Origin of the sequence: Arthrobacter cupressi, assembly GCF_900099975.1 — a bacterium.
In the GTDB taxonomy this organism is placed as follows: Bacteria; Actinomycetota; Actinomycetes; order Actinomycetales; family Micrococcaceae; genus Arthrobacter; species Arthrobacter cupressi.
In genome coordinates this window covers 279,514-335,278 of the sequence record NZ_FNEI01000002.1, presented here as the reverse complement: position 1 = coordinate 335,278, position 55,765 = coordinate 279,514, and the positions used below count along the sequence as shown (strand labels likewise).

Annotated in this window: 55 protein-coding genes (2 of these 55 running past the window's edge); 25 read left to right on the top strand and 30 right to left on the bottom strand. The window is 67.1% G+C overall.

The features are described from left to right. On the bottom strand, positions 1-734 hold the 5' portion of the coding sequence (locus BLP88_RS03950; protein ID WP_373366886.1) for a MinD/ParA family ATP-binding protein. The gene continues 622 nt to the left of window position 1, outside the view; only the first 734 of its 1,356 coding nucleotides appear in the window; the start codon lies at positions 732-734; the stop codon falls past the left edge of the window. Between the two features lie 139 nt (positions 735-873). Between BLP88_RS03950 and BLP88_RS03945 the strand changes: the two genes are divergently transcribed. Further along, positions 874-2,349 (top strand): APC family permease, encoded by a 1,476-nt coding sequence (locus tag BLP88_RS03945; RefSeq protein ID WP_074587066.1) that lies wholly within the window; start codon positions 874-876, stop codon positions 2,347-2,349. A gap of 7 nt (positions 2,350-2,356) precedes the next feature. Here BLP88_RS03945 and BLP88_RS03940 read toward each other — a convergent pair whose 3' ends face one another. Beyond that, the gene (locus BLP88_RS03940) at positions 2,357-3,172 is read right to left on the bottom strand and encodes an MBL fold metallo-hydrolase (RefSeq protein WP_074587065.1); all 816 of its coding nucleotides are present in this window, start codon (positions 3,170-3,172) and stop codon (positions 2,357-2,359) included. A gap of 243 nt (positions 3,173-3,415) precedes the next feature. Between BLP88_RS03940 and BLP88_RS03935 the strand changes: the two genes are divergently transcribed. Next, on the top strand, positions 3,416-4,927 hold the full coding sequence (locus tag BLP88_RS03935; protein ID WP_074587064.1) for an FAD-dependent oxidoreductase: 1,512 nt from the start codon (positions 3,416-3,418) through the stop codon (positions 4,925-4,927). A gap of 18 nt (positions 4,928-4,945) precedes the next feature. Here BLP88_RS03935 and BLP88_RS03930 read toward each other — a convergent pair whose 3' ends face one another. The 3 genes from BLP88_RS03930 to BLP88_RS03920 are packed head-to-tail and all read right to left on the bottom strand — an operon-like array spanning position 4,946 to position 8,819. Further along, positions 4,946-6,505 carry a dihydrolipoamide acetyltransferase family protein gene (locus BLP88_RS03930; protein WP_245679753.1) on the bottom strand — a complete coding sequence of 520 codons (1,560 nt, stop codon included), beginning with the start codon at positions 6,503-6,505 and terminating at the stop codon, positions 4,946-4,948. Between the two features lie 2 nt (positions 6,506-6,507). Beyond that, positions 6,508-7,620, bottom strand: coding sequence for an alpha-ketoacid dehydrogenase subunit beta (locus BLP88_RS03925; protein WP_074587062.1), 1,113 nt, complete (start codon positions 7,618-7,620; stop codon positions 6,508-6,510). Beyond that, positions 7,617-8,819 carry a thiamine pyrophosphate-dependent enzyme gene (locus BLP88_RS03920; RefSeq protein ID WP_074587060.1) on the bottom strand — a complete coding sequence of 401 codons (1,203 nt, stop codon included), beginning with the start codon at positions 8,817-8,819 and terminating at the stop codon, positions 7,617-7,619. Before BLP88_RS03920 ends, BLP88_RS03925 begins: the two co-directional genes overlap by 4 nt. A gap of 222 nt (positions 8,820-9,041) precedes the next feature. Between BLP88_RS03920 and BLP88_RS03915 the strand changes: the two genes are divergently transcribed. Further along, positions 9,042-9,518: an Lrp/AsnC family transcriptional regulator gene (locus tag BLP88_RS03915; protein ID WP_074587059.1), complete on the top strand. Its 477-nt coding sequence runs from the start codon at positions 9,042-9,044 to the stop codon at positions 9,516-9,518. Positions 9,519-9,607: 89 nt separating this feature from the next. Beyond that, complete coding sequence (locus BLP88_RS03910; protein ID WP_074587057.1) at positions 9,608-10,531, top strand: phosphotransferase family protein; 924 nt, start codon at positions 9,608-9,610, stop codon at positions 10,529-10,531. Between the two features lie 16 nt (positions 10,532-10,547). Here the strand turns inward: BLP88_RS03910 and rfbA are convergent, their stop codons facing one another. After that, a complete protein-coding gene (rfbA, locus tag BLP88_RS03905) occupies positions 10,548-11,411 on the bottom strand; it encodes a glucose-1-phosphate thymidylyltransferase RfbA (protein WP_074587056.1) in 864 nt (287 codons plus the stop codon). 53 nt (positions 11,412-11,464) lie between these two features. Between rfbA and rfbB the strand changes: the two genes are divergently transcribed. Both rfbB and BLP88_RS03895 read left to right on the top strand, forming a co-directional pair. Beyond that, positions 11,465-12,496 (top strand): dTDP-glucose 4,6-dehydratase, encoded by a 1,032-nt coding sequence (gene rfbB / locus BLP88_RS03900; RefSeq protein ID WP_074587054.1) that lies wholly within the window; start codon positions 11,465-11,467, stop codon positions 12,494-12,496. Continuing rightward, a complete protein-coding gene (locus tag BLP88_RS03895; protein ID WP_074587053.1) occupies positions 12,493-13,896 on the top strand; it encodes a sugar nucleotide-binding protein in 1,404 nt (467 codons plus the stop codon). Before rfbB ends, BLP88_RS03895 begins: the two co-directional genes overlap by 4 nt. Here BLP88_RS03895 and BLP88_RS03890 read toward each other — a convergent pair. Then, positions 13,879-14,721: an alpha/beta fold hydrolase gene (locus BLP88_RS03890; RefSeq protein ID WP_074587052.1), complete on the bottom strand. Its 843-nt coding sequence runs from the start codon at positions 14,719-14,721 to the stop codon at positions 13,879-13,881. The genes BLP88_RS03895 and BLP88_RS03890 overlap by 18 nt on opposite strands. A gap of 186 nt (positions 14,722-14,907) precedes the next feature. On the opposite strand from BLP88_RS03890, the gene BLP88_RS03885 reads away from it, so the two are divergent. Then, positions 14,908-16,371: an HNH endonuclease signature motif containing protein gene (locus BLP88_RS03885; protein ID WP_074587051.1), complete on the top strand. Its 1,464-nt coding sequence runs from the start codon at positions 14,908-14,910 to the stop codon at positions 16,369-16,371. A gap of 514 nt (positions 16,372-16,885) precedes the next feature. After that, positions 16,886-17,443: a hypothetical protein gene (locus BLP88_RS03880; protein ID WP_074587049.1), complete on the top strand. Its 558-nt coding sequence runs from the start codon at positions 16,886-16,888 to the stop codon at positions 17,441-17,443. An 83-nt stretch (positions 17,444-17,526) separates the two neighbouring features. On the opposite strand, the gene BLP88_RS03875 is transcribed toward BLP88_RS03880, so the two are convergent. From BLP88_RS03875 to paaA, 6 genes are read right to left on the bottom strand one after another with little or no spacing between them, the layout of a single operon-like run. Next, positions 17,527-18,306 carry an enoyl-CoA hydratase/isomerase family protein gene (locus BLP88_RS03875; protein WP_074587047.1) on the bottom strand — a complete coding sequence of 260 codons (780 nt, stop codon included), beginning with the start codon at positions 18,304-18,306 and terminating at the stop codon, positions 17,527-17,529. 35 nt (positions 18,307-18,341) lie between these two features. Then, positions 18,342-19,547 carry a 1,2-phenylacetyl-CoA epoxidase subunit PaaE gene (gene paaE / locus BLP88_RS03870; protein ID WP_074587046.1) on the bottom strand — a complete coding sequence of 402 codons (1,206 nt, stop codon included), beginning with the start codon at positions 19,545-19,547 and terminating at the stop codon, positions 18,342-18,344. A 9-nt stretch (positions 19,548-19,556) separates the two neighbouring features. Next, positions 19,557-20,069 (bottom strand): 1,2-phenylacetyl-CoA epoxidase subunit PaaD, encoded by a 513-nt coding sequence (paaD, locus tag BLP88_RS03865; protein WP_139163300.1) that lies wholly within the window; start codon positions 20,067-20,069, stop codon positions 19,557-19,559. 20 nt (positions 20,070-20,089) lie between these two features. Further along, on the bottom strand, positions 20,090-21,037 hold the full coding sequence (gene paaC / locus BLP88_RS03860; protein ID WP_074587042.1) for a 1,2-phenylacetyl-CoA epoxidase subunit PaaC: 948 nt from the start codon (positions 21,035-21,037) through the stop codon (positions 20,090-20,092). Further along, positions 21,034-21,405 carry a 1,2-phenylacetyl-CoA epoxidase subunit PaaB gene (gene paaB / locus BLP88_RS03855; protein ID WP_373366903.1) on the bottom strand — a complete coding sequence of 124 codons (372 nt, stop codon included), beginning with the start codon at positions 21,403-21,405 and terminating at the stop codon, positions 21,034-21,036. Before paaB ends, paaC begins: the two co-directional genes overlap by 4 nt. Continuing rightward, positions 21,342-22,337: a 1,2-phenylacetyl-CoA epoxidase subunit PaaA gene (gene paaA, locus BLP88_RS03850; protein WP_074587038.1), complete on the bottom strand. Its 996-nt coding sequence runs from the start codon at positions 22,335-22,337 to the stop codon at positions 21,342-21,344. The genes paaB and paaA overlap by 64 nt, the downstream gene beginning before the upstream one ends. A 182-nt stretch (positions 22,338-22,519) precedes the next feature. On the opposite strand from paaA, the gene BLP88_RS03845 reads away from it, so the two are divergent. The 3 genes from BLP88_RS03845 to BLP88_RS03835 all read left to right on the top strand — a co-directional run bounded on the left by BLP88_RS03845 (position 22,520) and on the right by BLP88_RS03835 (position 27,666). After that, a complete protein-coding gene (locus BLP88_RS03845; RefSeq protein WP_373366904.1) occupies positions 22,520-24,145 on the top strand; it encodes an alkaline phosphatase D family protein in 1,626 nt (541 codons plus the stop codon). A 174-nt stretch (positions 24,146-24,319) separates the two neighbouring features. Next, entirely contained in the window at positions 24,320-25,387 is a 1,068-nt protein-coding gene (locus BLP88_RS03840; RefSeq protein WP_074587034.1) for an LCP family protein, read from the top strand. 59 nt (positions 25,388-25,446) lie between these two features. Next, complete coding sequence (locus BLP88_RS03835) at positions 25,447-27,666, top strand: S9 family peptidase (protein WP_074587033.1); 2,220 nt, start codon at positions 25,447-25,449, stop codon at positions 27,664-27,666. A gap of 56 nt (positions 27,667-27,722) precedes the next feature. On the opposite strand, the gene BLP88_RS03830 is transcribed toward BLP88_RS03835, so the two are convergent. Continuing rightward, complete coding sequence (locus BLP88_RS03830; RefSeq protein ID WP_074587031.1) at positions 27,723-28,289, bottom strand: GNAT family N-acetyltransferase; 567 nt, start codon at positions 28,287-28,289, stop codon at positions 27,723-27,725. 111 nt (positions 28,290-28,400) lie between these two features. Between BLP88_RS03830 and BLP88_RS03825 the strand changes: the two genes are divergently transcribed. The 4 genes from BLP88_RS03825 to BLP88_RS03810 all read left to right on the top strand — a co-directional run bounded on the left by BLP88_RS03825 (position 28,401) and on the right by BLP88_RS03810 (position 32,372). Further along, positions 28,401-28,910, top strand: a complete 510-nt coding sequence (locus BLP88_RS03825; RefSeq protein ID WP_074587030.1) for a hotdog fold thioesterase — start codon at positions 28,401-28,403, stop codon at positions 28,908-28,910. A gap of 6 nt (positions 28,911-28,916) precedes the next feature. Then, positions 28,917-30,266: a phenylacetate--CoA ligase PaaK gene (paaK, locus tag BLP88_RS03820; RefSeq protein ID WP_074587028.1), complete on the top strand. Its 1,350-nt coding sequence runs from the start codon at positions 28,917-28,919 to the stop codon at positions 30,264-30,266. A gap of 81 nt (positions 30,267-30,347) precedes the next feature. Further along, entirely contained in the window at positions 30,348-30,956 is a 609-nt protein-coding gene (locus tag BLP88_RS03815; RefSeq protein ID WP_074587026.1) for a TetR/AcrR family transcriptional regulator, read from the top strand. A gap of 123 nt (positions 30,957-31,079) precedes the next feature. Continuing rightward, a complete protein-coding gene (locus BLP88_RS03810; protein WP_074587024.1) occupies positions 31,080-32,372 on the top strand; it encodes a haloacid dehalogenase-like hydrolase in 1,293 nt (430 codons plus the stop codon). A gap of 93 nt (positions 32,373-32,465) precedes the next feature. On the opposite strand, the gene BLP88_RS03805 is transcribed toward BLP88_RS03810, so the two are convergent. Continuing rightward, a complete protein-coding gene (locus BLP88_RS03805) occupies positions 32,466-32,894 on the bottom strand; it encodes a VOC family protein (RefSeq protein WP_084110761.1) in 429 nt (142 codons plus the stop codon). 52 nt (positions 32,895-32,946) lie between these two features. On the opposite strand from BLP88_RS03805, the gene BLP88_RS03800 reads away from it, so the two are divergent. Further along, positions 32,947-33,204 (top strand): hypothetical protein, encoded by a 258-nt coding sequence (locus BLP88_RS03800; protein WP_139163289.1) that lies wholly within the window; start codon positions 32,947-32,949, stop codon positions 33,202-33,204. Positions 33,205-33,223: 19 nt separating this feature from the next. Here the strand turns inward: BLP88_RS03800 and paaZ are convergent, their stop codons facing one another. The 3 genes from paaZ to BLP88_RS03785 all read right to left on the bottom strand — a co-directional run bounded on the left by paaZ (position 33,224) and on the right by BLP88_RS03785 (position 36,774). Beyond that, positions 33,224-35,323, bottom strand: a complete 2,100-nt coding sequence (gene paaZ, locus BLP88_RS03795; protein ID WP_074587020.1) for a phenylacetic acid degradation bifunctional protein PaaZ — start codon at positions 35,321-35,323, stop codon at positions 33,224-33,226. A gap of 121 nt (positions 35,324-35,444) precedes the next feature. After that, on the bottom strand, positions 35,445-36,176 hold the full coding sequence (locus BLP88_RS03790; protein WP_084110759.1) for a tyrosine-protein phosphatase: 732 nt from the start codon (positions 36,174-36,176) through the stop codon (positions 35,445-35,447). Position 36,177: 1 nt separating this feature from the next. Continuing rightward, positions 36,178-36,774 carry a GNAT family N-acetyltransferase gene (locus tag BLP88_RS03785; protein ID WP_074587018.1) on the bottom strand — a complete coding sequence of 199 codons (597 nt, stop codon included), beginning with the start codon at positions 36,772-36,774 and terminating at the stop codon, positions 36,178-36,180. Between the two features lie 145 nt (positions 36,775-36,919). On the opposite strand from BLP88_RS03785, the gene BLP88_RS03780 reads away from it, so the two are divergent. Beyond that, positions 36,920-37,732, top strand: a complete 813-nt coding sequence (locus BLP88_RS03780) for an SGNH/GDSL hydrolase family protein (protein WP_074587017.1) — start codon at positions 36,920-36,922, stop codon at positions 37,730-37,732. A 43-nt stretch (positions 37,733-37,775) separates the two neighbouring features. Here BLP88_RS03780 and BLP88_RS03775 read toward each other — a convergent pair whose 3' ends face one another. From BLP88_RS03775 to BLP88_RS03750, 6 genes are all read right to left on the bottom strand, one after another. Further along, positions 37,776-38,639: a 3-hydroxyacyl-CoA dehydrogenase family protein gene (locus BLP88_RS03775; RefSeq protein WP_074587015.1), complete on the bottom strand. Its 864-nt coding sequence runs from the start codon at positions 38,637-38,639 to the stop codon at positions 37,776-37,778. Further along, positions 38,636-39,484 carry an enoyl-CoA hydratase/isomerase family protein gene (locus tag BLP88_RS03770; RefSeq protein WP_074587013.1) on the bottom strand — a complete coding sequence of 283 codons (849 nt, stop codon included), beginning with the start codon at positions 39,482-39,484 and terminating at the stop codon, positions 38,636-38,638. The genes BLP88_RS03775 and BLP88_RS03770 overlap by 4 nt, the downstream gene beginning before the upstream one ends. Then, the gene (locus BLP88_RS03765; protein WP_074587011.1) at positions 39,484-40,707 is read right to left on the bottom strand and encodes a thiolase family protein; all 1,224 of its coding nucleotides are present in this window, start codon (positions 40,705-40,707) and stop codon (positions 39,484-39,486) included. Before BLP88_RS03765 ends, BLP88_RS03770 begins: the two co-directional genes overlap by 1 nt. A gap of 92 nt (positions 40,708-40,799) precedes the next feature. After that, on the bottom strand, positions 40,800-41,456 hold the full coding sequence (locus BLP88_RS03760; protein ID WP_074587009.1) for a pentapeptide repeat-containing protein: 657 nt from the start codon (positions 41,454-41,456) through the stop codon (positions 40,800-40,802). Then, a complete protein-coding gene (locus BLP88_RS03755) occupies positions 41,456-41,914 on the bottom strand; it encodes an SRPBCC family protein (RefSeq protein ID WP_074587007.1) in 459 nt (152 codons plus the stop codon). The genes BLP88_RS03760 and BLP88_RS03755 overlap by 1 nt, the downstream gene beginning before the upstream one ends. Before the next feature lie 115 nt (positions 41,915-42,029). Further along, positions 42,030-43,490, bottom strand: a complete 1,461-nt coding sequence (locus BLP88_RS03750; RefSeq protein ID WP_074587005.1) for an amino acid permease — start codon at positions 43,488-43,490, stop codon at positions 42,030-42,032. Between the two features lie 528 nt (positions 43,491-44,018). On the opposite strand from BLP88_RS03750, the gene BLP88_RS03745 reads away from it, so the two are divergent. Both BLP88_RS03745 and BLP88_RS03740 read left to right on the top strand, forming a co-directional pair. After that, positions 44,019-44,276: a hypothetical protein gene (locus tag BLP88_RS03745; protein ID WP_074587003.1), complete on the top strand. Its 258-nt coding sequence runs from the start codon at positions 44,019-44,021 to the stop codon at positions 44,274-44,276. Then, positions 44,273-46,084 (top strand): hypothetical protein, encoded by a 1,812-nt coding sequence (locus BLP88_RS03740; protein WP_084110757.1) that lies wholly within the window; start codon positions 44,273-44,275, stop codon positions 46,082-46,084. Before BLP88_RS03745 ends, BLP88_RS03740 begins: the two co-directional genes overlap by 4 nt. Before the next feature lie 45 nt (positions 46,085-46,129). On the opposite strand, the gene BLP88_RS03735 is transcribed toward BLP88_RS03740, so the two are convergent. Genes BLP88_RS03735 through BLP88_RS03725 form a run of 3 tightly spaced genes read right to left on the bottom strand, consistent with a single transcriptional unit; the run spans position 46,130 to position 48,639 of the window. Further along, a complete protein-coding gene (locus tag BLP88_RS03735) occupies positions 46,130-47,005 on the bottom strand; it encodes a metal ABC transporter permease (protein ID WP_074586999.1) in 876 nt (291 codons plus the stop codon). 3 nt (positions 47,006-47,008) lie between these two features. After that, complete coding sequence (locus BLP88_RS03730) at positions 47,009-47,743, bottom strand: metal ABC transporter ATP-binding protein (RefSeq protein WP_074586998.1); 735 nt, start codon at positions 47,741-47,743, stop codon at positions 47,009-47,011. Next, positions 47,740-48,639: a metal ABC transporter substrate-binding protein gene (locus BLP88_RS03725; RefSeq protein WP_175453481.1), complete on the bottom strand. Its 900-nt coding sequence runs from the start codon at positions 48,637-48,639 to the stop codon at positions 47,740-47,742. Before BLP88_RS03725 ends, BLP88_RS03730 begins: the two co-directional genes overlap by 4 nt. Before the next feature lie 205 nt (positions 48,640-48,844). Between BLP88_RS03725 and BLP88_RS03720 the strand changes: the two genes are divergently transcribed. From BLP88_RS03720 to BLP88_RS03700, 5 genes are all read left to right on the top strand, one after another. Beyond that, a complete protein-coding gene (locus BLP88_RS03720) occupies positions 48,845-49,573 on the top strand; it encodes a CPBP family intramembrane glutamic endopeptidase (protein WP_074586995.1) in 729 nt (242 codons plus the stop codon). Positions 49,574-49,705: 132 nt separating this feature from the next. Continuing rightward, complete coding sequence (locus BLP88_RS03715; protein WP_074586994.1) at positions 49,706-50,143, top strand: VOC family protein; 438 nt, start codon at positions 49,706-49,708, stop codon at positions 50,141-50,143. Between the two features lie 22 nt (positions 50,144-50,165). Further along, complete coding sequence (locus BLP88_RS03710; protein ID WP_074586993.1) at positions 50,166-51,119, top strand: 1,4-dihydroxy-2-naphthoyl-CoA synthase; 954 nt, start codon at positions 50,166-50,168, stop codon at positions 51,117-51,119. Between the two features lie 10 nt (positions 51,120-51,129). After that, positions 51,130-52,248 (top strand): AMP-binding protein, encoded by a 1,119-nt coding sequence (locus BLP88_RS03705; protein ID WP_074586991.1) that lies wholly within the window; start codon positions 51,130-51,132, stop codon positions 52,246-52,248. 71 nt (positions 52,249-52,319) lie between these two features. After that, positions 52,320-53,198 carry a 1,4-dihydroxy-2-naphthoate polyprenyltransferase gene (locus tag BLP88_RS03700; protein ID WP_074587213.1) on the top strand — a complete coding sequence of 293 codons (879 nt, stop codon included), beginning with the start codon at positions 52,320-52,322 and terminating at the stop codon, positions 53,196-53,198. Between the two features lie 86 nt (positions 53,199-53,284). On the opposite strand, the gene BLP88_RS03695 is transcribed toward BLP88_RS03700, so the two are convergent. Continuing rightward, positions 53,285-53,593, bottom strand: a complete 309-nt coding sequence (locus tag BLP88_RS03695) for a DUF4229 domain-containing protein (RefSeq protein WP_074586990.1) — start codon at positions 53,591-53,593, stop codon at positions 53,285-53,287. A gap of 82 nt (positions 53,594-53,675) precedes the next feature. Between BLP88_RS03695 and BLP88_RS03690 the strand changes: the two genes are divergently transcribed. Further along, entirely contained in the window at positions 53,676-54,056 is a 381-nt protein-coding gene (locus BLP88_RS03690) for a PLD nuclease N-terminal domain-containing protein (RefSeq protein ID WP_074586989.1), read from the top strand. 175 nt (positions 54,057-54,231) lie between these two features. Here BLP88_RS03690 and ccsB read toward each other — a convergent pair whose 3' ends face one another. Continuing rightward, complete coding sequence (ccsB, locus tag BLP88_RS03685; protein WP_074586987.1) at positions 54,232-55,251, bottom strand: c-type cytochrome biogenesis protein CcsB; 1,020 nt, start codon at positions 55,249-55,251, stop codon at positions 54,232-54,234. Next, positions 55,251-55,765 carry the end of a cytochrome c biogenesis protein ResB gene (gene resB / locus BLP88_RS03680; protein WP_074586986.1) on the bottom strand. 1,162 nt of this gene lie beyond the right edge of the window, so the window shows 515 of its 1,677 coding nt (coding positions 1,163-1,677); its start codon lies off the right edge, out of view — the gene reads right to left on this strand; the stop codon is at positions 55,251-55,253. Before resB ends, ccsB begins: the two co-directional genes overlap by 1 nt.

Sequence of the window (55,765 nt, the reverse complement as noted above, 5' to 3'; positions counted from 1 at the left end):
CCGGAATCCGGGTTGGCGTCGATCGCACACGGCGGGTCGCCCCGGTATTCGGCCAGGGTGAGGCCCACGCCCACCGTGGTGGAGGTCTTGCCGATACCGCCCTTGAGGCTCAGGATCGCGGTGTTGAAGCTGCCCTGCAGCTGCCGGGAGATCCGTCGCGCCAGCTCGTCTTCCTGCCGCTGCTTCGCGCTGGGCCCCAGGTTCCAGGCCCCGCCGGTGAGCCGGTAGACGGCCCCGCGGAAACCGCCGATGGGCCGGGGCTTCTGTTCCTTCACGAACGAGCCCGGGGAACTGATGAAGTCCGGCAGCGGTGACGTGCGCAGGGCGGCGCGTTCCGCCGTCGGGAGCTCCCCGTCCAAAGGCGCCTCCGGTCCCGGGGCGTCCAGGGCTCCCTGACCGTCGACGACGGCGGCATCCGCACCGGGGTCAGGGTCCGGCTGCGCGGTGGTTCCGGCGGCGGTGCCGGCATCCGCGGCGGCGGCCGCCGCGGCCCAGGAACTGCTCTGGAGGAGACCGCCCGAAGCGGTTGCGGGTTCGGGCTTGTTTGCGGGGACGATAGGCATGGTTCCTGTCCGGGCATCGTCCTCGGCGCGCCGGCGATCGCGGCGGCTGCGGAACTCTTGCTGCCCTTCGGTAGCGGTAGCTGGGTCGTTGTCGTCGTGCACGGAATCCGCCATGGTGTCGTCCCCCAGGACCCGCAACGGCGTGGGCTGCGGAGCTCGATTGGAATGCATCAAACGCTAAGTCTAAACGCCCGGGACCACGCTGCAGCAGAAGGCGGGGCCCGGCGGCGGGGTCCACCCTGCGCTGTGTGACAAAGCGAACACACGCAGGAACAAGTCGCGGCATGTTCCGGACGGCCATACTCCCTGCATGAGACCTTCATCACAGTCCCTTGGGCAGACCACCTCCACGGCCCCGCGGCAGGAGCTGAGGCGCGATGCGCTCGGCGTCGGCGGCATCGTCTTCCTCGTCCTTGCCGCGGTGGCACCGCTGACCGGCATCATCGTGATCGCGGCCATCGGCATCGCCGTGGGCAACGGCGGCGGCATGCCCGGATCATTCCTCATCGCCACCGCCATCCTGCTGCTCTTCGCGGTGGGGTATGCCCAGATGGCCCGCACCCTGGTCAGCGCCGGCGGCTTCTACGCCTTCGTTGTGCGCGGAATGGGCAGGCCGTTCGGGCTCGCGGCCGGTTTCGTGGCGATGCTCGGCTATAACTGCTTCGTCGCCGGCGCCATTGGAACCTCCGGCTTCTTCACCGCCACGGTGGTCAAGGACCTCACCGGCCTGGACCTTCCCTGGTTCGGGTGGAGCCTGGTTTCGGTCGCCGCCGTCTTCCTGCTCAGCCGCCGCGGCATCGACGTCAGCGCCAAGGTCCTGGGGGTCTGCCTGGTGCTGGAGGTGTCGATCCTTCTGGTCCTGGATTTCTCGGTCCTGTTCCGCCACGGCTTCGCGCCCGCCGCTTTCTCGCCGGAGTTCGTGTTCTCCGGTTCGCTCGGCCTGGGGCTCTTGTTCGCCGCGAACTGCTTTGTGGGTTTCGAGGCCACGGGACTGTTCGGCGAAGAGGCCAGGGATCCGCGCCGCACCATCCCGAAGGCGACCTACCTGTCCATCCTCTTCATTGGGGCCTTCGCGGCGTTCACCAGCTGGGCGATCGTCAGCGCCCTCGGTGTGGAACAGGCGCAGGGAACGGCCGTGGAACACCTGGCCACCGGGGACTTGGTCTTCGCCATTTCCACCGAATACCTGGGTGACTTCCTGACCAAAGCCATGATGGTGCTGCTGCTCGTCTCGCTCTTCGCGGCGCTGCTGGCCCTGCACAATTCGGCGAGCCGCTACATCTTCGCCTTCGGACGCGTCGGCGTCCTCCCGACCGCACTGGGCCGGACCCGTCCCGGAAGCGGCGCTCCGCAGAACGCCAGCATCGCCCAGCTCGCCTTCGGCACAGGCATCGCCTTCATCTTCTGGGCCGCCAACCTCGACCCCATCACGGCCCTCACCGCGTCCATGACGGGCTTCGGCACACTCGGCATCCTGAGCCTGCAGCTCATGGCCGCGGTCGCCGTCGTCGTGCATTTCCGGCGCCAGCGGGACCCCAGGCTCTGGCGGACGCTCGCCGCTCCCGGCCTCGGCGCACTGGGGTTGGCGCTGATCGTGGGGCTGGCGATCGCGAACTTCCCGGCACTGGCCGGTTCGGACAGCCCGGTGATCGGGGTCCTGCCGTGGCTGCTGCTCCTCGCAGTCCTCGCGGGCTTGGGTACCGCGGCCTGGCTCAAATCCCGCCGGCCCGCAGTCTACGAGGGGTTGAACCGGGACATGGACCGCTTCAGCGATTCACCCCGCTGAGTATGACTTAGTGGTGGGGCTGCGTCTCCTGGAGGCGCTTGATGAACCAGCGCGACTGCTCCGGACCGTAGGGCAGCACCGGGATCGCCTTGGTGGCGTCGGTAGGCATGTCACGGATGGACTGCCGGGCCTGGCGGACCGCGGTGGTCATGGTGTCGGCCAGGGTCTTGACGAACTGGTCGCTGCAGGGCTTTCCATGGCCCGGGATCAGGAATTCGTAGCGGTGGCGCAGGGCCGAGATGTGCCGCAGCACGTCCGCCCACTCTTCCGGGTAGGAATCCTCGAAGGAGGGGTGGGCGCCCTGTTCCACCAGGTCGCCGGTGAAAAGGGTGCTCGGGGTGCCCACCAGGAGGTCACCGTCGGTGTGGCCCCGGCCCAGGTAGAAGAGGGTGACAGTCAGCCCGCCCAGGTCCACCAGCACCGGCTGGTCCTTGACGATGGCGTTCGGGATGACGATCTCCGCCTCGTCGCCGCTTCCGGCGGCCATTTCCGGTTCGATGTCCGCGACCAGGCGGCGCTGGTGGTCGCCGTCGTCGTCGATGGTGGCGGCACAGTTGACGTGCGCCCAGAACTCGGTGGCGCCGTCGTCGGCGAACACGGCGTTGCCGAAGTAGTGGTCATAGTGGGCGTGGGTGTTCACCACTACCAGCGGCAGCTCCGTCTTTTCGCGGACGGCGGCCAGGATCTCCCGGCCCTGCCGGGGACCGCAGCCGGTATCGATCACCATGGCGCGCTCCTGGCCCACCACCAGGCCCGTGTTCAGCAACCGCCCAGGGGTTTCCAGCACATAGTTATCCGGGCCTACTTCGAGCCAAGCTGACATTTCGTCTCCGTATCCAGACGCGTTCCGGCGTGTTCAGGCCTCGATTCTACCCACGGCCCGCCGGCGGACCGGGCAGGTTCCGTGCCGCGTCAGACCCGCCGGTGCGGGTTTTCGGGATGCCCGACGGCGGCGGGGAACCACTTGTTTCCCGCCCCGCCGTCTGCTTCCCTGAAGGTGTGCCGGCCGCCGACGGGCCACCCCCGGCGTGGCTGCCCCGGACCGGCCGAAGGAAGGGGCACCACCATGGGCTCTTTGTGGCTTGAAACCGCCGTCAGGACCACCACCGATCCGTTCGAACCCGGGAGCACATACGACGTCGTCGTGGCGGGCGCCGGGATCACGGGCCTGGCCACGGCGGCGATGCTTGCCCGGGCCGGTTCGTCGGTCTTGGTGCTTGAGGCCCGCCAGGTGGGGGCGGCGGCCACCGGGAACACCACCGCGAAGCTGAGCCTGTTGCAGGGCACGGTCCTGTCCGGGCTGGACAGCATGTTTTCGATCCGGCAGGTCCGTGCGTACGTGGAGGCGAACCGGGCGGCACAGCAGTGGCTGCTGGACTATCTGGAAGGGCGCGGTGTGCCGTTCCAGTACCGCGACGCCTACACCTTCGCCACCACCAAAGCCGGTGCGGAGCGGCTGCGCACCGAGCTGAAAGTCTCCCTGGCTGCCGGCCTGGAGGTCGAGGCGACCCGCGAGACCGGCCTGCCGTTCGGCGTCGAGAGCGCCCTGCGCCTCCCGGACCAGGCACAGTTCAACCCCATGGATGTGTTGACTGCCCTCGCCGCGGATGTCAGGGAGGCCGGCGGGAGCATCGTAGAAGGCGTGCGGCTGATGAACGTCCACGCCGGCGATCCGCTCACGGTGGTCACCCGGCGCGGCGATCTCCGCGCCCGGACCGTGGTCCTGGCCACCGGAAGCCCGGTCCTGAACCGCGGACTCTACTTCGCCAAGCTCCGCCCCAACCGCTCGTATGCCGCTGCCCTGCGGCTCCCCGACGGTGTCACCCCGCCGCCGGGAATGTATCTCTCCGCCGAGCCGCCCACCCGTTCGATCCGCGATTACCCGGAGCAGGACGGCGGAACGTCCGACGGCGGCCTGCTGCTGGTGGGCGGATTCGGGCACCCGGGCGGGCGGTCGCCGTCGCCCAGGGCCCGGGTGGCACAGCTGGTGGCCTGGGCGCAGGGACACTACCCGGGCGCGGAGGTGACGCACACCTGGTCGGCGCAGGATTACCAGGCGGTCAACCTCATGCCGTTCTTCGGCAAGCTGCCACGGGGCCGGGGCAAAATCCTCTTCGGCACGGGCTACAACAAATGGGGCATGACCAATGGCGTGGTATCTGCACTGGACATCGTCGCCGACATCACTGGCAGCCCGCAGCCGGACTGGGCGCGCACCATCCACCACCGGACCACCGGCCCCCGGGGAACGGTGTCGACAGTCTCGTTCAACCTGGACACGCAACTGCAGAACGTCCGGGACAATGCGGCATTGAAGGACAAGCCGGCCATCACCGAGGACACCCGGCCCGCCGAGGGCACCGGCGTCACCGGGCTCTTCCACGGCAAGGCGGCGGCGGTGGCCACGGTGGGCGGCGCGGTGTGCCGGCTGTCCGCACATTGCGCCCACCTCGGCGGAATCGTGCACTGGAACGACGCCGAACAGTCATGGGACTGCCCGCTGCACGGTTCGCGCTTCTCCGCGGAAGGCAAGCTCCTGGAAGGCCCGGCCACCCACAATCTGGCCAAACTGCAATGACGTGCCAGGCCCCGGAACCTAGAGGTCCGAGAGTACGGTGCCCAGGTTCTCGATGGCGTCCGCCACGTAGCGCAGGAAGCCGGCCGCGGTTTCGCCGTCGCACACCCGGTGGTCGAAGGCCAGGGTCAGTTCGGTGACTTTGCGGACCGCGAGCTGGCCGTCCACCACCCAGGGCTTGTCGATGATCCGGCCGAGGCCGAGCATGGCCACTTCCGGGTAGTTGATGATCGCGGCCGATCCGTCCACGCCGAACACGCCGTAGTTGTTCAGCGTGAAGGTGCCGCTGCCCAGCTCCGCAGGGGTGGCCTTGCCGTCGCGCGCGACTGCGGTCAGGCGGCGGATCTCGGCGTCCAGTTCGCGGGCGCTGAGCTTGTCCGCACCGTGCACCGACGGTACGACCAGGCCGCGGTCTGTCTGGGCCGCGAAGCCAAGGTTGACGCCGTCGAACGCGATGATTTCCTGGCTGCCGTCCGGCAGGGTTTCGAAGCGGGTGTTCAGTTCCGGGTACTTCTTCAGCCCGGCCGTCACGAAGCGTGCGATGAACGCGAGCAGCCCAGGGGTGCGGTGCTCGTCGCGCTTCTTCAGTTCCGCCCGCATCTCCAGCAGCGCTGTGGCATCGACGTCCACCCAGACGGTGGCCTCGGGGATCTCGGAGCGGCTCCGCGACATGTTCGCGGCCACGGCCTTGCGCACCCCGCGCACCGCAGACCGCGAAGCCACGGCAAGCCCGGTCCGCGCATCCAGGGAGCCTGAAGTCGCTTCCGCGACAGCAGGTGTGGGCGCAGACTTCCGCGGTTCCGTAATGGCAGCCTCCACGTCGCGCCGCAGGATCAGCCCGCTCTCCCCCGAGCCAGGAACACTGTCCAGCGAAACCCCGTGGTCCCGCGCCATCTTCCGCACCAGCGGAGAAATCACGGCAGACAACTTCCCGGGAACCCGCGACGAAGCCACCGGAGTTTCCAGCGCAGGAATGACGACGGCGGCCGGAACCTTCCGAGGACGGGTCCGCCGAGCCTCTCCCCCGCCGGACGTCCCATACCCAATAAGCACATTCCCAGACCCGGCCCGCTCCTCAACACGGTAAGCCTCGGCAGCGGGAGAAGCGGAAGGCGAGCCGACCGCCGAAGCCGGAGCGGATGATGCCGCCCCGGGAGTGGCATCTAAGGCACTGGCCGAGGGCCCCGACACGAGCTTGCGAGTGTTGGGAAGGCCACTGCCGCTTTCTGAGGTGGACGGCTCGCTGCTTGCAGCAGAGCCGACCACCGAAGGGGCGGGGGCGGCATCATCCGCGGAGGCGGACGAAACCACACCAGACGCAGCGGAAGGGGCACCAGAGCGAGCCACCGAGATCAGCGGCTTCCCGACGTCGAGCGTCTGGCCGGGTTCGCCGTGCAGCACGGCCACGGTGCCGGCGTACGGGGAGGGTACCTCGACGACCGACTTGGCGGTCTCCACTTCGGCGATGGGCTGGTCGACGCGGATTTCGTCGCCCACGGCCACGAGCCAGTTGATGAGTTCGGCTTCGGTGAGGCCTTCGCCAAGGTCCGGGAGGCGGAAGACTTGCAGTTCGGCGGTCATGGTCAGTTCTCCCATTGCAGCTCGTCGACGGCGTCGAGGATGCGGTCGACGCTCGGCAGGTAGTAGTGCTCCAGCTTCGGTGCGGGGTAGGGCACGTCGAAGCCGGTGACGCGGCGGATCGGGGCAGCCAGGTGATGGAAGCAGCGTTCCTGGACCCGGGCCACGATTTCGGAGGCCACGGATGCGAAGCCGTGTGCTTCGGCGATGACCACGGCGCGGCCGGTCTTGCGCACGGATGCGGTGACGGTCTCGTCGTCGAACGGCACGATCGTGCGCACATCGATGACTTCGAGCGAGCGGCCTTCCTCGGCGGCTGCCGCGGCGGCTGCGAGCGCGGTGGGGACGGAGGGACCGTAGGCGATCAGGGTGGCGTCCGTTCCGGAACGGGCGACGGCGGCCTTCCCCTCGCTGCTGGACCCTGCGGCGCGGTGGGCGGCGTGGTCCGCGGCCAGGGCCTCGAGATCCACCTGGTCCTTGGACCAATACAGCTTCTTGGGCTCCATGAACATCACGGGGTCGTCGGAGTCGATCGCTTCGCGCAGCATGCGGTAGCCGTCGGCCACGGTGGCCGGGGTATACACCTTCAGGCCCGCGGTGTGGGCGTAGTAGGACTCGGAGGAGTCGCAGTGGTGCTCCACGCCGCCGATCCCGCCGGCGTATGGCACACGAATGACCATGGGCAGCTTCAGCGCCCCGCGGGTGCGGTTGTGCATCTTGGCCACGTGGCTGACGATCTGTTCGAAGGCCGGGTAGGCGAAGGCGTCGAACTGCATTTCGATGACGGGACGCATACCGTTCATGGCCATGCCCACAGCCATGCCGACAATCCCGGATTCGGCCAGCGGGGTGTCGAAGCAGCGCTGTTCGCCGAAGGCGTCCATGAGGCCGTCGGTGATGCGGAAAACGCCGCCCAGGCGGCCAACATCTTCGCCGAAGACGAGGACAGAGGCGTCGTCGCGCATCGCGTCCGCCATCGCCGTGTTGAGGGCCTTGGCCATGGTGACGCTCTGCGGGCCGCGCGCCTCGGCGGCCGCGGCGGCGTTGGCTGCGGCCCGGGCCGTGGCGGCACTGACGTTGCCGTTCGCCTCCGAAGAGGTGGTGATGGTGGGGCTCACTTTCCTGCCTCCTTCTGGGCGGCTTTGCCGGCTTCTTCGCGGGCGAGTTCGTCGGCCAGCAGCGCGGACTGTTCCTGCAGCTGCGGCGTGGGGCTGGAAAAGACGTAGCGGAACAGGTTCTGCGGCTCCACCGGGACGTCCTCGCCCAGGCCTTCGCGCAACTGGGTGGCCACCGCTTCGGCGTGCTCGGTGATCCGGGCCGCGCCGTCGTCGTCGAGCAGTCCACGATTCCGAAGGTAGACATCCATGCGGCTGAGCGGGTCCTTGGCCTTCCACTCGCTGACTTCGGCGTTGTCCCGGTAGCGGGTGTCGTCGTCGGCGTTGGTGTGGGCCTGCATCCGGTAGGTGTTGGCCTCGACCAGCAGGGGGCCGGATCCTTCGCGGGCGAGCTTCACGGCCCGGTCCAGCACGGCCAGCAGGGCCACGAGGTCGTTGCCGTCCACGCGTTCGCCGGCCATGCCGTAGCCCACGGCCTTGTGCGCCAGGGACGGGGCCACGGACTGGTGGCTCAGGGGCACGGAGATGGCGTACTTGTTGTTCTGCACGAAGAAGATCACGGACAGGTGGAAGACGGCGGCGAAGTTCAGAGCCTCATGGAAGTCGCCTTCGCTGGTGGCGCCGTCGCCGCACATGGCCATCACCACGGTGTCCTCGCCGCGCAGCTTGGCGGCGTGAGCCACGCCGACGGCGTGCAGCAGCTGGGTGGTCAGAGGCGTGCACTGGATGCCGACCTTATGTTCCATCGGGTTGTAGCCGCCGTGCCAGTCGCCGCGGAAGATGGTCATGGCCTGCACCGGGTCCACGCCCTTGGCCATGACGGCGACGGCGTCCCGGTAGGTGGGGAACAGCCAGTCGCCTTCGGACAGGCACATGGCCGCCGCCACCTGGCAGGCCTCCTGGCCATGGCTGGAAGGGTAGACGGCCATGCGACCCTGCCGGACCAACGCCGAGTTCTGGTCGTTGACGCGGCGCCCGACGACGAGGCGTTCGTAAGCGGCCATAAGTTCGGGATCGCCCGGGATGGGATATTCGTGGCCGGGTTCGGTGCCTTGTTCGGCTTCCGGATTGAGCGTGCCGTCCGGGGCCACCATCTGGATCTGGCGGTGCGCCGGGAGCATGTAGTCCTCAACGCTGATGCCGAACTTCCGCTGCACTTCGGATGCCTGGTCCGGGGCTGACTGGCTTGTGGAGATCGTCATTGGTCCCTCCTCCGTTTTCACTATTTGCCTCCAAGTATGGTCCTGCGTGAAGTTTCGTATCCAGTGCCCGGCGGAATCATGGAAGAGCTATCAAAAAGCGGCTACTCTGAGAGACGAATTGCATAATGTGAGCTGGGTTACCGCCCGCATGTGGACGAATTGCGTTCGGACGAATTGTGCTTGGACGATTTGCGCGCAGCACGAACGCAGGAAGGAGGGGCCGTGGCCGAAAGCGAACAGGCGGCGCCTGAAGTGCCCCGGGAAGTTTCACTCGACAAGGTGGACCGGGACATCATTGCCGAGTTGACCCGGGACGGCAGGATGTCCGTCACCCAGGTGGCCGAGAACGTGCACATCAGCCGCGCCCACGCCTACTCCCGGATCGCCAGGCTGACGGGAGAAGGGGTCCTCACAAAGTTCACCGCCGTGGTGGACCCGGTCAAGGCGGGCCTGAAATCCTCCGCGTACGTGACCCTGAAAGTGCAGCAGCATTCCTGGCGGACCCTGCGCGAGCAGCTCCGGGCGATCCCCGAAGTCCAACACATCGCCCTGGTGGGCGGCAGCTTCGACGTCATCCTGCTGGTGCGGGCCACGGACAACGTCCACCTGCGCCGGGTCATTTTCGATCAGTTGCAGTCCATGCCGGGCGTCATCGACACCCAGACCTTCCTGGTGTTCGAGGACGTGGACACCCGCTGAATGTCCATCGCCACCGGTGCCGTCGTCTCCTTGTTGCCGGGACTTCTCCTCCATCGCAAGCATGAACTGCCAACTCCTAGAATGAGCGGGTGAACCTTTCGCATCTCGGCGCGCCGATCGGGCCGATGATTCGCGTCCACGGCGGGTACGCCAACCGGATGTACCGGCTCGACACCGACCATGGGTCATTCGCGGTGAAGGAGTTGAATCTCGACGACCGTCGCTGGACCCATCACGTCGAGGACGTGTTCAGGTTCGAGCGGGCGGCCTTTGATGCCGGCATTCCGATGCCAGAACCAATCTCTGCCAGCCACGGCACCCTCGTTCACCGATGGGTCGAAGGCGAGAAGGTGCCTGAGGCGCCGGTATCGGCGGCGTACGCGTTTGAGATCGGTGAGATCCTCGCGCGTATCCACGCTCTCGACGTCGCGTGGACCCGTGTGTCGATCGAGGACCCGACGCCACGGGACTGGTCCGAGCTCGCCGCGCGGGCGGTGGCGACCGGACAGCCGTGGGCAGACGAGCTCGCCTCTCACGTAGAGACGTTCCTCGCAATTGCCCACTTCGTCGACACCTGCGAACGGCCCGGCCCCGTCGTCCTGACCCACAGGGATATCCAACCGTGGAACCTGCTCTCTCGGGAGGGTCGGCCTGTTGTGCTCGACTGGGAGCTCTCGGGGATGCTCGACCTGTCCGGTGAGCTCGGCTCGACCGCGCTGAGCCTCGCGAAGGGACCTGGCTTCGACGACATCAAGCCCGCCATTTTCCGCTCGGTTCTCGACGGCTATGTCGCAGGGGGCGGAGCGCTGCCGCCGTCAGGTCCAAGCTGGTTTGTGTTCATGATCGGCGGCTGGCTGGGGCACACCAGGTGGAACATCCTCCGGTGCCTCGCCGGTGTCGACGTGAGCACCGGCCCTGGCCTCGCTCTGTCGCACCAGTCCGTGCGCAACGGGGTGCGCGGCCTCCCCGAACTGTTCGGCCGACTTCCGGAGATCGAGGCGTTGCTCGTGTAACAGTGACCTGCAAATCCTAGGACTCCAGCAGCCCCAGCAGGTACTTTCCGTAGCCGCTCTTCAGCAGGGTTTCGGCCCGGTGGCGGAGGTCATCGGCGGAGATGTAGCCCTGGCGCCAGGCGATTTCCTCGGGAGCGCCGATCTTGAAGCCCTGCCTGTTCTCCACGGTGCGCACGAAGCTTGAGGCATCGTTCAGGTCGGCGAAGGTCCCGGTATCAAGCCAGGCGGTGCCGCGGGGCAGCACCTCGACGTGCAGCTTTCCGTTCTTCAGGTAGGTCAGGTTGATGTCCGTGATTTCCAGTTCGCCGCGGTCGGACGGGCGCAGCCCCCTGGCGATCTCGACGACGTCGTTGTCGTAGAAATAGAGCCCCGGAACCGCGTAGTTGCTCTTCGGGTTCGCAGGCTTTTCCTCGAGCGAAATGGCCTGGCCGTCGTCGTCGAACTCGATCACGCCGTACGCCGCCGCGTTCTGGACCCAGTACGCGAACACCGCGCCGCCGTCGATGTCCGTGAACCGCTCAAGCTGCTGGCCCATGCCCGGTCCGTAGAAGATGTTGTCGCCCAGCACCAGGGCCACGGAATCGCTGCCGATGTGCGGCTCCCCCAGGATGAACGCCTGGGCCAGGCCGTCCGGTGAAGGCTGTTCGACGTAGCTGAGGCTGATGCCGAACTGGGAGCCGTCGCCCAGCAACTGCCGGAACTGACCTGCGTCCCGGGGCGTGGTGATCACCAGGATGTCGCGGATCCCGGCGAGCATCAGGGTGGACAGCGGATAGTAGATCATCGGCTTGTCATAGACCGGCACCAGTTGCTTGCTGATCCCGAGGGTGATCGGGTGAAGCCTTGAACCCGTCCCCCCGGCCAGGATGATCCCGCGCATACGCCACATCATGTCCTCCCGGCATTGCTTCCGCAAGGCTAGAGTATGGATCCATGGAGAAGATCCTCGTCACGGGCGGGGCCGGATTCATCGGGTCCAACTTCGTCCGGTACGCCGTGGCCCACACGGACTACGAGATCACGGTCCTGGATGCCCTGACCTACGCGGGGCATCTGGAATCGCTCGCAGGGCTGCCGCCGGAGCGGTTCCGGTTCGTGCACGGGGACATCGCCGACGCCGGCCTGGTGGACAGGCTCATGGCTGCGGTTGACGGCGTGGTCCATTTCGCCGCCGAATCCCATAACGACAACTCCCTCCACGAGCCGCGGCCCTTCCTGGACACGAACGTGACGGGCACCTACACCCTGATCGAAGCCGCGCGCCGGCACGGGACCCGCTTCCACCACATCTCCACCGACGAGGTCTACGGCGACCTCCCGCTGGGCGCTCCGGAACGGTTCACGGAGACCACCCCGTACAACCCGTCCAGCCCGTACTCCTCGACCAAGGCGGCCTCCGACCTGCTCGTCCGGGCCTGGGTGCGTTCCTTTGGACTGCGCGCCACCATCAGCAACTGCTCCAACAACTACGGCCCGTACCAGCACGTGGAGAAGTTCATCCCCCGCCAGATCACCAACGTCCTGGACGGCGTGCGGCCCAAGCTCTACGGCGAAGGCCGCAACGTGCGGGACTGGATCCACGTGGACGACCACTCGTCCGCGGTGCTGGCCATCCTGGAGAACGGCAGGATCGGCGAGACCTACCTGGTGGGCGCGGACGGTGAACGGTCCAACAAGGACGTGGTGGAGTTGGTGCTCGAGCGCATGGGCCAGGACCCTGGCGCCTACGACCACGTGCCCGACCGGCCCGGCCACGACCTCCGCTACGCGATCGATTCGTCGAAGCTGCGCGCGGAACTGGGCTGGACGCCGTCGTACTCCGACTTCGCCGCCGGGCTGGACACCACCATCGCCTGGTACCGCGACAACGAGGACTGGTGGCGGCCGCAGAAGGACGCCGCCGAGGCCCGCTATATTGAACAGGCGCGGCGCCTCCAGGCGCAGAGCGCGCGGGAAACCCTGTGAACGCCCCGCAACTGGCGGTGAGGGAGACGCCGGTCGCCGGCCTGCTGCTGGTGGACCTGCCGGTGCACGGCGACAACCGCGGCTGGTTCAAGGAGAACTGGCAGCGCCGGGCCATGACGGAGCTGGGGCTGCCGGACTTCGGGCCCGTCCAGAACAACGTCTCCTTCAACGCCGCAGCCGGCACCACCCGCGGCATCCACGCCGAACCGTGGGACAAGTTCGTCTCCGTGGTGGCGGGCCGGGCCTTCGGGGCCTGGGTGGACCTGCGCGAAGGCGAGGGATTCGGCCGGCTGTTCACTGCGGAGTTGGATCCGGGCACGGCCGTGTTCGTTCCCCGCGGGGTGGGCAACGCCTTCCAGACCCTGGAAGACAACACTGTCTACTCCTACCTGGTCAACGAACACTGGTCCCCCGCGGCGAAATACACGCTGCTCAACCTCGCCGACGAAACTGTGTCCGTCCCCTGGCCCGTTCCCTTGGAACGGGCCGAAATTTCGGACAAGGACCGCGGGCATCCGCGCCTGTCCCAGGTGCTTCCCGTCCCGCCGCGGCGGACCCTGGTGCTCGGGGCGGACGGCCAGCTGGGCAGGGCGCTGCGGGCCGTGTACGACGGCGGGACCGCCGTCGAGTTCGCCGCCCGGGACAGCTTCGACCTCGCCTCCCCCGACGCCTTCGATTCGCGCGACTGGCGCGACTATGAAGCGGTCATCAACGCTGCCGCGTTCACCGCTGTCGACGACGCCGAGACAGCCGAGGGGCGCCGCTCGGCCTGGGCGATCAACGCCGCAGCCGTGGTGCGGCTGGCGCGCACCGCCGTCGAGCACCGGCTCACCGTGGTGCACGTTTCCAGCGACTACGTCTTTGACGGGCTGGCGGGGCCGCACGCCGATGCGGGTCCATGGGCGCCGCTCGGGGTGTACGGGCAGTCGAAGGCCGCGGGCGAGGCCGCCGTCGGCGTCGTGCCCCGGCATTACCTGGTGCGCAGCAGCTGGGTGGTGGGCGAAGGGAAGAACTTCGTCCGCACCATGGCCTCCCTCGCGGAGCGGGGCGTGAAGCCGTCCGTGGTCAATGACCAGACCGGCAGGCTGACCTTTGCCGAAGACCTTGCCGCAGGGATCAGGCACCTGCTGGATTCCAAGGCGCCTTATGGCAGCTACAACCTCTCCAACAGCGGCCCTGCGCAAAGTTGGGCGGACATCGCGGCGGACGTCTTCGAACTGTGCGGGCGGCCCCGCAGCGACGTCACCGGTGTCTCCAGCGCCGAGTACTTTCAGGACAAGCAGGCGGCGCCCCGTCCCCTGGACAGCACTCTGGACCTCGCGGGGATCGAGGCGACCGGCTTCTTCCCACCGCCGGCGGCCCTTCGCTTGCGGGAGTACCTGTCACGGCTGGGTGGGTGACTCGCTGGCTGCTCCGAGGAACTTCGCCACATCCGCGGCAATGCGTTCCGGGCATTCCCAGAGCACAATATGGCCCGTGGCGCCGTAGATAACCAGTTGCGCACCCGGGATCCTGGCCGCCAGCGTCTCCTGGTGGCTGCGCGGAATCAGGGAGTCGTGGGCACCCCACAGGATGAGCGTGGGCACCGAAATGGAACCCTGCTCCGTGGGCGGCACAGCCTCACACAGGCCGTCCAGGATCCCTCTCCACGCCCGTGCCGGCATCACCACACCGTCCTGCACCCGGTCCTCCATGTACCACCTGGGTACGATGTGCAGCACTTGGAACCAGGTCAGCGAGTCACGCACCCATTGTTCGTCGACGGGATCGCGCAGTTGCGCCACCTCGGCGGCGAAGGCCGGCCGGCTCCGCAGGCTGAGGGGCGAGCCCACGAGGATCAACGCGCTTACGAGATCGGGGCGGTCGACGGCGAGTTGCTGCGCCAGGTAGCCTCCGCTGGAGGAACCAAGGACACAAGCATTGGTAACGCCGAGGGCCTCAAGGAGGGCTGCGACGTCGTCCGCCATCTGCGCGAGCGAGTATCCGTCCTCGGGTTTGTCCGCGGCGCCCTGGCCGCGCTGGTCCGGAGCGAGGATAGCCAACGACGGCGGCAGGAGCGGCAACAGGCGGTCGAAGCTCTTGTGGGACTCGCCCCAGGGGTGGAGCAGGAGAAGCGGGGGCGGGGCGGGGTTCACATCTGATGCGCCGCTCCCGGTCGGCGCGCGGACCAAGCACGGGACCGTGATGCCGGTGCGAAGCGTTAACCTGCGCAGCTCAGACTGCATGGCATCAGACTACGCCGGCGATTGCTGCCCAGGGAGGGCAGGCGCTGAGGCCAAAACCCCCGGAACCGGTTCCTGCACCTTCACTGACACCATCCTGGCCTCCGCGGCACCGCAACGTCACCCCAAGGCACACTGGGCGGGGCGGTGGGCCCTGATAATGTCCGAGCTCGGTGATGTGATGGATTCATGGAGAAGACCAGCAGCCTGAGCGAGGGGACGCCGCAATCTGACACGGCTTCTGACCCTCTGGCTGTGCTGGACGGAATGGTCTCCACTCTTGGATCCCTCGAGTCGGCAATCGCCAGCCTCCAGGCATTACGGGAGTACACCCTCGCCATCGCCTCGCGGCTGGCGGAGGTAATGAACAACGACGCCGGTGCTGTTCTGGACGGCACGGCACGGCCCGGGTTTACGGCTGCGGCGTGGGTTTCGAGATCGGCAGAGCTCGCCCAGCGGACAGTGGCGGCCGAGATCGCCACGGCCACCCGCGCGAACGACCGCACGATTCAGCGCCAGATGGGCCAGGCCGTGGAGCTTCTGGACCGCTTCCCTGTGACTTTCGGAGCCCTTGCGGCGGGCCGGATCAGTCTCGCCCATGCCCGGGTGATCCAAGACGCCGGGACCGTATTGGACGATCCTGATGCTCTTTCCCGGTACGAGTCCGTCGTGGTGGCCTGTGCCGAGCAGCACGCCCCCGGCCGGGTGCGGCGCCTGGCGGTCAGGGAAGCCGAGAGAGGCCAGCCCGAGCTGTTGGCAACACGACACGAACGCGCCTGCGAGGAACGCCGCGTGTGGGTCACGCCCCTGCCCGACGGAATGGCCGAACTCGCCGCCACCCTGCCCGCCGCTGTGGCCTACGGCATTCACGACCGCCTCACCCAGATGGCGAAGGCCCACGCCGAAGCCAGCGCAAGCCAGGCCTCCAGTGGCCCCGCTGCACCGGAGTCGACCGCCGGACCTGCCCACAGGATTGACCAGCACACCGATCAACGCACCACCGACCAACTCCGCGCCGACCTCCTGTCAGAGCTGCTGCTCCGCGGCGCCCCTACCGCGCACGACACCCCGGACGGACTCCTCGCAGCCATCACCGCACACGTGGACGTCACCGTCCCTGTGCTGACCCTGATTGATGGCGGAAGCGCCAGCGCCACGGGCAACGCGGCCATGAGCAACCCAGCTGCCGACCGCCCGGAACAGGTCCCGGCCGAGCTGGATGGCCGCCACCCCATCGACCCCCTCACCGCCAGAGTCCTCGCCGGTCAGGCCACCGCGTGGAACAGGGTCCTGACCGACCCGTTCACGGGAGTCGTGCTGGCCGTGGACCGTTACCGGCCCGGCGAGGACCTCAAACGGCTGCTTGCTGCACGGGACACCGGATGCCGTTTCCCCGGGTGCGGAATCAAGGCCAGCGACCTGGATCTGGACCACACGCACGACGCGGCCCTTGGCGGGGCAAAGGAAGCCGGCAATCTCGCCGGGCTGTGCCGGCGCCACCATATGCTCAAGCACCATTCGCGGTGGAAGGTCCGGCAAACCGGAGCCGGGGTTCTGGAGTGGATAAGCCCCACCGGCCGACGCAACACGGACCACCCGCCCATACCGGCGACAACCACGGTCGGTACCGGCAACAAGCCACCGCCATTCTAGGACTGAACCGCCGCCAGCCGTTCGGGTACGCCGGAGTGACCGCCTTCTGCCGCAGGACCGCGAACTGTGCCTACATGTCGTGCATCAGGTAGAGGTCGCGGCGGCGGGTTCAAGGCGGTCAAGGTCAGCACTGGCATCCCCTGGTTCATCCCGCCACCCCACATCGACCCCCCACCAACAACCGGTCCGGAACCATTACTTCCGCGGCTAGGAAACGTCCCAGGTCTCCGACTCGCAGGGAATTGGAACGGCGGCGCAGCGGCGATTTTTCGCGGGCTGCGGCGTCTTCCGGGACCTACAGCAGAGGCGTAGCCTTGAACCGGCACCGGACGCTCCCGTCGCGTCGGAGCCGACGATGCCGCCCCGAGGAGGGCGCGGAAACTTTGGATTCCGCCCCCGTTTTGCCCATGTTTCTGGGGGGCAGCGGACTGAGGTCGGACAACGACGCCACAGTCGCTGTCCGACATGGAGCGCCACGTTCGCGTGGCGGGACAATGGCTCCAAAGGTCAAATCATGAACAAGATCCTCAAGCAATTCTTCATGCTGTGCGCAGCGTTCCTGCTCGTATTCACAGCCGGAGTGTCGGCGGCCCAGGCAGCCAGCCCGCACTTCAAAAAGGGCGGTGAGCCCGTCTGTACCGTGAGTTTCAGCGGTTCCACAGCAACCACCACCTGTCGGGCGGTCCTCGCCGGACTCGGAAACGACGACCTTCTCGCCACCGTCAGCGTTTCCGGCTTCGCCGTCTATCAGTGCAAGAACCAAGGCGGAAACGTCGCACCCGGACAGAACAAGGTCCTGATCGGTCCGGCGGTGGCGCCGACGCTGATCGACAGCGACGCCATCAAGAACGGAAACCTGACGTTGAACACCAATCCGGCAGTATTGTCGGCCCCTGGCACGGTGACAGCGGCACAGGCCGGATGCCCGAACAGCAACTGGGCGGGCGTGAATCCGGTCTTGACAGTGACGTCGATTTCCCTGGTGATCGAACAGCCCGTTGGAACGGTGATCTTCAGCTGCTCGAAGTCGGACCCGAACGGCCTGACAAGCCCGGTGACGCTCAGCTGCTAAATCAAAACCTCAGGAGGTAAGTCCTGCGCACAGGCAAGGCTCCGGGTGATTCCGAATTGGAACGCCGGAGCCTTCGCCGTACCTCAGCCCTTGAAGACCGGGGCCCGCTTCTCCTGGAAGGCGCGGAAGCCTTCCGCGTAGTCCTCACTCTTGCACAGCCGGGCCTGTTCGGTGTTCTCCTCGGCCATCGAGGCCCAGAGTCCCAGCCGCTGGTCGCGGATGTGCGCCACGAGCTCCTTGCTGGCATTGAACGCACCCGTGGCGCCTGTAGCCACCCGCTCCACGATGGCCCGGGTCACGGACAGCAGCGAATCGTCAGGCATGGCCCGGCTGAAGAGGCCCTGGGCCACCGCCTCACTGCCGTCCATGAGGTCGGCCGTGTAGATCAGGTCCAGCGTGCGGTGCATGCCCAGCCGCTCGGTGAAGTACCAGTGGCCGCCGGAGTCCAGGGTGGCGCCCAGCTTGGCGAAAGGCGAGCCGAACTTGGCGTTCTCCGCCACGTAGACCACGTCCGTGGCCAGCAGCAGTCCGAGCCCGACGCCGAGGCAGGCCCCGTGCGCCGCCGCGAAGGTGGGCGCCGGGAAGGCCGCCATCTTCTTCAGCAGCGGCTCCACCAGTCCCCCGAGGTAGGCCTGCGCGTCATCGCTCTCCGGGGTCACACCGGCGATGTCGCGCCCGGCGCAGAACGCGCGGCCCTCTCCCCGCAGGAGCAGCGCCCGCACCTCCCCGCGGGCGGCGGCGGCAGCGGCGTCGTCGTACGCCCTGTCCAGTTCGGCGAGCGCCTCCTCGTTGAGGGAGTTCAGCTTCTGGGGTGCGTTCAGGACGATCTCGGCGATCCCGCCGGCGATGGAGAGCTCAATCATGCTTCGGTTCCTTGGCTGTCGGTGGGCGGACTTGCTTAGACGTCGAAGTCGAGGGTGACGTTCTCGCTGGTCGGGTGGGCCTGGCAGGTCAGGACGTAGCCCTTGTCCAGCTCATCCTGCTCCAGCGCGTAGTTTTCGTCCATGGTGACGGTGCCGCTGACCACCTTGGCACGGCAGGTGCCGCAGACCCCGCCGGCGCAGGCGAAGGGCACGTCCGGGCGGACGCGCAGCGCGGCGTTGAGGATGGACTCGCGGGCGTGGGTGGGGCTCGCGACGTCGCCGGTGAGGCCGTCCAGCTTGAAGGTGATCTTGAAGGTGTCCTCGGATTCGTCCGCAATCACGGGACGGCCCGCGTTGCCCTCGGGACGGTCCGGACGGCCGGTGGTGAACAGCTCGAAACGGACGTGTTCGGGCGCCACGCCGCGTGCGGCCAGGGTGTCGCGGCACAGTTGCACCAGCTCGAACGGCCCGCAGAGGAACCATTCGTCGATGTCCTCGGCGTGGATGGCGGAGGACAGCAGGGCCTGCAGCTTCTCGGAATCGATCCGGCCCGTCATGAGCGGGGCGATCCGCTGCTCGCGGGACAGCACGTGGTGCAGGGCCAGGCGGGACGGGTACTTGTCCTTCAGGTCCGCCAGTTCCTCGAGGAACATGACGTCCATGGCGGCCTTGTTGGCGTAAATCAGGTCGAAGCGGGTCTCCGGGTTGGCGGCCAGCAGGGTCCGCGCGATCGCGATCACCGGGGTGATGCCGGATCCGGCGGCGATGGCCACGAACGAGCCTGCGTCACCGGCGAGTTCCTCCGGGTGGTTCATGGAATTCATCACGTTGTGCTGCACGGTGGAGCCGTCCTTGCCGTGCTTGGAGATGAACGCGCCCTGCGGGCTCATCACGTCCAGGGTGTCGCCCGCCTTGAGCTCGGCGTTGGCCCACGTGGAAAAGATGCCGCCCAGGTCCTTCTTGATGGCCACCCGGATTTCGCTGCTGCCGTCCCCGAAGCTGCGCGGCTCTGCGCAGATGGAGTAGCTGCGGCGGACTTCGTGCGGTTCGCCGGACTCGTCCGGGAGCGTGGTGCGCAGGGCCACGTACTGGCCGGGCAGGTAGTCGTACTGTCCTGCCAGTTCCGCCGGGACGGCGAAGGTGACTTCGATGGCGTCCTCGGTCAGGCGCCGCACCTCGGAGACGGCGAGGCTGTGGAAGGACGCTCGACGGCGGCTGGCCGTGGGGGTTTCGGTGGTCATCTGGCTTCCTTAGAGGACTTTGAAGTAGTCGAACGGTTCCTTGCAGTCCTGGCAGACGTATAGCGCCTTGCAGGAGGTGGAGCCGAAGCGGGTCAGTTCCTTGGTGTTCAGCGAGGAGCACTGCGGGCATTTGACCGCCAGGCTCAGCCGCACGGGACCGGAGTGTCCGCCCGCCCGGGAAGAGCCCGACGGCGGCGCGATGCCGTACTCCCGCAGCTTCGCCTTGCCGATTTCGCTCATCCAGTCCGTGGTCCAGGCCGGGGCCAGCACCAGGTTCACGCCCACCTCGCCGTAACCGGCCTTGGCGAACACGGCCTGGATGTCGTCCCTGATCGCATCCATCGCCGGGCAGCCCGAGTAGGTGGGCGTGATGGTGACCTCGACCCTGCCATCCACAAGCCGCACCGCGCGGAGGATCCCCAGGTCCTCGATGGTGAGCACGGGGATCTCCGGGTCGCAGACCGTGGCGGCGAGCGCCCAGGCCTGCTGTTCGGCAGCGCTGCGCTGCCCCGCGGACGTCATCGGCTTGGTTGCCACGGCGGTCACCAGCTTGCCCCGGGGTGTTCGCGGGCCAGCACCTGCATTTCGGCCAGCAGGTAACCCAGGTGTTCGGAGTGCTTGCCGCGCCGGCCGCCGCCCAGGGACTGCGGGATGCGGTCCAGGCCGAGTCCGCCGTCGGCGGCGTCGTCCGTCAGCCCGGCCTCGGCCAGGAGTTCGCCGCTGAGGCGGTCGAAGTCCTCGCGCAGGGTGGATGGCTGGACGCCGGTGCCGGCTTCGGCGAGGCGTGCGGTGAGCTCGTCGTCTTCGAAGAGTTCGTCGACATAGGGCCACAGCAGCCTGAATCCGTGGATGAGGCGGCGCCGGGATTCCTCCGTGCCGCCGGACAGGCGAAGCACCCACTGGGCGCTGTGGTCGCGGTGGTAGTCCACTTCCTTGAGGGCCTTGGCTGCGATCGCGGCAATGGTGGCATCCGTGGAATCCAGCAGACGCTTGTAGAGCTCGAACTGGTAGTAGCTCACGATGAACTGCCGGGCGATGGTGGCGGCGAAATCCCCGTTGGGCTGTTCGAACAAGTGCGCCGAACGGAATTCGGGTTCGCGGCGGAAGTAGGCAAGATCGTCTTCGCTCTTGTCCCAGTACGCGCCCGCGTAGGTGAGGAAGGAGCGGGCGTGGCCCAACTGGTCCAGGGCGATGTTGCCCAGGGCGATGTCCTCCTCGAGTTCGGGGGCGCGGGAGATCCAGTGGCCAAGGCGCTGCGCCAGGACCAGGGCGTCGTCGCCCAGGCGGAGCGCGTATTCGGCGGCGTATTCCCCGGGCTTGGCAGTGCCGCGGCGCACCTCGAGTGCGATGTCCTCCGGGCGCAGGGCGTTGCCGGGGGTGATGCGGGTGGCGCTGGCCGAGCCGTCGCCGGAGGCGCCTGCACCGGACACGCCCACGGAGATGTCGCCGTGGCCTTCGAGTGCGAAGTCGGTGGTGTGTTCGCTTGTCACAGGTGCTTCACGCCTTCGCTCTTGGTGTAGTAGGTGGCGTGGCGGTAGTCCTTGCCCTGCGGGGACTCGAAGAAGGAACCCTTCGAATCAGGGTCGCTGGAGGAGATCGCGTCCGCCGGGACCACCCAGATGGAAACGCCTTCGTTGCGGCGGGTGTACAGGTCTCGGGCGTTGCGCAGCGCCATCACGGCGTCGGGAGCGTGCAGCGAGCCGGCATGCACGTGGGAGAGGCCGCGGCTGGAGCGCACGAAAACTTCCCAGAGGGGCCAGGGCGTTTCCTTGGAGTGGGTCTCGGTTGGGTTGCTCATGCTGCGTGTTCCTTCTGTGCTTGCTTGGCGGCGTAGGCTGCGGCGGCTTCGCGGACCCAGGCACCGTCTTCGTGTGCCTGGCGGCGGCGTTCCATGCGCTGCGCGTTGCAGGGGCCCTTGCCGGCCAGGACGTCCTTGAATTCGTTCCAGTCCAGCGGCCCGTGCTCCCACTTCTTCGTCTCCTCGTTGAAGCGGACATCCGGGTCCGGCAGGGTCAGGCCCAGGACCCTGACCTGCTCGACCATCATTCCCACGAAGCGGCTGCGGAGTTCATCGTTGCTGAAGCGCTTGATGTTCCAGGCCATGGACTGCTTGGAGTTGGGCGAATCGTCGTCCGGCGGCCCGAACATCATGAGCGCCGGCGCGTACCAGCGGTTCACGGCGTCCTGGGCCATTTGCTTCTGGGCGGGCGTGCCGTTGGAGAGTTCCAGGAGGATCTCGAAGCCCTGGCGCTGGTGGAAGGACTCCTCCTTGCAGATGCGCACCATCGCGCGCCCGTAGGGCCCGTAGGAGGCGCGGCAGAGCGGCACCTGGTTGCAGATCGCGGCGCCGTCCACGAGCCAGCCGATCGCGCCCATGTCCGCCCAGGTCACCGCCGGATAGTTGAAGATCGAGGAGTAGCGGGCCTTGCCGTCGATAAGGTCCTGCATCATCTTGTCGCGGCTCTGGCCCAGGGTTTCGGCAGCCGAGTACAGGTAGAGGCCGTGGCCGGCTTCGTCCTGCACCTTGGCCATGAGGATCGCCTTGCGCTTCAGGCTGGGGGCCCGGGAGATCCAGTTCGCTTCGGGCTGCATTCCGATGATCTCCGAATGCGCGTGCTGGGATACCTGCCGCAGGAGCGTCTTGCGGTACGCCTCCGGCATCCAGTCGCGGGGTTCGATGCGTGAGTCCTCCGCGATGATCCGGTCAAAGTACGCCTGGCCCGCGCGTTCCCGTTCCTGTTCTTCGGGGGACAGCTCAGCGGGCACAGACTGCAGGTTCTGCGATGCCATGGTTGCTCCTATATATTTACCGACCGTTCGTTCAGAATATGCGGAAGCCTCGAGCGGCGTCAAGCATTCCGTTCGAGCAGGCGATCCGGAACCTTCACCCCTGACCCACCCTGCGTTCACCGGCAGCGGAAAGAGTGGACCCATGACTGCCTTCCCTTCGCCGCACCCTGCTCAAGAGCTCCCTGGCTACCCTCGCCATCACCGGCGGTGCCGGAGCATCCATCGCACAGTCCGCGCCCTCGGGCGTCGCACTTGTCCGCAATAGGCTCACGCTGCCCAGCGGCATCGCCAGCGGAGACGTCACTTCCTCCTCCGCCGTGCTCTGGTCCCGCGCCTCCGGACAGGGCCGGATCACCGCCACCCTGCGCGCAGTGGACGACGCCGGCACGGTCCTGCGCGGCCGTCAGGCCTTCACGCGCGTGCTGCGCGGGCCCTGGGCCACGGAGGCCAGTGACTTCACCGCCAAGATCCACGCGGACCGGCTCCCGGCCGGCACCCGTTTCGCCTACACCCTCGGGTTCGAGGACGACGGCGGCGCTATCAGCGAGACGCAGCAGGGCACCTTCCGCACAGCACCGGGCACCGGCGGAAGCACCCCGGGCAGCGGCGGGGCCGCGGCGGCAGCTGGCGGCGCGCCGTCGTCGGCACCGCAAAGCTTCGTCTGGACCGGCGACACCGCCGGCCAGGGCTGGGGCATCAACGAGGACATCGGCGGGATGCGCGGCTACCGGGCCATGCACCAAACCCGCCCCGACTTCTTCATCCACTCCGGCGACACCATCTACGCCGACGGCCCCATCGCCGCCACCGTCACCGAAAAGGACGGGCAGGTGTGGCGCAACATCGTCACCGAGGAAGTCTCCAAGGTGGCCGAAACCCTCAAGGAATTCCGCGGCCGGCACCGCTACAACTCGATGGACGCGAACATGCGGGCCCTGTTCGCCGACGTCCCGGTGATCGCCCAGTGGGACGACCACGAAACCCACAACAACTGGTACCCGGGCCAGATCATCGACGACGCCCGCTACACCGAGCGGAACGTCAACGTCCTCGCCGCGCGCGGCCGCCAGGCCTGGCAGGAGAACATGCCGATCACGGACAGCGCCGCCCTCTGGCGCCCGGGAACGTTCGACGGCGGCAGCTACCAGCCCGCCCGTATCTACCGGAAGATCTCCCGCGGACCGCAGCTGGACGTCTTCTGCCTGGACATGCGCACCTTCAAGTCGCCCAACACGGACGGCAAGGAACCCTACGCCACCCGCATCCTGGGCCAGGAGCAGGTGGACTGGCTGATCCGCGAAGTCCGGAATTCCACGGCCACCTGGAAGGTCATCGCGGCCGACCTCCCGCTGGGCATCATCGTTCCGGATGGGCCCGTGAACCAGGAAAGCCTGTCCAACCGGGAGGACGGCGCACCGCTGGGCCGGGAACTGGAGATCGCCGGCGTGCTCAGCGCCTTCAAGCGGCACGGCGTGAAGAACACCGTCTGGCTGACAGCGGACGTGCACTACTGCGCCGCGCACCACTACTCCCCCGAGCGGGCCGCCTTCACGGACTTCGATCCCTTCTGGGAGTTCGTGGCCGGGCCCATCAACGCCGGCTCCTTCGGCCCGAACGCCATGGACGGCACCTTCGGCCCGGAGGTTGTCTTCTCCAAGGCCGGCCGCTTCGCCGGTGAATCCCCGCGCGACGGCGGGAACCAGTACTTCGGGCACGTGGAGCTCGGACCCGACGACACCTTCAACGTGAGCCTGCGCAACGCCAACGGCGCCGTGCTGTTCCGGAAGACGCTGACGCCGCAGCGCTGAGCCTTCCCCCAGCCCAACTAGCTGGCAGTAGATGTCGTTATGAGCCCCCAAAACGACGTTAACTGCCAGTCAGTTGGGCGGGGTGGACCGTGCCGGGCTTTCGAGCGGGCGCCGTTGCCGAATTGCATCCTGCGACACGCTTGTTTTGTTACCTGCCGGTGGTAGTTTCCGGACATGGAGAAATGGCTGAGCGCCGAATTCCTGAGAAGCCTCCTGCACGGTCGCAGGGCAATCGTGGCCGCCGTCGCCGCGGTGCTGGTCCTTGGCACGGTGACGGCGGGAATCCTGGTGAGCGTGAACCGGCCCGCCCCGCCGGCCGCGGCGCCGTCGTCGAGCCAGGGATCGGAGCCCGGCATCACCGTACCGCCCGGTTCCCTGCTCAAGGCGGACCGGCCCACCCCGCCGCTGGCCCTGCCCGGACTGCCGTCGGGCCCCGTGAACATCCTGGTGATCGGCAGCGACATCCGCGGCAACGCCAAGGAGGCCACCAAGAAGGCAGCTGCCACCGGCGAACAGGTGGACCACCGCGCGGACACCCTCATGCTGATGCACATCCCGGCCGACCGGAAGAAGATCTACGGCATCTCGATCATGCGCGACCTCTGGGTGGACATCCCCGGGTACGGCGGCTCCAAGATCAACTCCAGCCTGCAATTCGGCGGCACCGCTTTGGTGGAGAGGACCGTCCAGCAGCTGCTCCGCACGCGCATCAATTACAGCGTCATGGTGGACTTCGACAGCTTCCGCGCCATCGTGGACGGCCTGGGCGGCATCGAGGTGAACGTGGCTGCCCCCTTCACCTCCACGCACGACACCCGGCACACCTTCACGCGCGGCGTCAACCGCCTCAACGGCCAGAACGCCCTCGAATTCGTCCGCGAGCGCTACGCCTTCTCGGACGGCGACTATCAGCGCGTGCGCAACCAGCAGGAGTTCATCCGGGCGGTCATGGCCAAGCTGCGCAACTCCGGCATCCTCAAGGACGCCGGGAAAACCCTCGCCTTCGTCACCAAGGTGGCCCCGAGGCTGATCCTGGACAACGGCCTGGACGTCATGAAACTGGCGGGCCTGGCCTACGCGCTGCGCGGCATCGACCCGGGAACGGCGTCCTTCAGAACGCTCCCGACGGCGGGCACCGGCACTTCGCCGGACGGCCAGTCGATCGTCCTGCCGGACTACAACGGGATCGCCCAGGTGGCGGACGCGCTGGCAAAGGACCGGCTGGGCCAGCTTCCCCGATAGCAGCTTCCCCGGTAGCGAACGCCCGCGGCATTACGCGCGCGGCTCTATATATTGAGTCCATGACCCAGACTCCGCTCCAGAACACCACGGCCGTGCCGCCTGTCGCCAAGAAGGTCCCGTTCGCCCGGGAGCACCACGGGGACGTCTTTGTGGACAACTACGAGTGGCTGCGGGACAAGGAGTCCCCCGAGGTCGTGGAGCACCTCAAGGCCGAAAACGCCTACCAGGAAGCCGTCACGGCCCACCAGGAACCCCTGCGCGAGGCCATCTTCCAGGAGATCAAGGGCCGCACCCAGGAGACGGACCTGTCCGTGCCGGGCCGCAAGGACGGCTGGTGGTACTACACCCGTTCGGTGGAGGGCAAGGAGTACGGCATCCAGTGCCGGGTGCAGGCGCAGGAAACCGGGGACCCCGTGGCCGACTGGACCCCGCCTGCCGTCGAACCCGGCATCGACCTTCCGGGCGAAGAAGTCCTGCTGGACGGCAACGCAGAAGCCGAGGGCAAGCCGTTCTTCTCGGTGGGCGGCACCGCGGTCACCATCGACGGGAACCTCTACGCGTACGCCGTGGACAACTCCGGCGAAGAACGCTTCACCGTGCGCTTCAAGGACCTGCGCAGCGGCGAACTGCTGCCCGACGTGATCGAGAACGCCTTCTACGGCCTGGCCTTCTCCCCCGACGGCACCCGGCTGTTCTACACGGTGGTGGACGATTCCTGGCGCCCGTACCAGGTCAAGGCACATGTGCTCGGCACACCGGTGGAGCAGGACGAGGTGCTGTACCAGGAGGACGACGTCGCCATGTGGCTTGGCTTCGAGCTGTCCTCGGACCGCCGCCACCTGGTGCTCAGCATCGGCTGCTCGGAGTTTAGCGAGACCCGCCTGCTGCGCTTCGACGATTACGACGCCGGCCTGACCACCGTGATTTCCCGCGACGAGCACCTGTTGTACGAGGCCGAGCCCTTCCTGCTTGCGGTCGCTTCCGGAACGCCGCAGGAAACCATCCTCCTCACGCACAACAAGGACGCCATCAACTCGATGGTCTCTTTGGTGGACCCTGCCGACCTCGCCAAGCCGCTCGCCGCGCAGCACTGGCGCACCGTCGTCGCGCATTCCGACGACGTCCGCATTAACGGCGCCGGCGTCACCGCCACGCACCTGCTGGTCTCGGTACGGCAGGACACCATCGAACGCGTCCAGGTAATCCCCCTCGCCGGCCTCGGCACCCCGGAACAGGCACCGGCGGTCGAGCCGGCATTCGACGAGGAGCTCTACACGGCCGGGGTTTCAGGTTCGGACTACGACGCCCCGGTGGTCCGCATGGGCTACACCTCCTACTTCACGCCGTCGCGGGTGTACGACTTCGTACTGCCCACCGCGGACCGGCCCGAGGGCGAGCTGCTGCTGCGGAAGGAAAGCCCGGTGCTCGGCGGCTATTCCGGGTCCGACTACGTCGCCACCCGTGAATGGGCAACCGCCGACGACGGCACCCGGGTGCCGTTGTCCGTGCTGCGGCACGCTTCGGTGCAGCAGGACTCGACGGCGGCCGGCCTGGTGTACGGGTACGGCTCCTACGAGGTCAGCATGGATCCGGGATTCGGCGTGGCGCGGCTGTCCCTACTGGACCGCGGCATCGTCATGGTCATCGCGCACATCCGCGGCGGCGGCGAACTCGGCCGGCACTGGTACGAGGACGGCAAGAAGCTCAGCAAGAAGAATACCTTCACGGACTTCGTGGCGGCCACGGACTGGCTGGCCGGCTCCGGCTGGGTGGACGCGGAGCGGATCGCCGCGATGGGCGGGTCCGCGGGGGGCCTGCTGATGGGTGCCGTGGCCAACCTCGCCCCGGAAAAGTACGCGGCCGTGGTGGCCCAGGTTCCCTTCGTGGACGCACTGACCACCATCCTGGACCCGGAGCTCCCGCTCTCCGCTCTGGAATGGGAAGAGTGGGGCAACCCCATCACCGACCCCGAGGTCTACGCCTACATGAAGTCCTATACGCCGTACGAGAACGTCCGGGCCGCGGCGTATCCAAAGATCGCCGCGGTGACGTCGTTCAACGACACCCGGGTGCTCTACGTGGAACCGGCCAAGTGGGTGCAGGCGCTGCGCGAGACCACCACTGGCCCGGAGCCCGTGGTGATGAAGATCGAGATGGACGGCGGGCATGGCGGGGCCTCGGGCAGGTACGTGCAATGGCGCGAACGCGCCTGGGACTACGCCTTCGTGGCCGATTCGCTGGGTGCCACCGAACTGCTGCCGGGCGCCGGACTCAAGTAGTTCCGCCCCTCCATCGGCTGCTCCGTAACTGCCGTTTTGGCGGCCCGGAACGACAGTTATGGAGCAATCGATGTGCGGCGGCGCCACTCCGAGTCGAGCATCGCGTAAATCAGCTCGGTGGACCACTGGCCCTTGTAATGCCAGTTGTCCACGAGGGTCGCTTCCAACCGCATGCCCAGCCGCTCGCAGATCCCTGCCGAGCCCGTGTTGAGGGCGTCCAGCTTGGCGTCTATGCGGTGGAACATCAGGGTCTCGAACCCCAGCCGGAGCACCGCCTCGGCAGCTTCCGTGGCGTAGCCGTGCCCGCGGCCCTCCGGCGCCATGATCCAGCCGATTTCTGCCTGCCCGGTGCCCGGGAGCCATTTGAGCACCACCTCGCCGATGAGCCCGGGCTCGTCCGCCCGCTCGATGGCCAGGCAAACCCAGTCGCCTTCCTTCTCGAAGCTGAAGTTGGCGTAGCGGCCCAGCGCTTCCATGGCCTGCGTGAGGCTCAGCGCGGGCCGGAGCAGGAACCGCGCCGTGGCCGGCAGGGACTGGTAAGCGTGGAAACGCTCGAGGTCACCGGCCTCGAAGCGGCGCAGCAGCAGCCGCTCGGTCCGCAAGGGCAGATCGATACTTGGCATGCTCCGAGGCTACCCCTCCGCCCGCTCCACAAGCGTTGTGGCCCTTGACACTTCCGCCGATCTGGGATTACCTAATGAACATTCGGTAAATAAAACTGGAGGCAATGACGCATGGTTGAGACCGCGCTTTCCGATGCAGTTCAGGGACACGGTGCAGTGCAGCACCATCTGCTCGAGAACGACTACGCCTCCGAATGGATGGGACTCGAGGTCATCCGCCTCGACGACGGCCACGCCACCATCCGGATGACCCTGCGCAAGGAAATGCTCAACGGTTTCGGCATGGCCCACGGCGGAATGATCTTCGCCTTCGGCGACACCGCCTTCGCGCTGGCGTGCAACCCCGCCCGCCCCACGCCGTCGCAAGCCCGCAACATCACGGTGGCTTCCGGCGTCGACATCAACTTCCTGCAGCCCTCGTTCAAGGGCCAGGTAATCACCGCCGTCGCGAACCGCCGGGCGCACACCGGGCGCAGCGGACTCTACGACGTGCAGATCTTCGCCGCGGACCCAGGCGCCCTCAGCGCCCCGTCCGCGGACCCCAACTCCGATGACCCCGCAGGCTACGGCGAACTCATCGCCGAGTTCCGTGGCCGCAGCCGCACCATCTCCAAGAAGTAGGCAGACATGACCCAGAACACCACCACCCTCAACGCCACGCAGCAGGACGCGCCGCTGGACCCCGAGGAGACCATGTCCCGCGACGAGCTCGAGGCCCTCCAGCTCAGCAGGCTGCAGCACACCGTGGCCTACGCCTACGAACGCGTGCCGCTGTACAAGCGCAAGTTCGACGACGCCGGGGTCCACCCCTCCGATCTGCGCGAACTCAGCGACCTCGGCAAGTTCCCGTACACCACCAAGGAAGACCTCCGCCTGGAATACCCCTTCGGCATGTTCGCGGTGCCTCAGGAGCAGGTGGCCCGTGTCCACGCAAGCTCCGGTACCACCGGCCGGCCCACGGTGGTCGGCTACACGAAGAACGACCTCGCCAACTGGGCGAGCCTCGTGGCCCGGTCCCTCCGCGCTTCCGGCGTCCGCCCCGGCATGAAGGTCCACAACGCCTACGGCTACGGCCTCTTCACCGGCGGCCTGGGCGCCCACGCCGGCGCCGAAGCCCTGGGCTGCACCGTGATTCCGATGTCCGGCGGCCAGACCGAGCGCCAGATCCAGCTCATCCAGGACTTCCAGCCGGACGCCATCCTGGCCACACCTACGTACCTGCTGACCATCGCCGACGCCATGGCCCACATGGGCATCGATCCGGCCTCCACCTCCTTGAAGTACGCCGTGCTTGGCGCCGAGCCGTGGACCGAGGAAATGCGCCACGAACTTGAAACCACCATGAACATCAAGGCGTGCGACATCTACGGCCTCTCGGAGGTCATGGGCCCGGGCGTCGCGGGCGAAGCCGTGGAAACGCAGGACGGCTCGCACATCTGGGAGGACCACTTCCGCCCCGAGATCATCGACCCCTTCGACCCGGAGCGCGGCACCGCTTCGGTGCTGGGCGACGGCGAACCCGGCGAGTTGGTCTTCACCTCGCTCACCAAGGAAGCGCTGCCGATCATCCGCTACCGCACCAAGGACCTCACCCGCCTGCTGCCCGGCACCGCGCGCCCGGCGCACCGCCGTATGGGCCGCATCACCGGCCGCAGCGACGACATGATCATCCTGCGCGGGGTAAACCTGTTCCCCTCGCAGATCGAGGAAATCGCCCTGCGCATCCCGGAACTGAGCCCGCATTTCCAGCTGGAGATCACCCGCCCCGAGGGCAAGCGGATGGACACCCTCACCGTGAAGATCGAGCGCCGCGAGGGCGTCTCACCGGACAACGGCACGACGGCGGGCCACGCCTTGCGCGAGCAGATCAAGATCCATGTGGGTTCCTCGTGCGTGATCGACGTCGTCGAGCCGGGCTCGCTGGAGCGCTCGAACGGCAAGCTGCGCCGGATCTACGACCTGCGGCCCAAGGGCTGAGCACAACAGAGCACAGGGAACTGCGCGCCACCGGGCGCAATCTAGGCGGTCAGGGGAACCGGACATGGGAAAATAGCGGACATGCCGAAGGAAACAGCAACAGCAAGCAAGCGCGGGCGGCCGGGCTACGACCAGCAGTCGGTGCTGCGCATCGCCGTCGACGTCTTCAACCGCCACGGCTATGATGCCACCTCCATGGGCATCCTGGCCGAGAACCTCGGCATCTCGAAGTCCGCGATCTACCACCATGTGCCGTCGAAGGGCGAGCTGCTCAAGCTCGCCCTCGACCACGCCTTGGGCGGGCTGGAAGCGATCCTGGAACAGCCCGAGGCCACGTCCGGTGCCGCCGACGCCCGGCTGGAGTTCGTGCTGCGGCAGACCATCTCGGTCCTGGTGGAACGGCTTCCGTTCGTCACCCTGCTGCTGCGCCTGCGCGGCAACACCGAGATCGAACGCAACGCGCTCGAACGGCGCCGCGCCTTTGACCACAAGGTCGCAGCGCTGATTTCGGATGCCCGCGAGGAAGGCTCGCTGCGCCAGGACATCGATCCGCGCACGGTCACCCGGCTCCTGTTCGGCACCATCAACTCGATCGTGGAATGGTACAAGCCGGGCGGCTCGCTCTCGCCCGAACGACTGGCCGACGACGTCATCACCATGGCCTTCGACGGCCTGCACGCTTCGGTCTAAGGAAGCCCGGGCTTAGGGAGCCGACCCGCCTAAGTGCATAATGCGCGCCATGTTGCACTATATACAACCAGATAGTCCCGCTGCTACGGTCTGTTTTCGTACCGATACAGAAGGGAATATCGCATGACTCGTGGTACCCGCTTCACCGCAGCCGCCGCGGCACTGGCCGGCATCCTCGCAATCACATCCTGCGCTGCAACGGCCGCCGGCACTGCCCCGGAAGCCAGCAGAACGGCGTCGGCCTCCTGCCGCCAGCTGGACGCCAACCTCGCATGGCCCAAAGGCGTCCGGGAGAAGCTCCAGGCCGCCATCGATGCACACAGCACGTGCACCGGAACGTTCAAGGGCGGCACCGCCCCGGTGGCGGTCTTCGACTGGGACAACACGGTGGTCAAGAACGACATCGGGTATGGCACCAACTTCTGGATGCTGCGCAACAACAAGGTCCTGCAGCCGGAAAACAAGGACTGGAAAACCACCAACCGCTACCTCACCGACGCCGCGGCAAAGGCCCTGAGCGCCGCCTGCGGTACCACAACCCCGGCCGGGAAGCCGCTGGATACCGTGAAGAACACCGCCTGCGCCGACGAAATCCTGGCCATCCTCGACGACAAGACCCGCGCGGGCGAGGAAGCCTTCGAGGGCTTCAATGCCCGCCGCCTCACCGGGGCGTACGCCTGGGGGACAGCGTTGTCCGCAGGCTACAGCGCAGAAGAACTTGGCCGGTTCGCCATTGCGATGAAGCAGGAGAACCTGGCAGCCGCGGTGGGCGCCACCCAGAAGGTCGGAACCCAGCAGGTGGACGGCTACATCCGCATCTACCCGCAGATCAAGGACCTCATCGGCACCCTCCAGGCGCACGGCGTGGTGCCGTGGGTGGTATCAGCCTCCCCCGAACCCGTGGTCAAGGCCTGGTCCGGTGAGGTCGGTATCGACGCCGCGCACGTGGTCGGCGTCCGCAGCGTCTACCGGGACGGGCTGCAGACCACGCACCTCGTGGGCTGCGGCGGCGTGCCTGACGGCGAGGACTCCGTCATGACCTACATGGACGGCAAGCGCTGCTGGGCCAACCAGGAGATCTTCGGCGTCGACGGCCCCGCGGCGTTCGAGCAGCTTCCCGCGGAGCGGCGGCAGATCCTGGCCGCCGGGGACTCCGGCACGGACGTGACCTTCGTGGGGGACGCCACTGAGGCTCGCCTGGTGGTCAACCGCAACAACACGGAACTGATGTGCCGCGCGTACGACAACGACGGCGGAAAGTGGCTCATCACTCCCATGTTCATCGACCCCAAGCCGCAGCGCAGTGAATCCTACCCCTGCTCCACCAAGGGGTTCACCACCCCGGAGAACGGCAAGGAACCGATCAAGCGCCCGGACGGCGGCGTGATCCCCGACCAGGTGGACAGCATCCATTGAGCCAGGCACGGAACCACCGCGTTCGCCAGTTGTGACAAATTCGCCCGCCGTGCGCAGTACGCACGGCGGGCGAACGGCTGATAGGCCAGCCGGCTAGACCTGGTATTCGACGTCGTACGTGCCCACCTTTTCCGCGACGCTCAGTGGCTCGTGGATGCAGAGGATGTTGTGCTCGGTGTCCATGAACCAGGCACAGCGCTCGTCATCCGTGGTGCAGATGTGGTGGTCGGTCTTCAGGTCCGGCTCATCATAATCCTGGAACCGGACGCCCTTGGCCTCCATCTCGTCCACGGCGCGCTCAATGTCGCGGACCTCGAAGCTCAGGGTGGTGTGTTCCGAATGCACGCCGTCCTTGACCGGCATCAACTGCAACATATGGCCGCCGTCCAGGCCGAACAGGTCATTTCCATCCCAGGTCATGCCCCGGTGCGGGAGCCCGAGTTTTTCAGCATAGAAACTGCGGGCACGGGCCGGGTCATCCACGGGCAGGATGGTTGTGGCGGTGTTGAGGGCAAGAATCATGGTCGCCACCTCCTACGGGCAAATTTTACGCCCGGAGGTGTACAAAAGAACTGTGAGCTGGACAGACAAGGTCCCGGACTGGCTGCCACCCGTCGGCAAGCCCATGAGAGGCCCCCGCCAAGGCAGGGGCCTGATTGTCACAGGCCTCCTGCTCCTGGCCGGCTTCTTCGTTTTCGTCGTCGCCATGAGCGCGGCGGGCGGGCGGCACACGTTGTACAGCCTTATTCCCGTGCTGCTCGGAGTGACCCTGCTGATCGCCGGACTGATCCGAAGGAACAACGCCCTGGGCCCAAGGGATCCGGACCGGTAGGGCCCGCCGGGGCCTTCCCTTACTTCGCCACGAGCGTCAGCACATCATAGGTGGCCACAGTCTCGTCGTGCTGGTTCGTCAGCACGGCGTCCCAGGCCACCTCGCCGTATTCATCCGTTTCCCGCGGGGTGATCTTCTTGGCGGTGAGGACCACCCGGAAGGAATCCCCTGCGGCCAGGGGCGTGGTGAAGCGCAGGTTTTCCAGGCCGTAGTTGGCCAGGACGGGACCCGGAGCCGGTTCCACGAAGAGCCCGGCGGCCCAGCTCAGCTGCAGGTAGCCATGCGCCACGATGCCCGGGAAGAAGGGGTTGGCCGCGGCCGCTTCCTGGTTGGTGTGCGCGTAAAAGGTGTCGCCGGTGGTGTTGGCGAATGCGGTGATGTCCTCCAGCGTCACCTGGCGCAGCTCAGAGCGGAAGGCATCGCCGATCCGCAGCTCGCCCAGGGACTTGCGGAAGGGGTGCACGCCCTCGCTTTCCAGGGTGAAGTTCCGGTCCGCGCCGCTGTGCCAGACCCCGGTGACGGCGGTCAGCATGTTCGGCGAGCCCTGGATGGCGGTGCGCTGCATATGGTGCAGCACGGAGCGGATGCCGCCCAGTTCCTCGCCGCCGCCGGCGCGTCCCGGGCCGCCGTGCACCAGGTGCGGCACCGGCGAGCCATGGCCGGTGGAAGTGCGGGCGTCTTCGCGGTTCAGCATGAGCACACGGCCGTGGTGCGCGGCGATGCCGGTAACCAGCGCCTGCGCAATGGCGGGGTCGTTGGTGCAAACGGTGGCCACCAGCGAGCCGCTGCCCAGGGCAGCGAGGCGCACGGCGTCGTCCAGGTGCCGGTATCCGATCACCGAGGACACCGGCCCGAAGGCCTCGCGGGAGTGGACTTCCTGCGTCTCGGCGTCGGCCCAGCTCAGCAGCAACGGGGACATGAATGCACCGTCTTCGACGACGCCCACCGTGCCGTCCGCACGCGTGACCGACGGCGAATCGAGCGTTCCGTACGCGAGCTCGCCGCCGGCGTCGAGCATGGAATGCACGGCCGCACGGACGTCGGCCAGCTGCTCCAGGGACGCGAGCGCACCCATGGTGACGCCTTCGGCGCGCGGGTCGCCGAGCACCACCCGCTCGTTGATCCTGGCACCGACGGCGGAAACGACGTCGGACACCAGCTCCTGCGGCACGATGGTACGGCGGATCGAGGTGCACTTCTGGCCCGCCTTGACCGTCATTTCCGTGACGACGGACTTGATAAAGGCATCGAATTCGGGGGTTCCGGGAACCGCGTCCGGGCCCAGGATAGCCGCGTTCAGCGAGTCGGTTTCGGAGGTGAAACGCACACCGCCGGTGACCACGTTGGGGTGCGACTTGAGCGCATTGGCGGTGGACGCCGAACCGGTGAAGGCCATGAGGTCGCGGTAGTCGAGCGCGTCCAGCAGCGTGCGTGCCGGTCCGGAGACAAGCTGCAGGGAACCCTCCGGCAGGATCCCGGATTCGACAATCGCGCGCACCACGGCCGCGGCCAGGTAGCCCGACGGCGTAGCCGGCTTGGCGATGGTGGGAACACCGGCCAGGAAAGCCGGAGCGAACTTCTCGAGCATGCCCCAGACCGGGAAGTTGAAGGCGTTGATCTGCGCCGCGACACCGGGAATGCGGGTGTAGATGTGCTCGCCGGCGAAGGAACCGTCCTTGGAGAGCACCTCCATGGGCCCGTCCACCACCACCTGCGAGTTGGGCAGTTCGCGGCGGCCCTTCGAACCGAAGGTGAAGAGGACGCCGATGCCGCCGTCGATGTCGATCATCGAATCGATCTTCGTGGCGCCGGTCTTGAAGGAGACCTCATAGAACTCCTCGCGGCGGCCGTTGAGGAACTGGGCGAGCTCCTTCAGCTTCAGGGCGCGCTGGTGGAAGGTGAGCCTGCCCAGTTCGCGCTGACCCACCGTGCGGCCGTAGTCCACGACGGCGGCCAGGTCCAAGCCCTCGGTGCTCACCTTTGCAAGCACCTCGCCGGTGCTCGCATCGCGGACCGGTACACCGTCCGCCGCCGCGGCGGGAGCCCACCAGGCCCCTTGGACGAAGCTGGGAACGGTCTGCACGGCCGTTACTTCCGGAGCGACTGCGGTACTGGTCATCGTCGACGGGTCCTTCCAAGGCATGGGCATGAACGGAACCGAACGGCGGCAACTGCATCAGCAAATTACTGACCGGCCGTTCGGTAATAATGTCAAGAATACATGACGGCCCCTGTCCCTGTTAATGGTTCGCCGGGGATTCCTTCACCTTGCGGCGGACCGCCTCGATTTCGGCGGCGGTGAGCCCGTTGGCCGCAAGGAAGCCCTGGACGTCCAAGGCGCGGATGAACTCCAGCAGGCTCACCTCGCGGATCCGGAGCAGGGCTTCGAGGCTGGCATCGTCCAGATAGCGTTCGTGGACATGCGGCACTCCGTGAGTCCGGTGGCGTTCGTTGATGCCCCGCATGCCCTGCCGGTAGCCTTGGACGATTTCCTCCTCGCCGGCCCCGGCGAGGAGCTGCAGCATGACGGCGATGATGCCGCTGCGGTCCCGGCCGGCCGAGCAGTGCACCACGACTTTTCCCCTGGCCGCGGCGATCGCCTTGAACACGGCGGCGAGCTGCCCGGCGAAGAGCCTCAGGTAGTCGCCGTAATGCGCGGGGTCCTTTAGGTACGGGCCAAACAGTTCGCCGAATTCCTCGGCGTCCGGGTCTTCCGTGGGGCAGTGCAGCACCTCGAAACGGCGCAACAGTTCGGCAGGCACATCCGGGTCGCTGTCCCGGGGCTGCCGCTCACCGGAGGTGCGCAGGTCGATCACGGTGCGGACGCCGTCGTCGTACATCTGCTGCCAGCCGCCGGCGGTGACCCATTCCCGCCTGCCCATGCGGTAGACGTCGCCGGCCACCTGCCAGGCGTTCACGGCGCCGTCCCAGTCCACCCTCCGCGGTGTCATGCCCGGCAGGATCCCGTCCATGTCAGTCCCGCCTGGCGAGCCGGAATTCAAGGCCCGCACGCACGGCCGGCCATTCGTGCTCAAGGATGGAGAACACCACGGTGTCGCGGAGCACGCCGTCGGAGGTGCGGGAGTGGTTCCGCAGCACGCCGTCCTGTTTGGCCCCGAGCCGGGCAATCGCTTCCCGGGACTGGTGGTTCAGCCAGTGGGTCCGGAATTCGACAGCCGGGCAGCCCAGGGTTTCGAACGCGTGGCGCAGGAGCAGCAATTTGGAATCGGCGTTGCTGCCGCTGCCATGGGCGGAGGCGGCGTTCCAGGTGGAGCCGATTTCGACGCGGGGAGTGACGGCGTCGATGTTCATGTAGGTGGTCATGCCGATGAGGCGGCCGCTGCCGTTGAGCCGTGTGGCGAAGGGCAGCATGGAGCCGCGCTCCTGGAGTGCAAGGCGGCGCTCGATTTCGGCCGCCATGGCCTCCGGGGCGGGCACGGCGGTGTACCAGAGTTTCCACAGCTCGCCGTCCCTGACGGCCTCCACCAGTCCGTCGTGGAGGTCGGGCCGCAGCGGTTCCAGGGTCACCAGCCTGCCGCGGAGAGTCACGGGCGCAATCGTCGTCGTCACGGCTTCAGCTTAACTTGGCGCTGGCCGGGGGGCCGCAGCTGCGGACGAGTACCGACTACTCGTGACGGGCCGATGTTCCGGGAGTAGGGTCGCAAACACAGCGCCCCTTTTGAGACGCAACCCCGTCGAGACCAAGGGAACCCCGATGAAAACCCACCATCCCCAACCCCGCGCCCTCACCTTGGCGGCATCATTCGCCGCCATGATTCTTGCCTTTGGCCTGTCCGGTGCCCCCGCCCAGGCAGCGTCCACCGAAACCGCGGCAAAACAGGCCGCCGTCTATGTGGGCCTCGGCGATTCCTTCGCCGCGGGCACCGGCGGCGGGGCGTCCGCTCCACCGTGCTTCCAGTCGGCTGCCGCCTACCCGACCCTCCTGGCCGGCACCAACCTCGGATGCTTCGGAGCGACAACCATCGACGTCGCCGGCGTTGCCACGGCCAACGCGGCCCTGCTGGCCGGCGCCTCCGACATTTCCCTCACGGTGGGCGGAAACGACGTCGGCACCGGGGCCGTGACCGCGGCCTGCGTTCCGGACCCCCTGGGCGCGGCATGTGCCGCCGCCGTGGAGGCCACACGGACCGCGCTGGCCCAGCTTCCCGCGAAGATTGCGGTACTGGTGGCATACCTGCGCACCCTGGCACCGTCGGCCGACATTGTGGTCACCGGTTACCCGAGGCTCTTCACCATCACGAGCACGACGCCGCCGCAGCAGCAGGTCCTCGCGGCCACTTTCAACTCCATGGCCGATGCCCTGAACGCGGCCATCGCTGGCGGCACCCGCGCGGCCGGAGCACGTTTTGTGGACGTCACCCAACGGTTCATCGACCACGGCATCGGCTCGGACAGGCCCTGGATCAACTTTGACGGCAACCTGCTGAACCCGGACAACTTCCACCCGAACGCGGCCGGCTATAACAACGGCTACCGCACCGCCGTGAACGCCGCCCTGAAGAAGTAGTCCTCAGGCAGCACCGCAGCGGCCCGCCCGGCCGCTGCGGGCGTCATTCGGTCCAGTCGAAGAAGCCCTTGCCGCTCTTGCGTCCCAGTTCGCCGCGGGCCACTTTGTCGCGCAGGATCTGCGGCGGGGCGAAGCGTTCCCCCAGGGTGGAGTGCAGGTATTCGGCGATCCCCAGGCGCACGTCCAGGCCGACGATGTCGGTGGTCTTCAGCGGGCCGGTGGGGTGCTTGTAACCGAGGACCATCGCGGCGTCGATGTCTTCGGCCGAGGCAACGCCCTCTTCCACCATACGCATCGCTTCCAGGGCGATGGCGACGCCCAGCCGCGAGGAGGCAAAGCCGGGTGCGTCATTGACGACGACGGCGGTCTTGCCGAGCGCCTCGACCCAGCCTTTCGCCGCGCCGGCGAGCTCTGCGGAGGTCTGCTTCGCCAGGACCACCTCGATCAGGGTGGACGCCGGGACCGGGTTGAAGAAATGCAGACCCAGGAAGTTGGCCGGGCGGTGCAGCTCCGAAGCCAGATCGGAAACGGACAGGGATGAGGTGTTGGAGGCCAGGAAGGCATCCGCCGAGAGGTGCGCTTCCACGGCCTTGAGCGCCGTTGCCTTGAGCTCGTAATCTTCCGGCACGGCCTCGACCACCAGCCCGCAGTGGATGAACGATTCGTAGTCCGTGGACGTGCTGAACCGGGCCAGTGCCTCCTCCGAGGTTTCCCCGAGGGTCCCGCGCGCTGCGGACTTGCCAACGGCGTCAGACACACGTGCGTGCGCCCCGGCGGCGGCCTCGTGATCCCGTTCCACCACGATCACGGTGGCTCCCTTGACCAGGAAGGCGTGCGCGATGCCGGCCCCCATCCGGCCGCCGCCCAGGACTCCTACAACGTGCGGAATGGCGGCAACGGTGCTCATGCGGTGGTCCTGTCCTGGGGTTCGGGGGTGCTGTCGGTGCCGGCGTCGTGGGCGGGGCCGCCATCGCGGGGAAGCTTCGCCGCCAGCCGTTCGGTCATCTTCTTGTGCAGGAAGTCCTGCATGCGGTCGAACTTGGCCTGCGATTCGAAGAGGATGCCCTGGGCCAGGGTGTCGATCACCGGATGCGCCCCTTCGGGGGCATGGAAGACGGACTTGGTGATCCGCACGGCCAGTGGGTCCTGGCGGGCGATCCGGTCGGCGAGCTTGTGCGCGGCCTCCATCAGCACGGGGGCTTCGTAGATGCCGGTGATGAGGTTGATGCGCAGCGCTTCCTCGGCCCGGAGCACGGCTCCTGCGAGCAGGATTTCCTTGGCGAGCGGTTCCCCCACCAGTTCCTTCAGCCGCCACGTGGCCCCGGCCGCGGCCATGATGCCGAGCCCGGTTTCCGGGTTGCCGATCCGCACGGCCGGGGTACCGATCCGGAAGTCGGCAGCATAGGCGAGTTCGGCGCCGCCGCCCAGGCAGTAGCCGTCGATCGCGGCGATGACGGGCATGGGGAGCCTGGCGATCCGGCTGAAGATCGTGGAGTTGATGCCGCGCAGGGCGTCATCACGACGGCGGTCCCGCAGCTGGCCGATATCCGCCCCGGAAGCGAAGACGCCTTCGCCTCCGGTGATGATCAGGATTTTTGGCTCGCGCTCGAGGTGCTCGCAGACCTTGTGGAGTTCGTCGACCATCTGCTGGTCGATGGCATTGCGGACTTCCGGCCGGTTGAGGAGAACTGTGAGCCGGTCCTGCTGCTCTTCGACCAGCAGGGTGTGGAATTCTTCCGGGTTCAGAGCCATTACACGCCTTCCAGGAGAAGCGCCGAGCCTTGCCCGACGCCGATGCACATCGTTGCGAGGCCGATCCTACGGCCTGCACCGGACAATTCGCGCTCCATCCTGCCGAGCAGGGTGATCGCGATCCGGGAGCCGCTGGAACCGAGCGGGTGCCCCAGGGCGATGGCGCCGCCGTCGTTGTTCACCGTCCCGGCGTCCAGCCCCAGGCGCCGCATGCTGGCGAGTGCCTGGGTGGCGAAGGCTTCGTTGAGTTCCACGGCGCCGAGATCGGCGACGCCGAGGCCGCTGCGGTCGAGGATCTTCCGGGTGGCGGGTACGGGGCCGATGCCCATGATCTCGGGTTCGCAGCCGGCGGCCCCGCCGTCGATGATGCGGGCGCGCGGCGTGAGCCCGTACTTCCGGATCGCGGCTTCAGAGGCGACGATGACCGCCGAGGCGCCGTCGTTGAGGCTGGAGGAGTTGCCTGCTGTGACGATGGATCCGCCGGGAACAACAGGCCGCAGCCCAGCCAGGACGTCCAGTGTGGTCCCTTCGCGGGGACCCTCGTCGGTGTCGACGACTGTCTCGCCCTTCCGTGTCTTCACTGTCACGGGGACGATTTCCTCTTTGAATCGGCCGGCGGCGATCGCGGCCAGTGCGCGCTCGTGGGAAGCCACCGCGAAGGCGTCCGCGTCCTCGCGGGAGATGCCGTCCACCCGGCCGACTTCTTCAGCGGTTTCGGGCATCGAGTAGGTCATCTTCCCGTCGCGGGAGAGCTCGCCCTTGGTGAAGCGGGGGTTGGCGAAGCGCCAGCCGATGGAGGTGTCGAAGATCTGCCCGGGCTTGGCGAAGGCGGTGGCCGGCTTCTCCTGGACCCAGGGTGCCCGGCTCATGGACTCGACGCCGCCGGCAACCACGATGTCCGCCGCGCCGGCCTTGATCATCTGGCCGGCCATGATGATGGCGCTCATGCCGGAGGCGCACAGACGGTTGACTGTGATGCCGGGGATGTGGAGGGGAAGCCCGGCAAGCAGGGTGGCCATGCGGGCCACGTTGCGGTTTTCCTCGCCCGCTCCGTTGGCGTTACCGAGGATCACCTCGTCGATCGAATCGGGGTCGACGCCGGCCCGCGCCACCGCTTCACCGACCACCAGCCCGGCGAGGTCATCGGGACGGACTGCGGACAGCGAGCCGCCGTAGCGGCCCACGGGCGTACGGACGCCGCCAACAAGAAAAGCCTCGACCATGAGCACATCCTTCACGGAGCAGGGCCGGCGAATAATTTACCGACCGTTCGTTCTATAAAGATTACACGGTGCCCGGCCCCGGTCAACAGCGCCTAGAGGACCCGGATTCCGAGGTGCCCGGCGAGGAGCGGCGCCAGGAGGCTGAGCTGGTAGTCGTCGATCACCACGCCGGACAGGCCACCGAGCCCGTTGACGGCCTTGAATTCCGAGCCGCGAAGGTCAACGTCCTTGAGCTTGGCGCCCGTGACATCGAGGGTGCCGATTACGCAGTCCTTGAACACCACGCGGTTCGCCGTGCAGGAGCCCAGGTCGAGTTCGTTGATGATGCACCCGCTCACCTGGACGTCCTGGAGCTTGGAGCCGCGCAGGTTCAGGAAGTCCAGCTTGCCGCCGTCGACCCGCACCGACTGCCAACTGCCCTCGTACAGTTCCGCGGAGCCCCAGCGCGGGTTGCCGATTTCGACGTCGCGCCATGACGTGCGTGCGGCGGTCAGCACCGGCGCGTACGGCTCGGAAAGGATGCAGTCCCGGAATGTCGCCCCGCGCAGTTGTGTTTCGTTAAAGGAGGCGCGATCGAACTCGCACTCGATAAAGTCTGCGCCGCTGAGCTCTTCCCCGTCCGCGCGCACCTGGCTGAACCGGACGCCGTCGTACCTTTCGCCGCGGCGGAAGTCCGGGGCGGGGTCGTCGCGCAGTCCTTCCAGGCGCACCGCCGGGATCCTGGGGGCGGCAAGCTTCGCGGCAGCCATCAGAGGGATTCCGCCATTGCGGCAATTTCCGCCAGGTCCTTGCCGAGGGCCTTGCGGGTCATGCTCATCCCGATTTTCCCGAACAGTGCCATGGTGATCCTGCTCAGGATCGTGGGCTTGAGGACGGTGGCGCCGAAGGTCAGGGTGAGGTCCGTGCCGCCATCCCGCCCGGCCAAGGCGAAGTGCGTGGTGTAGTCCGCGCCGCCCTGCAGCGCCTTGACCGTGGTGCTGCGCGGCGGGTCGGTTTCAGCCACCCACATTTCGACGGTCTCCTGCCGGCCCATCATGGTGCGGGTTTCCTTCCAGCGGGTGCCTTCGCCGTAGGGGCCATCGCTGAGCATCTGGATGGCGTCGACGCCGGAGAGGGTCGCGGCCGAACCGGGAATGTCCGAGATGACGGCCCAGACCTTCTCCGGGGCGGCGTTGATGTGCTGCGTCAGGGTGGTGGTGTGCTCCATGCAACGAGCCTAGCCCCGGGCACCGACACTCCCAACCGTCCGCGAACGGCGCCCCCGGGGACGCGAACGGCGGGCACCTCCAAAGGAGGCACCCGCCGTCGAACGTTACGGAACCTTAGGCGAAGAGTTCGCTCTTGGGTTCGTTGTTCTTGACCTTCTGCCAGCCGAGCCAGAGCACTAGGGCGAAGAACGGGATGGTGCCCAGGGTCCAGGCGCCGAGGTAGAAGACCTCGCCGCTCTTGCTGGTCATGGTGTCGAAGCCGATCAGGACGGTGATGGCCAGCAACGCCACCAGGCCGGCCCAGCTGGTCCACGGCGAACCGGGCATCGGAAGGCTGGAGACGAGGCCCTTCTTCTTCCGCAGCATGATCTGGCTAGCGAAGATGGAACCCCAGGTGAAGATGACGCCGATCGAGGCGGTGTTGAGCGCGAGGTCGAAGGCGTGCGAGCCGCCCAGCCAGATGTTCAGCAGGATGCCCACGAGGTAGACGACGCCGATGGCCAGGATGGCTGCATACGGGACGTGGCGGGTGGACATGCGGGTGAGCCACTGCGGGGCGTGGCCGTTGTTGGCCATCGTGCGGAAGATGCGGCCGATCGAGTACAGGCCGGAGTTGCAGGAGGACAGGGCGGCGGTGATGACGATCATGTTCATGACGTCGCCCATCCAGCCCAGGCCCATCTGCCCGAACACGGTGACGAACGGCGAGGTTCCGGCCTTGTACTGGTCGGACGGGAGCAGCATGGCGAGCAGCGTCACGGAGCCGACGTAGAAGACCACAATGCGCAGCACGACGGCGCGGATCGCCTTGGGCACTTCGCGTTCCGGGTTCTTCATCTCGCCGGCGGTGATGCCGACCAGTTCGATCGCGTTGTAGGCGAAGATTACGGCGTTGAGGACCAGGATCATCACCAGGCCGCCCTTGGGGAACATGCCGCCGTCGTCATGGAAAAGGTTGCCCACCGAGGCGTGGCCGCCGCCCACCTGGGCGTTGGTGGCCACCATGAAGGTGCCCACGGCCAGGAAGATGACGATCGCGGCGACCTTCAGGCAGGAAGCCCAGAATTCGAACTCACCGAAGGCCTTCACGCTAAACAGGTTCACGGCCACCAGCAGCACCAGCGCGGCGATGGCGGACAGTTCCACGGGGACGTTGGGGAAGAAGAACTGGAAGTAGAGGCCGATCGCGATCAGCTCGGCGATGCCCGTCATGGCCCAGTTGATGAAGTACATCCAGCCGGACAGGTAGGCGCCCTTCTTGCCGAAGAGTTCACCGGCGTAGCTAACGAAGGAGCCGGAGGTCTGGCGGTACATGATGAGTTCGCCGAGGGCACGCATCAGCAGGTAGGCGATGACGCCGGCAATCGCGTACGAGAAGATCAGGGCCGGGCCGGTGGAGGCCAGGCGCCCGCCGGCGCCCATGAACAGGCCGACGCCGATGGCGCCGCCCATCGCGATCATGGTGACGTGGCGACGGCTCAGGGTCTTGCTGTAGCCCTCGGCGCTGAGGGACGGGTCGACGGCGGTGGCCTGGCCGGTGGGGTTCTTAAGGTCTGTGGGGGTACTTTGCGACACAGCTGTTCCTTGTGGGTTGGGGAGGTACCAGCGCCCTTTACTGCACGTGATTCGGCTCACTGGCCGGAATCCTGTTCACTTCTGCGGGTTACAGAGCAAATCATCGAAGGGCGAATCCAGCAACCCCATCTTACAGTGTGAAACGCACCACGCGTGACCGGGGCTACATCCGGCCTCGCGGACTGCTTCCTGCCCGGGTCATTTGCGGCTAGCCTGTGTCTAGCTCGACAGACACACCCTGCAGGTGGACGGTCTTCGTTGCACCTGGCCTTCGCACTGGATCTGGGGGGAAACTTGCGAAACAGAAGGTTGCTGCCCGCCGTATTTCTGCTTGCCGTATTCCCGCTTGCCTTAACCGGCTGCTCCGGCGGAGGCACGGGTCCGGCCGGTCAAAGCCCAAGCCCAAGCCCGGCTCCGTCGTCGTCGGCGTCCGCAAGCCTGGGCACCGCCCCGCCGACAGAACGAGCCCCCTCACCGCCACCTTCGTCCCCCGGTGACGTCTCCACTTCCTTCAACGCGATCGATGCCTTGCGGAACCAAAGTTGCACGGCGGCAAGCGACGGATCCTGGACCTTCAAGGGCACCCTCGTCAACGACACCGGCGTGGCGAAGACCTACACAGTGGCCGTCGCCGTGACCATCGGCGCGGCAGTCCAGGGCCACGCGCTCATCACCGAAACGGTCCAGCCCGGAAAGTCTGCCGACGTCTCCGCCAAGGATTTCGCACACACCACGGGCCAGGCGGGCAGCTGCGAGCCTGTCGTCTCGGCGGAGGATGCACAATGAAACCCGCTGCCGTAGTGAATACCGGGCTCCTGGCGAGAAGGTCGCTCGCGGCGATTGCCCTCTTGCTGGCCCTTGGGGTTGCTCCCCTGGCCACCGCGCCGGCCTTCGCGGAGGAAGTCCCAAGCCCGGGGGCGGGCACCTCCCCCACGGGTGAAGTCAGCCCCACGGGCGAGGTGACACCCACGGGTGAAGTCAGCCCCACGGGCGAGGTGACACCCACGGACGAGGCCAGCCCGCCGGCGCCAGGCCCAGGCTCCGGATCGGAGGCGCCGGAACTTTCCCCGAGCCCGGATGCGCCGACGACCCTCGAGGAACCGGCTCCTTCGGAGCCGGCCGAGGCTTCCGAACCACCGGCACCCACTTTCACCGCGTCCGGAGCAATCGGGGCGAAGTGGCTCGGCATGGGCGGCGCCGCGGGCGTGCTCGGCGAGCCGATTTCCAAGGAGTACTGCGCAGAAAGCGGCCTTTGCCAGCAAAAGTTCGAGGGCGGACTGATCTACTGGACCGGCGCCGACGGCGCACACACCGTCCTCTCGAAGACTGGCCACACCGGTCCGGCCTTCTTCACGGGCGGCGGCCTGGCCGTATTCGGCTACCCGGTGGGCGACGAAACAACGGTGCCCGGCGGCACTTTGCAGAAGTTCTCCAGCGGAAAGCTCCTGGTCTGGAACGGAACCGAGGTCTTCCGCATCTGGTCCCGCGGGGCGATCGGCGGGTTCTGGGCTGCGTTGGGATCAACCGCCGGCCTGGGCGTGCCGCTATCGAACGAGACATGCGGGCTCCGCAACGGCGGCTGCTACCAGTCATTCTCAAGGGGAACCATCTACTGGTCCCCAGCCACTGGAGCACGCTTTGTCCGCGGCGCCATCCAGACCCGCTGGAAGTCGGTAGGCGCGCAGGACAGCGTGATGGGTTACCCGGTAACCAGTGAAATTTGCGGCCAGCCCGCCAGCGGGTGTCTCCAGCGCTTCCAGGGCGGGAACATCTACTGGTCGCCGGGCAGCGGGGTCTGGGTGGTCCGGGGCGCCATCGGCGGCCAGTACGCTGCTGCCGGCGCCAACCGCGGCCTCCTCCTCTACCCGCTTTCGAACGAAAAATGCGCCGGAGGCAAGTGCATCCAGAACTTCCAGGGCGGTTTCATCGGCTGGGAGGGCCACGCGGGAACCCGCATCTATTCCAAAGGCACCGAATGCCAGAAATTGAACAACGGAAAGTCCAAGTTCCCCACCTACGGCGCCAACCGGGTGCTCTTGACCGTCGCCCGCGATTACAAGGTGTCCAGGTCTACGAGCATTTACTGCAAGAGCCTGGCCGGAACCTACGTCCCTGACTGGAAGACGGACAGCTACGTGGGCGCCTCGGGATTCAAGCCTCCGGGAGTCCCGTCCGGTCCCACGCGCTACCTCTTCTCGCCCACGGGTTCCTTCAGCGTGACCGAGGCGTTCGGCCTCGGAAACCCCGGGACCAAGCTCGCTTACCGGACGCTGAACCCGCGCTCGCGTTGGGGCGGCAACCCCTGGACACCTACCTACAACAAGTACTTTGAGTCCTCATCGTGGGTGGGCTGGGACGAGAACATGTGGTATTTCGCCACCCGTTCCACCCACGACTATCGCCAGGGCGTGGTCATCAACTACAACCGGCCGAACATCGTCCAGAACGCAGGCTTCGCGATCTTCCTGCACATGAACAAGGTGCCGACGGCCGGATGCATTTCCCTTGATGACTGGGCGGTGCTGGATTACATCAGGAAGTCCGCCCCGGGCGACCGGATCATCATGGGAACCTACCGGGACCTGTTCCGCTGACAGTGCGCTTGGGTGACCCGGTTCAGTGCGGTCCTGCTGACATGTTCAGCGGGCCAGCGCCGCCGCCCGCTTCCGGCGCGCCTTCGCCAGCCGCGTGCCGATCAGGCCCTGCCTCGGACTAAAGAGATAGACGACGGCGAACACGGTGCCCTGGGCGAGCACCACCATGGCGCCGGAGGCCGTGTCCAGGTAGTAGCTGATGTAAATGCCGGCCACCGAACATGCGGCGGAAATGACGGGAGCGATCACCAGCATCCGGGAGAAGCGGTCAGTCAGCAGGTACGCGGTGGCCCCCGGGATGATGAGCATGGCCACCACCAGCACCACGCCCACGGTCTGCAGGGCCACCACCGAGGTCAGCGCGAGCAGGCCCAGGAGCAGGGCGCCGAGGCGCCGCGGTGACAGACCGATCGCGTGGGCGTGGGTGGGGTCGAAGGCGTAAAGGGTCAGGTCCCGGCGCTTGAGCACCAGGATTGCGAAGGCCACCACACCCAGGATCACCACTTGGACAAGGTCCGCCATGCTGACGCCCAGCAGGTTGCCGAAAATGATGTGGTTCAGGTCCGTCTGGCTGGGGGTGACGGAAATCAGCACCAGCCCGAGGGCGAAGAGCGAGGTGAAGACGATCCCGATCGCAGCGTCCTCCTTGACCCGGCTCGTGTTGCGAACGACGCCGATCAGCGTCACGGCCAACAGTGCGAACACCAAAGCGCCGAGGGCGAACGGCGCCCCGACAATGTAGGCGAGCACGACGCCGGGCAGCACCGCGTGCGACACGGCGTCACCCATCAGCGACCAGCCGATCAGCACCAGCCAGCAACTCAGGACGGCACAGACGACGGCGGCGATCGCCGTCGTGAGCAGGGCGCGGACCATGAAGTCGTAGCTGAGCGGTTCCAGCAGCATGCTGAGCAGGTCCATCGCCTAGCCCCTGTTCATGACGTCGAGTCCGAAGGCCATGGCAAGGTTTTCCGGTTGCAGCACGACGTCCGGGGAGCCGTGCATGAGGACCTTCCGCATGAGCAGGGCGGCTTCGTCGCAAAGCTGCGGCAGCGCGTGCAGATCGTGGGTGGAAACCAGGATGGTGGCGCCGTCGGCGGCGAGTTCCCGCAGCAGCCGGGTGATGGTCGCTTCGGAGCGTTTGTCGACGCCGGCGAAAGGCTCGTCGAGAAGCATCATGGTAGCGCCCTGCGCGATGCCGCGCGCCACGAACGCGCGCTTCTTCTGGCCGCCGGACAGCTGGCCGATCTGCCGGTCGGCGTAGTCGCTCAGTTCCACGCGTTCCAGGGCGTGGTCGACGGCGTCACGGTCCGCCTTGCGCGGCCGGCGGGTGAAGCCGAGGTGCCCGTACCGGCCCATCATCACCACGTCGCGCACGGACAAGGGGAACGCCCAGTCCACGTCCTCGCTTTGCGGGACGTATCCGATGCCGGCTTCCCTGCGCATCTTCACGGGGGGCTGCCCGTTGACGAGGACACGGCCGGAGTCGGGCTTCACCATGCCCATGATTGCTTTGAACAACGTGGACTTGCCGGACCCGTTCATGCCCACGAGCCCGCAGATCCGGGCCGGCTCCAGGCTCAGCGACGCGCTGTCCAGGGCAAGCACTTCGCCGTAATGCACCGTGACCTTGTCCACGAGGATGGCCGGGGTGCTCATGACGTCTTCCCCGTCAGGGCACCCGCGATGGTCCGGGCGTCGTGCCGGATGAGGTCCAGGTACGTCGGCACAGGGCCGTCCGCTTCGGAGAGGGAATCAACGTAGAGCACGCCACCGAACTTCGCCCCGCTGGCCTCGACCACCTGCATCATGGGCGCATTGGAAACCGTGGATTCGCAGAAGACGGCCGGAACCTTATGCTCCTTGACGTATTCGATGGCCCGGGCGATCTGCTGCGGCGTGGCCTGCTGCTCGGCGTTGACGGCCCAGATGTAAACCTCCTTGAGCCCAACGTCGCGGGTCAGGTAGGAGAATGCTCCCTCACAGCTGACCAATGCGCGCTGCTGGACCGGCAGGGCCTTCAGTTCGCTGGCCAGGTAGTCCTTGACCTCTTGGAGCTTGGCTTTGTAAGCGCTGGCGTTGGCCTCGAAGACGGCGGCGTTGGCCGGGTCGAGTTTGGCGAAGGCCTTGGCCATGTTGTCGGCATAGATCTGGACGTTCGACGGCGACATCCACGCGTGCGGGTTTGGTTTGCCTTTGTAGCTGTCCTCGGCGATCGGCATCGGCTCCACGCCCTCACTCACCACGGCGTGCGGGACGTCCAGCCCTTCAACGAACTGCTGGAACCAGACTTCGAGGTTCAGCCCGTTGTCCAGGATCAGGTCGGCCTGGGCGGCTTTGCGGATGTCACCGGGCGTCGGTTCGTAGCCGTGGATTTCCGCACCCACCTTCGTGATGGATTCGACGCGCAGTTTGTCGCCGGCGACGTTCTTGGCGACATCGGCCAGGACGGTGAAGGTGGTCAGGACAACGGGCCGGTCGTCGTTTCCGGCGCTGGTCGAACCGCCGCAGGCGGTCAGGCCCAGCGCGAGGGCGGCGGCGAGGACAAGCGACATATTCCGGACAGCAGCTTTGGTGTACCGAAACAAAGATTTAGGCATACCGAAAATTATAGCCGGGTGTCTGGCGCCCCCGCCAGTTGGCGCCTCACTGCTTCCCCAACCTCGCTCCGCTCGGCCGGGGCCCCTCGCAGATAGCGCCTTTCTGCTCCCCCAACCTCGCTCCGCTCGGCCGGGGCCCCTCGCAGATAGGCTTAGTCACATGGGCAAGATTCCGCCGCCGGGAAGGCTGTATGGCTTCAATGGCCTCGACGCGGTGGCGGCCGGCCTCTACCTTGGCCTGATGCTTTTCGCGGCGTTCGCCGGCGGCCTGCTGGCACCTCTCCTGCAAGGCCTGCTGCCCACCCAGGCAGCGGCGACCTACGCTGTCAACCTCGTGTTCTATGCCTCCGTAGGCATATTTGCCCTCCTGGCGGCCAGGCGGGTGGTCGCCCGCGACACCAGGATCCTTGCCACGCGCCCTTGGTTCACGCTGGCCATGGTGCCGGCCTCCGTCGTCGTGATGCTGGTGCTCACCGCCGTGCTGGTCACGGCAACCGGACAGACCCGCGTTTCGGAGAACCAACTGGGAGTCCAGTCGCTGGTCGAGGAAGTGCCGGCCTGGCTGATCGTGCCCCTGCTGGTCTTCGTGGGGCCTTTTGTCGAGGAGTACCTGTTCCGCCACCTGCTGATCGGCAAGCTCAGCGGTCGCGTCAACATCTGGATCTGCTGTGCGCTGTCCGTATTGTTGTTCGCCGGCGTCCATGTGTTCGGCCAGGAAGGCCTCTCCTTCCAGCCCATGGTCCCTTACCTCGGGATGGGTGCGGTGCTCGTGGCGGTATATGTCTGGACCGGAAAGAACGTCATGTTCGCTTTCCTGGTTCACGCCTGCAAGAACCTGCTGGCGGTGCTGCTCATCTACGCTCTTCCACCGCAACTGTTAGGCGCCTGAGCCCAACCAGCTCGCAGTTAATGCCGTTCTGAGCCACCAAATCGGCCTCAACTGCCAGTCATATGGGGAACCCGGACCGGAGTTGTCCGCGAGGCACTATCACCCGGCCCGCGGTCGACGTAGTTTCATGGCATGTCCTTCAACATCCAGGTAGCAATCGACTGCAGAAACCCGCACGAGCTGGCGGATTGGTGGGCGGAAACGCTCGGCTGGGAGGTGGAGCCGCAGGACGAAGCGTTCATCCGCTCCATGATCGAACAGGGCTACGCCACCGAAGCGGACACCTTGATGCATCGCGGAAGGCTCGTCTGGCGGGACGGGGCAGCGATCTCGCCGGCCGAGGACACCGACCCCGGCACCCGCAGGCGCTTCCTGTTCCAGCCTGTCCCGGAAGCCAAGACCGTGAAGAACCGGGTGCACTGGGACGTGCGACTGGATGGCGGGGACAAGGACGAGGTCAGGGCCGAACTGGAAGCCCGCGGGGCGAAGCATCTGTGGACGGCCAACCAGGGCCCGCACGAGTGGCACACCATGGCGGACCCGGAGGGCAACGAGTTCTGCATCAGTTGAGGCGGTTACTACACTCGTCAGGGTGAGCAACGACTTCCCCGCCAAGGTATCCGACGTCTTCGACCCCGCGCGCTGGCGCACCGTTTCGGGATTCGACGACTTCCAGGACATGACTTACCACCGCCAGGTGGAACGGGACGAAGCAGGCAGGATCATCCGCGACCTGCCCACGGTGCGCATCGCCTTCAACCGGGCGGAAGTCCGCAACGCCTTCCGCCCCGGCACCGTGGATGAGCTCTACCGCGCCATGGACCACGCCCGGATGACCCCGGATGTCGCCACCGTGCTGCTCACTGGCAACGGCCCCTCCCCGAAGGACGGCGGGCACTCCTTCTGCTCCGGCGGCGACCAGCGGATCCGCGGCCGCGACGGCTACCGCTACGCCGACGGCGAGACCCAGGAAACCATCGACCCCGCCCGCGCCGGGCGGCTGCACATCCTGGAAGTCCAGCGGCTCATGCGCACCATGCCCAAGGTGGTCATCGCCGTCGTCAACGGCTGGGCGGCCGGCGGCGGGCATTCGCTGCACGTCGTCGCGGACCTCACCATCGCGTCCCGCCAGCACGGCAAGTTCAAGCAGACGGACGCCACCGTGGGCAGTTTCGACGCCGGCTACGGCTCGGCCCTGCTGGCCCGCCAGGTCGGGCAGAAGACCGCCCGCGAAATCTTCTTCCTGGCCCGCGAATATTCCGCCGAGGACATGGTCCGCATGGGCGCAGTCAACGAGGCCGTGGACCATGAACGCCTCGAAGACGTGGCCCTGGAATACGCCGCGGACATCGCCCGCCAGTCGCCCCAGGCCATCCGCATGCTCAAGTTCGCCTTCAATCTGGCCGACGACGGCCTGGCCGGCCAGCAAGTCTTCGCCGGCGAAGCCACGCGCATGGCGTACATGACGGACGAGGCCGTGGAGGGCAAGGAAGCCTTCCTGCAGAAGCGCGAGCCGGACTGGTCCGCCTTCCCCTACTACTTCTAGGAGCCCGGCCGTGGATGAGATCCTCAAGGCCCTCGCGGCCGCCCTGCACGGCGAGGGACCCGCCGTCGAGATCGTCACGGCACCGGACGGTACGGCCCGGGCGGTCCCCGTGGAGACTCCCGGTTTCGAGGACGCCGCCGTCGTGGTCCGCACCTCGGGTTCCACCGGCACGCCTAAAGCCACTGTGCTCACCGTCGACGCCCTCGCGGCATCCTCCATGGCCACCGCGATCGCGCTCCGCGGCGAGGGCCAGTGGCTCCTGGCCCTGCCCCTGCAGTATGTCGCCGGCGTCCAGGTCCTGGTCCGCTCGCTGTTCGCCGGAACGCGCCCCTGGGCGATGGACCTATCCGGCGGTTTCACCCCGGATGCCTTCACCGCCGCCGCGGGCGAACTGACGGACACGATCCGCTTCACCTCGCTGGTCCCCACCCAGCTGCAGCGGCTGTTGGACTCCCCCGCCCCGGACACCCTGGCCGTGCTGCGCCGCTTCAACGCGATCCTGCTGGGCGGCGCCCCCGCCCCAGCCGGACTGCTCGACGCCGCCCGCGACGCCGGGCTCCACGTGGTCACCACCTACGGCTCAGCCGAGACGTGCGGCGGGTGCGTATACGACGGCGAGCCGCTGGACGGCGTCGAGGTCCGGATCGATGCGGAGGGCCGGATCCTGCTCGGCGGGGACACTGTCGCCGCCGGCTACCTTGATGCTCCCGGTGCGGCCGACTTCTTCGAAGAGGACGGCATCCGCTGGTACCGCACCGGCGACCTCGGCGAGCTCTCCCCCGACGGCAAGCTCACCGTCCTGAGCCGCGCCGACGACGTCATCATCACCGGCGGCGTCAAGGTTTCGGCCGCGCACGTGCAGGCCGGGCTGGAAAAGCTCGACGGCGTGAGGGCGGCTTTCGTCACGGGGGTGCCTTCCGCCGAATGGGGCCAGGCAGTGGCCGCCTATGTGGCGGTTTCGGACACCGTGATGACCGCGGAGGAACTCCTCGCCGCGGCTCGTTCCCTCCTCGGGGCGATGGCCCCCAAAACCGTCGTCACGGCCTCCGAGCTGCCGCTGCTGCCCAACGGCAAGCCCGACCGGCTCGCCATGGCGGCGCTGCTCAGCGAGCGGCATCAGGCAGAATAGACAAGTCCCAGAACCGCTTTTCCTTGCCGGTCCTTTCCGGCTCCACCGCGAAACAACACGAGGTACAACACGTGGCAACAGCTGCACAATGGATCCAGGGCGCCCGGCCGCGCACCCTGCCGGCCGCGATCGCCCCGGTGCTCATCGGCACCGCGGCCGCCTATGAACTGCAGTCGTTCCGGCCCGTGAATGCGATCCTCGCCGCGCTGGTGGCGCTGCTGCTGCAGGTCGGCGTGAACTACGCCAACGACTACTCGGACGGCATCCGCGGAACCGATGAGGAGCGTGTGGGCCCGCTGCGCCTGGTGGGGTCCGGGGCCGCGCGGCCCCAGCACGTGAAGTGGGCGGCGTTCGGCGCGTTCGGCCTCGCCATGCTGGTGGGCCTGATCCTGGTGATCATCACGCAGGCCTGGTGGCTGATACTGGTAGGCCTGGGCTGCGTGCTTTCCGCCTGGGGGTACACCGGCGGCAAGAACCCCTACGGCTACATGGGCCTGGGTGACCTTTTCGTCTTCGTGTTCTTCGGCCTCGTGGCCACCCTCGGCACCACCTACACGCAGGCCGGCCAGGTCAGCCTTCCCGCGGTGATCGGCGCCATTGGCACCGGGCTCATCGCCTGCGCCCTCCTCATGGCTAACAACGTCCGGGACATCCCCACGGACACCGTTGCCGGCAAGAAGACCCTGGCGGTGCGGCTGGGCGACCGGCACGCCCGCGAAAGCTACGTGCTGATGCTGGCCCTGGCTGTGCTGCTGGTGGTGGTCCTGGCCCCCACCAAACCCTGGATGCTGATCGTCCTGCTGCTGATTCCGGCCTGCCTGACTCCGGCGTGGCTCATGGTCAACGGCAAGCGCAAGAACCTCATCCCGGTGCTCAAGCAGACCGGCATGATCAACCTCGGCTACAGCCTGCTGTTCTCGCTGGGCCTGGTGCTGAGCGTGGGCTTCTAGGGCAAGCAAAAATCCCCGGCTTCCAGACTTTTCCCCACCGCATTCGGCGGTGAAAAGTCCGGAGGCCGGGGATTTCCTGTTTAAGCTCAGGCGTCCTTGGGGCGGCGGTCGTTCTCCACCCGGACGGCAGGGTTCCCGTCCACCAGGCGGTCCTCGGCGTCGGCGTCCGCGACCTCGCCGGCCGAACGCAGCGGCTTGGCCCGTCCGGAGAAACGTTCACGCATGGCTGCCGTGGCGGCGTCGCGCTGTTTCTGGAAGAAGAGGTAGCTGAGCGCGAAGGCGATCAGCCCCGCGAAGACAACGGCCAGGAGTGCACCGGTCTGCAGGAACAGGAACAGCACGAACAGCGGCACGAACAGTGCCAGTCGGATCAGGGAGTACTTGAGGAAAGCCACTCATCAAGTTTAGCGTCCGGATGCCCGGCCTCCGTCGCGGGCACCGGTACGCGGCCGGTGCGCGGTGGCTAGACTTGAGGGTATGCCCCGCGTAGTTGCCATCATCATCGTCCTACTGGTCTTCGTCTACGGCCTGGTGGATGTGATCCGCACGGACGGACGCTATGTCCGCGGCATCTCCAAGCCCGCCTGGATCGTGGTGATGCTGGTCCTCCCGGTCCTGGGGGCCATCCTGTGGTTCTTCTTCGGCCGCCCGTACGGCGGACGGACCGCCAAGCAGAACACCCCTGTGCATCCCACGGCTCCGGACGACGATCCCGATTTCCTCCGGAACCTTGACGTCCGCCGCCGCAACCAGGCAGAGGCCGATCGGCTGAAGAAGCTCCGCGAAGAGCTTGAGGAGAAGGAACGCAAGCTCAAGGGCGATCCAAAGTCCGACGACAGCGACGGCAGCGCCGCCTAAGCTTGCAAAGACTCTGGCCGCCGTTCCACAGCTGTAGGGCGTCAGTGGCTCGCCAAGGAGCGCATCGCCGACCAGAGCGCAATGAGGCCGCCCGCGGCCGAATGTAGCGGCGGGAGGTGTCTAAGCGACTGGCGATGCGCTTACGCCCGACCCACCGCCCCGCCGGCGCAAGCCCCTACTGCAGGCCCGAGTACGAGTGCAGGCCGTTGAAGAACTGGTTCACGATCGTGAAGTTGAAGATCACGCACAGGTAGCCCACGATCGACAGCCAGGCGGCGCGGGTCCCGGTCCAGCCGCGGGTGGCACGGGCGTGCAGGTAGCCTGCGTACACCACCCAGATCACGAAGGTCCAGACTTCCTTGGTGTCCCAGCCCCAGAAGCGGCCCCACGCCTTCTCGGCCCAGATGGCGCCGAACATGAGGGTGAAGGTCCAGCCCACAAAGGCCACGGTGTTGATCCGGTAGGACAGGTTCTCCAGGCTCAGGGCGTCCGGCACGAGGCGCATGAAGCCCAGCTTGTCGACGCCGCCGGCCGCGAGCGTCTTCTGCCGGTGCGACTGGACCAGCTGCAGGGCGGACATGGCGAACGTCAGGGTGAAGAGCGCCGAGGACAGCACGGCGATGGACACGTGGATCACCAGCCAGTAGCTCTGCAGTGCGGGCACCAGGTGGCCGACGGGCGTCCAGTAGGCCACGGACGCCGCCACGAGCATGATGACGGCGAGGCCGATCACGAAGGTTCCAAGGAAGCGCAGGTCGCGGCGGACCAGGGCCAGCAGGAAGACCACCACGGCAACGAAGGCCCCGGTGGTGAGGAACTCGTACATGTTGCCCCACGGCACACGGCCCGCGCCGATCGCCCGGGTGACCACGCCGGCGCCATGGATCAGCACGCCCAGGATGGTCAGCGCAACGGCCACGCGGGCGGGAGCCCGGCGTTCGGCCGCATAACGCATGTCTGAGCCTGCCGTACGGGCCCCGGCGGGCCCGGCTGCGGTGACAGTCTCCGAACCCGCGCTTCCGACGGCGACCGGCACCTTCGCGGCGGCTGCCGCCTTCAGGTCCACGGCCCGCAGGGTCTTGCTGCTCTTGGCCAGGTCCCAGGCGAAGGCGACGAACGCCACCGTGTAGGTGCCCGCAGCCAGCAGCATGAAGAGCTCGCTGTACTGACCCATGGTTTCGTTGATGGGGAACATTACTGGTCCTTTGTGGTTGTCGAAGCGACGGTGGCGGAGGAGCCGGAGGCATCCGGTGCGAGCTGCCATTCGCGCTGCAGCAGTTCACGGATGGCGGCGGATTCGCCGGCCAGGCGGTGGTCTTCGCCGCGGGCCAGCAGGCCGTATTCCACCATGGTGCGTCCGTCGTCGTGGGTTCCCGTACGGACCCACACGCGGCGGCGGTTCAGGTAGAGCGAGACCACCAGGCCGGCAACGGCGAGCAGCGCGAAGAACAGGGCGCTCACCTGGCCCGGGTTGTGGTGGATGTCCACGCCCACGTACTTCTTGATGCCGTCGAAGGTGATGCTGCCCTTGCCGTCCGGAAGCGTGTAGGTCTTGCCGGGCACCAGCGTGATGCCCTTGGCAGGAAGATCGCGGCCGTTGAGCTGGGTGAGGTTCTTCACGTCGAGCTCGAACACGTTCTGCGGGGTGCCCTTGTCCAGGCCGAGGTCGCCATAGTACGAGTTCAGGCTCAGCTGCGGGTTGATGAGTT

Bases quoted from the DNA above. Each gene is read 5' to 3' on its own strand.
- rfbB (WP_074587054.1), top strand. From the start codon at position 11,465: ATGGAGAAGATCCTCGTCACGGGCGGGGCCGGATTCATCGGGTCCAAC.
- BLP88_RS03840 (WP_074587034.1), top strand. From the start codon at position 24,320: ATGGAGAAATGGCTGAGCGCCGAATTCCTGAGAAGCCTCCTGCACGGT.
- BLP88_RS03690 (WP_074586989.1), top strand. From the start codon at position 53,676: ATGCCCCGCGTAGTTGCCATCATCATCGTCCTACTGGTCTTCGTCTAC.
- BLP88_RS03760 (WP_074587009.1), bottom strand. From the start codon at position 41,456: ATGGCTGCCGCGAAGCTTGCCGCCCCCAGGATCCCGGCGGTGCGCCTG.
- paaZ (WP_074587020.1), bottom strand. From the start codon at position 35,323: ATGACCAGTACCGCAGTCGCTCCGGAAGTAACGGCCGTGCAGACCGTT.
- BLP88_RS03735 (WP_074586999.1), bottom strand. From the start codon at position 47,005: ATGGACCTGCTCAGCATGCTGCTGGAACCGCTCAGCTACGACTTCATG.
- ccsB (WP_074586987.1), bottom strand. From the start codon at position 55,251: ATGTTCCCCATCAACGAAACCATGGGTCAGTACAGCGAGCTCTTCATG.
- BLP88_RS03945 (WP_074587066.1), top strand. From the start codon at position 874: ATGAGACCTTCATCACAGTCCCTTGGGCAGACCACCTCCACGGCCCCG.
- BLP88_RS03755 (WP_074587007.1), bottom strand. From the start codon at position 41,914: ATGGAGCACACCACCACCCTGACGCAGCACATCAACGCCGCCCCGGAG.
- BLP88_RS03880 (WP_074587049.1), top strand. From the start codon at position 16,886: ATGAACAAGATCCTCAAGCAATTCTTCATGCTGTGCGCAGCGTTCCTG.
- BLP88_RS03835 (WP_074587033.1), top strand. From the start codon at position 25,447: ATGACCCAGACTCCGCTCCAGAACACCACGGCCGTGCCGCCTGTCGCC.
- BLP88_RS03775 (WP_074587015.1), bottom strand. From the start codon at position 38,639: ATGAGCACCGTTGCCGCCATTCCGCACGTTGTAGGAGTCCTGGGCGGC.
- BLP88_RS03730 (WP_074586998.1), bottom strand. From the start codon at position 47,743: ATGAGCACCCCGGCCATCCTCGTGGACAAGGTCACGGTGCATTACGGC.
- BLP88_RS03720 (WP_074586995.1), top strand. From the start codon at position 48,845: ATGGGCAAGATTCCGCCGCCGGGAAGGCTGTATGGCTTCAATGGCCTC.
- BLP88_RS03935 (WP_074587064.1), top strand. From the start codon at position 3,416: ATGGGCTCTTTGTGGCTTGAAACCGCCGTCAGGACCACCACCGATCCG.
- BLP88_RS03770 (WP_074587013.1), bottom strand. From the start codon at position 39,484: ATGGCTCTGAACCCGGAAGAATTCCACACCCTGCTGGTCGAAGAGCAG.
- BLP88_RS03725 (WP_175453481.1), bottom strand. From the start codon at position 48,639: ATGTCGCTTGTCCTCGCCGCCGCCCTCGCGCTGGGCCTGACCGCCTGC.
- BLP88_RS03815 (WP_074587026.1), top strand. From the start codon at position 30,348: ATGCCGAAGGAAACAGCAACAGCAAGCAAGCGCGGGCGGCCGGGCTAC.
- BLP88_RS03805 (WP_084110761.1), bottom strand. From the start codon at position 32,894: ATGATTCTTGCCCTCAACACCGCCACAACCATCCTGCCCGTGGATGAC.
- paaA (WP_074587038.1), bottom strand. From the start codon at position 22,337: ATGGCATCGCAGAACCTGCAGTCTGTGCCCGCTGAGCTGTCCCCCGAA.
- BLP88_RS03875 (WP_074587047.1), bottom strand. From the start codon at position 18,306: ATGATTGAGCTCTCCATCGCCGGCGGGATCGCCGAGATCGTCCTGAAC.
- BLP88_RS03790 (WP_084110759.1), bottom strand. From the start codon at position 36,176: ATGGACGGGATCCTGCCGGGCATGACACCGCGGAGGGTGGACTGGGAC.
- BLP88_RS03765 (WP_074587011.1), bottom strand. From the start codon at position 40,707: ATGGTCGAGGCTTTTCTTGTTGGCGGCGTCCGTACGCCCGTGGGCCGC.
- BLP88_RS03930 (WP_245679753.1), bottom strand. From the start codon at position 6,505: ATGACCGCCGAACTGCAAGTCTTCCGCCTCCCGGACCTTGGCGAAGGC.
- BLP88_RS03715 (WP_074586994.1), top strand. From the start codon at position 49,706: ATGTCCTTCAACATCCAGGTAGCAATCGACTGCAGAAACCCGCACGAG.
- paaD (WP_139163300.1), bottom strand. From the start codon at position 20,069: ATGACGTCCGCGGGGCAGCGCAGCGCTGCCGAACAGCAGGCCTGGGCG.
- BLP88_RS03920 (WP_074587060.1), bottom strand. From the start codon at position 8,819: ATGACGATCTCCACAAGCCAGTCAGCCCCGGACCAGGCATCCGAAGTG.
- paaK (WP_074587028.1), top strand. From the start codon at position 28,917: ATGACCCAGAACACCACCACCCTCAACGCCACGCAGCAGGACGCGCCG.
- BLP88_RS03810 (WP_074587024.1), top strand. From the start codon at position 31,080: ATGACTCGTGGTACCCGCTTCACCGCAGCCGCCGCGGCACTGGCCGGC.
- BLP88_RS03780 (WP_074587017.1), top strand. From the start codon at position 36,920: ATGAAAACCCACCATCCCCAACCCCGCGCCCTCACCTTGGCGGCATCA.
- BLP88_RS03740 (WP_084110757.1), top strand. From the start codon at position 44,273: ATGAAACCCGCTGCCGTAGTGAATACCGGGCTCCTGGCGAGAAGGTCG.
- BLP88_RS03890 (WP_074587052.1), bottom strand. From the start codon at position 14,721: ATGCAGTCTGAGCTGCGCAGGTTAACGCTTCGCACCGGCATCACGGTC.
- BLP88_RS03940 (WP_074587065.1), bottom strand. From the start codon at position 3,172: ATGTCAGCTTGGCTCGAAGTAGGCCCGGATAACTATGTGCTGGAAACC.
- rfbA (WP_074587056.1), bottom strand. From the start codon at position 11,411: ATGCGCGGGATCATCCTGGCCGGGGGGACGGGTTCAAGGCTTCACCCG.
- paaE (WP_074587046.1), bottom strand. From the start codon at position 19,547: ATGACCACCGAAACCCCCACGGCCAGCCGCCGTCGAGCGTCCTTCCAC.
- BLP88_RS03830 (WP_074587031.1), bottom strand. From the start codon at position 28,289: ATGCCAAGTATCGATCTGCCCTTGCGGACCGAGCGGCTGCTGCTGCGC.
- BLP88_RS03825 (WP_074587030.1), top strand. From the start codon at position 28,401: ATGGTTGAGACCGCGCTTTCCGATGCAGTTCAGGGACACGGTGCAGTG.
- BLP88_RS03885 (WP_074587051.1), top strand. From the start codon at position 14,908: ATGGAGAAGACCAGCAGCCTGAGCGAGGGGACGCCGCAATCTGACACG.